The 57030-nt window shown below is 70.7% G+C and carries 49 protein-coding genes and 2 pseudogenes (2 of these 51 running past the window's edge); 22 read left to right on the top strand and 29 right to left on the bottom strand.

The window, feature by feature from the left end; genetic code table 11:
- Positions 1–765: the 3' portion of an alpha-glucosidase gene (locus tag C3489_RS01055; protein ID WP_103778774.1), read on the top strand. Its footprint begins 960 nt before the window's first position; only the last 765 of its 1725 coding nucleotides appear in the window; its start codon lies beyond the left edge, outside the window; it ends in the stop codon at positions 763–765.
- Here C3489_RS01055 and C3489_RS01050 read toward each other — a convergent pair.
- The 3 genes and pseudogenes from C3489_RS01050 to C3489_RS01040 all read right to left on the bottom strand — a co-directional run.
- A complete protein-coding gene (locus C3489_RS01050) occupies positions 743–1888 on the bottom strand; it encodes an RNA polymerase sigma factor (protein ID WP_103778772.1) in 1146 nt (381 codons plus the stop codon). The two genes, C3489_RS01055 and C3489_RS01050, sit on opposite strands and share 23 nt — an antisense overlap.
- Positions 1889–1896: 8 nt before the next feature.
- The gene (locus C3489_RS01045) at positions 1897–2304 is read right to left on the bottom strand and encodes a YciI family protein (RefSeq protein ID WP_103778770.1); all 408 of its coding nucleotides are present in this window, start codon (positions 2302–2304) and stop codon (positions 1897–1899) included.
- A gap of 183 nt (positions 2305–2487) precedes the next feature.
- Positions 2488–3033 (bottom strand): annotated as a pseudogene (locus C3489_RS01040) (hypothetical protein); the annotation flags it as partial.
- Positions 3034–3205: 172 nt separating this feature from the next.
- Between C3489_RS01040 and C3489_RS01035 the strand changes: the two are divergent.
- The 4 genes from C3489_RS01035 to C3489_RS01020 all read left to right on the top strand — a co-directional run bounded on the left by C3489_RS01035 (position 3206) and on the right by C3489_RS01020 (position 5860).
- Positions 3206–3640: a VOC family protein gene (locus tag C3489_RS01035; protein WP_103778768.1), complete on the top strand. Its 435-nt coding sequence runs from the start codon at positions 3206–3208 to the stop codon at positions 3638–3640.
- A 79-nt stretch (positions 3641–3719) separates the two neighbouring features.
- On the top strand, positions 3720–4343 hold the full coding sequence (locus C3489_RS01030) for a hypothetical protein (RefSeq protein WP_103778766.1): 624 nt from the start codon (positions 3720–3722) through the stop codon (positions 4341–4343).
- A gap of 93 nt (positions 4344–4436) precedes the next feature.
- Positions 4437–5144: a YqjF family protein gene (locus tag C3489_RS01025; protein ID WP_103778764.1), complete on the top strand. Its 708-nt coding sequence runs from the start codon at positions 4437–4439 to the stop codon at positions 5142–5144.
- 80 nt (positions 5145–5224) lie between these two features.
- Positions 5225–5860, top strand: a complete 636-nt coding sequence (locus C3489_RS01020; RefSeq protein WP_103778762.1) for a hypothetical protein — start codon at positions 5225–5227, stop codon at positions 5858–5860.
- A 49-nt stretch (positions 5861–5909) separates the two neighbouring features.
- On the opposite strand, the gene cynS is transcribed toward C3489_RS01020, so the two are convergent.
- Both cynS and C3489_RS01010 read right to left on the bottom strand, forming a co-directional pair.
- Positions 5910–6380, bottom strand: a complete 471-nt coding sequence (gene cynS / locus C3489_RS01015) for a cyanase (RefSeq protein ID WP_103778760.1) — start codon at positions 6378–6380, stop codon at positions 5910–5912.
- A gap of 114 nt (positions 6381–6494) precedes the next feature.
- Positions 6495–7088: a carbonic anhydrase gene (locus C3489_RS01010; RefSeq protein WP_103778758.1), complete on the bottom strand. Its 594-nt coding sequence runs from the start codon at positions 7086–7088 to the stop codon at positions 6495–6497.
- 128 nt (positions 7089–7216) lie between these two features.
- Between C3489_RS01010 and cynR the strand changes: the two genes are divergently transcribed.
- Complete coding sequence (gene cynR / locus C3489_RS01005) at positions 7217–8152, top strand: transcriptional regulator CynR (RefSeq protein ID WP_103778756.1); 936 nt, start codon at positions 7217–7219, stop codon at positions 8150–8152.
- Positions 8153–8184: 32 nt separating this feature from the next.
- Here cynR and C3489_RS01000 read toward each other — a convergent pair whose 3' ends face one another.
- Entirely contained in the window at positions 8185–8658 is a 474-nt protein-coding gene (locus C3489_RS01000; protein WP_103778754.1) for a hypothetical protein, read from the bottom strand.
- Between the two features lie 44 nt (positions 8659–8702).
- Positions 8703–9377, bottom strand: coding sequence for a hypothetical protein (locus C3489_RS00995; protein WP_146075256.1), 675 nt, complete (start codon positions 9375–9377; stop codon positions 8703–8705).
- Between the two features lie 38 nt (positions 9378–9415).
- Here C3489_RS00995 and C3489_RS00990 point away from each other — a divergent pair, with 38 nt between their 5' ends.
- Positions 9416–10351, top strand: a complete 936-nt coding sequence (locus C3489_RS00990) for a LysR family transcriptional regulator (RefSeq protein WP_103778750.1) — start codon at positions 9416–9418, stop codon at positions 10349–10351.
- Positions 10352–10416: 65 nt separating this feature from the next.
- Here C3489_RS00990 and C3489_RS00985 read toward each other — a convergent pair whose 3' ends face one another.
- The 3 genes from C3489_RS00985 to C3489_RS00975 all read right to left on the bottom strand — a co-directional run bounded on the left by C3489_RS00985 (position 10417) and on the right by C3489_RS00975 (position 11846).
- A complete protein-coding gene (locus C3489_RS00985) occupies positions 10417–10710 on the bottom strand; it encodes a hypothetical protein (protein ID WP_103778902.1) in 294 nt (97 codons plus the stop codon).
- Positions 10711–10942: 232 nt separating this feature from the next.
- Positions 10943–11167: a hypothetical protein gene (locus C3489_RS00980; protein WP_103778748.1), complete on the bottom strand. Its 225-nt coding sequence runs from the start codon at positions 11165–11167 to the stop codon at positions 10943–10945.
- Between the two features lie 64 nt (positions 11168–11231).
- Positions 11232–11846, bottom strand: a complete 615-nt coding sequence (locus C3489_RS00975; RefSeq protein WP_103778746.1) for a TetR/AcrR family transcriptional regulator — start codon at positions 11844–11846, stop codon at positions 11232–11234.
- A 76-nt stretch (positions 11847–11922) separates the two neighbouring features.
- Between C3489_RS00975 and C3489_RS00970 the strand changes: the two genes are divergently transcribed.
- Positions 11923–12720, top strand: a complete 798-nt coding sequence (locus C3489_RS00970) for an MBL fold metallo-hydrolase (RefSeq protein ID WP_103778744.1) — start codon at positions 11923–11925, stop codon at positions 12718–12720.
- A gap of 77 nt (positions 12721–12797) precedes the next feature.
- Here the strand turns inward: C3489_RS00970 and C3489_RS00965 are convergent, their stop codons facing one another.
- The gene (locus C3489_RS00965) at positions 12798–13664 is read right to left on the bottom strand and encodes an AraC family transcriptional regulator (protein WP_103778742.1); all 867 of its coding nucleotides are present in this window, start codon (positions 13662–13664) and stop codon (positions 12798–12800) included.
- 106 nt (positions 13665–13770) lie between these two features.
- On the opposite strand from C3489_RS00965, the gene C3489_RS00960 reads away from it, so the two are divergent.
- Positions 13771–14421, top strand: coding sequence for an ATP-binding protein (locus C3489_RS00960; RefSeq protein ID WP_103778740.1), 651 nt, complete (start codon positions 13771–13773; stop codon positions 14419–14421).
- 29 nt (positions 14422–14450) lie between these two features.
- On the opposite strand, the gene C3489_RS00955 is transcribed toward C3489_RS00960, so the two are convergent.
- Positions 14451–15143 carry a maleylpyruvate isomerase family mycothiol-dependent enzyme gene (locus C3489_RS00955; RefSeq protein ID WP_103778738.1) on the bottom strand — a complete coding sequence of 231 codons (693 nt, stop codon included), beginning with the start codon at positions 15141–15143 and terminating at the stop codon, positions 14451–14453.
- Between the two features lie 276 nt (positions 15144–15419).
- Here C3489_RS00955 and C3489_RS00950 point away from each other — a divergent pair, with 276 nt between their 5' ends.
- From C3489_RS00950 to C3489_RS00940, 3 genes are all read left to right on the top strand, one after another.
- Positions 15420–16487 (top strand): alpha/beta fold hydrolase, encoded by a 1068-nt coding sequence (locus C3489_RS00950; protein WP_103778736.1) that lies wholly within the window; start codon positions 15420–15422, stop codon positions 16485–16487.
- A gap of 31 nt (positions 16488–16518) precedes the next feature.
- Positions 16519–17961 (top strand): aldehyde dehydrogenase, encoded by a 1443-nt coding sequence (locus C3489_RS00945; RefSeq protein WP_103778734.1) that lies wholly within the window; start codon positions 16519–16521, stop codon positions 17959–17961.
- A 148-nt stretch (positions 17962–18109) separates the two neighbouring features.
- Positions 18110–18304, top strand: coding sequence for a hypothetical protein (locus tag C3489_RS00940; protein WP_103778732.1), 195 nt, complete (start codon positions 18110–18112; stop codon positions 18302–18304).
- 29 nt (positions 18305–18333) lie between these two features.
- Here C3489_RS00940 and C3489_RS00935 read toward each other — a convergent pair whose 3' ends face one another.
- The 3 genes from C3489_RS00935 to C3489_RS00925 all read right to left on the bottom strand — a co-directional run bounded on the left by C3489_RS00935 (position 18334) and on the right by C3489_RS00925 (position 21216).
- Entirely contained in the window at positions 18334–18897 is a 564-nt protein-coding gene (locus C3489_RS00935; RefSeq protein ID WP_103778730.1) for an ABATE domain-containing protein, read from the bottom strand.
- 58 nt (positions 18898–18955) lie between these two features.
- A complete protein-coding gene (gene abc-f, locus C3489_RS00930) occupies positions 18956–20590 on the bottom strand; it encodes a ribosomal protection-like ABC-F family protein (RefSeq protein ID WP_103778728.1) in 1635 nt (544 codons plus the stop codon).
- Between the two features lie 263 nt (positions 20591–20853).
- Positions 20854–21216, bottom strand: coding sequence for a helix-turn-helix domain-containing protein (locus C3489_RS00925; RefSeq protein ID WP_103778726.1), 363 nt, complete (start codon positions 21214–21216; stop codon positions 20854–20856).
- Positions 21217–21310: 94 nt separating this feature from the next.
- Here C3489_RS00925 and C3489_RS00920 point away from each other — a divergent pair, with 94 nt between their 5' ends.
- From C3489_RS00920 to C3489_RS00895, 6 genes are all read left to right on the top strand, one after another.
- Positions 21311–21952, top strand: coding sequence for an NAD(P)-dependent oxidoreductase (locus C3489_RS00920; protein ID WP_181139443.1), 642 nt, complete (start codon positions 21311–21313; stop codon positions 21950–21952).
- A 184-nt stretch (positions 21953–22136) separates the two neighbouring features.
- A complete protein-coding gene (locus tag C3489_RS00915) occupies positions 22137–23180 on the top strand; it encodes a LacI family DNA-binding transcriptional regulator (protein WP_103778724.1) in 1044 nt (347 codons plus the stop codon).
- A gap of 344 nt (positions 23181–23524) precedes the next feature.
- The gene (locus C3489_RS00910; RefSeq protein ID WP_103778722.1) at positions 23525–24838 is read left to right on the top strand and encodes an ABC transporter substrate-binding protein; all 1314 of its coding nucleotides are present in this window, start codon (positions 23525–23527) and stop codon (positions 24836–24838) included.
- A gap of 14 nt (positions 24839–24852) precedes the next feature.
- Positions 24853–25848, top strand: coding sequence for a carbohydrate ABC transporter permease (locus C3489_RS00905; protein ID WP_103778720.1), 996 nt, complete (start codon positions 24853–24855; stop codon positions 25846–25848).
- Positions 25841–26713, top strand: coding sequence for a carbohydrate ABC transporter permease (locus C3489_RS00900; RefSeq protein ID WP_103778718.1), 873 nt, complete (start codon positions 25841–25843; stop codon positions 26711–26713). The genes C3489_RS00905 and C3489_RS00900 overlap by 8 nt, the downstream gene beginning before the upstream one ends.
- A 34-nt stretch (positions 26714–26747) precedes the next feature.
- Entirely contained in the window at positions 26748–28109 is a 1362-nt protein-coding gene (locus tag C3489_RS00895; protein WP_103778716.1) for a GH1 family beta-glucosidase, read from the top strand.
- Between the two features lie 89 nt (positions 28110–28198).
- Here the strand turns inward: C3489_RS00895 and C3489_RS00890 are convergent, their stop codons facing one another.
- Positions 28199–29287 carry a DUF1996 domain-containing protein gene (locus C3489_RS00890; protein WP_103778714.1) on the bottom strand — a complete coding sequence of 363 codons (1089 nt, stop codon included), beginning with the start codon at positions 29285–29287 and terminating at the stop codon, positions 28199–28201.
- 31 nt (positions 29288–29318) lie between these two features.
- Positions 29319–31502, bottom strand: coding sequence for a discoidin domain-containing protein (locus tag C3489_RS00885; RefSeq protein WP_181139442.1), 2184 nt, complete (start codon positions 31500–31502; stop codon positions 29319–29321).
- A gap of 298 nt (positions 31503–31800) precedes the next feature.
- Between C3489_RS00885 and C3489_RS00880 the strand changes: the two genes are divergently transcribed.
- Positions 31801–34341 (top strand): discoidin domain-containing protein, encoded by a 2541-nt coding sequence (locus C3489_RS00880; protein ID WP_103778712.1) that lies wholly within the window; start codon positions 31801–31803, stop codon positions 34339–34341.
- 76 nt (positions 34342–34417) lie between these two features.
- On the opposite strand, the pseudogene C3489_RS00875 reads toward C3489_RS00880, so the two are convergent.
- The 6 genes and pseudogenes from C3489_RS00875 to C3489_RS00850 all read right to left on the bottom strand — a co-directional run.
- Positions 34418–35635 (bottom strand): annotated as a pseudogene (locus C3489_RS00875) (immunoglobulin-like domain-containing protein); the annotation flags it as partial.
- Between the two features lie 230 nt (positions 35636–35865).
- Positions 35866–37911 (bottom strand): glycoside hydrolase, encoded by a 2046-nt coding sequence (locus C3489_RS00870; protein WP_103778708.1) that lies wholly within the window; start codon positions 37909–37911, stop codon positions 35866–35868.
- Between the two features lie 115 nt (positions 37912–38026).
- On the bottom strand, positions 38027–40069 hold the full coding sequence (locus C3489_RS00865) for a beta-galactosidase (protein WP_103778706.1): 2043 nt from the start codon (positions 40067–40069) through the stop codon (positions 38027–38029).
- A gap of 60 nt (positions 40070–40129) precedes the next feature.
- Positions 40130–41476, bottom strand: a complete 1347-nt coding sequence (locus C3489_RS00860; RefSeq protein ID WP_103778704.1) for an ABC transporter substrate-binding protein — start codon at positions 41474–41476, stop codon at positions 40130–40132.
- Positions 41477–41600: 124 nt separating this feature from the next.
- Positions 41601–42551, bottom strand: a complete 951-nt coding sequence (locus tag C3489_RS00855) for a carbohydrate ABC transporter permease (RefSeq protein WP_103778702.1) — start codon at positions 42549–42551, stop codon at positions 41601–41603.
- 7 nt (positions 42552–42558) lie between these two features.
- A complete protein-coding gene (locus tag C3489_RS00850) occupies positions 42559–43485 on the bottom strand; it encodes a carbohydrate ABC transporter permease (protein ID WP_103778700.1) in 927 nt (308 codons plus the stop codon).
- Between the two features lie 231 nt (positions 43486–43716).
- On the opposite strand from C3489_RS00850, the gene C3489_RS00845 reads away from it, so the two are divergent.
- On the top strand, positions 43717–44796 hold the full coding sequence (locus C3489_RS00845) for a LacI family DNA-binding transcriptional regulator (RefSeq protein ID WP_103778896.1): 1080 nt from the start codon (positions 43717–43719) through the stop codon (positions 44794–44796).
- Between the two features lie 59 nt (positions 44797–44855).
- Here C3489_RS00845 and C3489_RS00840 read toward each other — a convergent pair whose 3' ends face one another.
- Positions 44856–46736, bottom strand: coding sequence for a propionyl-CoA synthetase (locus C3489_RS00840; protein ID WP_103778698.1), 1881 nt, complete (start codon positions 46734–46736; stop codon positions 44856–44858).
- Between the two features lie 270 nt (positions 46737–47006).
- Between C3489_RS00840 and C3489_RS00835 the strand changes: the two genes are divergently transcribed.
- Complete coding sequence (locus C3489_RS00835; RefSeq protein WP_374936709.1) at positions 47007–47822, top strand: restriction endonuclease; 816 nt, start codon at positions 47007–47009, stop codon at positions 47820–47822.
- A gap of 96 nt (positions 47823–47918) precedes the next feature.
- Here C3489_RS00835 and xdhC read toward each other — a convergent pair whose 3' ends face one another.
- From xdhC to C3489_RS00810, 4 genes are all read right to left on the bottom strand, one after another.
- Positions 47919–48728 (bottom strand): xanthine dehydrogenase accessory protein XdhC, encoded by an 810-nt coding sequence (gene xdhC, locus C3489_RS00830; protein ID WP_181139441.1) that lies wholly within the window; start codon positions 48726–48728, stop codon positions 47919–47921.
- A 1-nt stretch (position 48729) separates the two neighbouring features.
- The gene (gene xdhB, locus C3489_RS00825) at positions 48730–51159 is read right to left on the bottom strand and encodes a xanthine dehydrogenase molybdopterin binding subunit (protein WP_103778692.1); all 2430 of its coding nucleotides are present in this window, start codon (positions 51157–51159) and stop codon (positions 48730–48732) included.
- On the bottom strand, positions 51156–52631 hold the full coding sequence (locus C3489_RS00820; protein WP_103778690.1) for a xanthine dehydrogenase small subunit: 1476 nt from the start codon (positions 52629–52631) through the stop codon (positions 51156–51158). The genes xdhB and C3489_RS00820 overlap by 4 nt, the downstream gene beginning before the upstream one ends.
- A 426-nt stretch (positions 52632–53057) precedes the next feature.
- Entirely contained in the window at positions 53058–54479 is a 1422-nt protein-coding gene (locus C3489_RS00810; RefSeq protein ID WP_103778686.1) for a PLP-dependent aminotransferase family protein, read from the bottom strand.
- Between C3489_RS00810 and C3489_RS00805 the strand changes: the two genes are divergently transcribed.
- A complete protein-coding gene (locus C3489_RS00805) occupies positions 54478–55713 on the top strand; it encodes an aminotransferase class V-fold PLP-dependent enzyme (RefSeq protein WP_103778684.1) in 1236 nt (411 codons plus the stop codon). The genes C3489_RS00810 and C3489_RS00805 overlap by 2 nt on opposite strands.
- Positions 55714–55774: 61 nt before the next feature.
- Here C3489_RS00805 and C3489_RS00800 read toward each other — a convergent pair whose 3' ends face one another.
- Positions 55775–57030 carry the 3' portion of a PHB depolymerase family esterase gene (locus tag C3489_RS00800; protein ID WP_103778682.1) on the bottom strand. 268 nt of this gene lie beyond the right edge of the window, so only the last 1256 of its 1524 coding nucleotides appear in the window; its start codon lies off the right edge, out of view; the stop codon is at positions 55775–55777.

Below are 57030 nucleotides of genomic sequence, written 5' to 3'. Positions count from 1 at the left end.
CGCTGGCAGGCCGGGCTCAACGACACCGGCTGGAACAGCCTCTACTGGAACAACCACGACCAGCCCCGCATCGTCTCCCGCTTCGGCGACGACAGCCCGCGCCACCGGGTGCGGTCGGCCACCATGCTCGCCACCGTCCTGCACCTGCACCGCGGCACGCCCTACATCTATCAGGGCGAGGAACTCGGCATGACCAACGCCGCGTTCACCTCGATCGACGACTTCCGGGACATCGAGTCGCTCAACCACTACGCCCACGCCGTCGCCGCCGGCGAGGACCCGGAGCACGTGCTCGCCGGGCTGCGGGCCATGAGCCGGGACAACGCGCGCACTCCCATGCAGTGGGACGACTCCCCCCACGCCGGCTTCACCACGGGCGAGCCCTGGATCCCCGTCCAGCCCAATCACCAGGAGATCAACGCCGCGACGGCCATCGCGGACAGCGGCTCCGTCTACCACTACTACCGGCGTCTGATCGCGCTGCGGCACACCGAACCGGCCGTGGCCCACGGCGACTTCACTCCGCTGCTCCAGGACGACGAGCGCGTCTACGCCTTCACCCGGCGGCACGGGGACACCGAACTCCTCGTCCTCGGCAACTTCACCGGCGACCCCGCGCACATCCTCCTCCCCGGCGGCTGGGAGGACGCCGAGCTGCTCCTCGGCAACGTCGAGCATGCCGAGCCGCTGAAGACGTCACTGACGCTGGCTCCCTGGGAGGCCCGCGTGCACCGCAGGCGTGTCAGCCGCGCCGGAGGGCGTTGAGCCGGGCGGCCTGGCGCGTCAGGTGGTCGCGTTCGGCGAGGTTGGCTGCCTTGTGGGCCGCCTCCGCGTACAGCTGCGCCGCCGTCGTCGGGTCGCCGTCCCGCTCGTGCAGGTACGCCGCCACCGCGGTGTGGCGGGGCAGCGCCGGGTCCAGCTCCGCGAGCGCCGCCAGGCCGGCGCGCGGACCGTCGGCCTCACCGACGGCGACCGCCCGGTTGAGCCGGACGACGGGGCTGTCGGTCAGACGGGTGAGCTCGTCGTACCACTCGACGATCTGCACCCAGTCGGTCTCCTCGGCCCTGGGCGCGTCCGCGTGCAGTGCCGCGATGGCGGCCTGCGCCTGGAACTCGCCCAGCCGGTCACGGGCGAGGGCCGCCTGCAGGATCTCGACGCCCTCCGCGATCAGCCCGGTGTCCCACCGGCTTCGGTCCTGCTCGGCGAGGGGCACGAGACTGCCGTCCGGCGCGGTCCGGGCGGCACGGCGGGCGTGGTGCAGCAGCATGAGGGCGAGCAGCCCCGACACCTCGGGGTGGTCGATGGCACCGGCGAGCTGCCGGGTGAGCCGGATGGCCTCGGCGGAGAGGTCGACGTCGCCGCCGTAGCCCTCGTTGAAGACCAGGTAGAGGACGCGCAGCACGGTCGCGACGTCGCCGGGCTGGTCGAACCTCACGCCCGAGACCGTGCGCTTGGCCCGGCTGATGCGCTGCGCCATGGTCGCCTCGGGCACCAGGTAGGCCTGGGCGATCTGGCGGGTGGTCAGCCCGCCGACCGCCCTGAGCGTGAGCGCGACCGCGGACGACGGTGTCAGCGACGGGTGGGCGCACAGGAAGTAGAGCTGGAGCGTGTCGTCCCCCGAGGGCGCGGGTCCGGGGGCCGGTTCCTGATCCACGAGGTCCTCGCGCCGCCGGCGGGCGGTGTCCGCGCGGGTGGCGTCGAGGAACTTGCGCCAGGCCACGGTGACCAGCCAGCCCTTCGCATCGCGCGGCGGCTCGGCGGGCCAGACGCGGACCGCCTCGACCAGCGCCTCCTGCACGGCGTCCTCGGCCGCCGCGAAGTCTGCTCCGCGGCGGACGAGAACGGCGAGCACACTCGGGGTGAGGCTGCGGAGCAGGGCCTCGTCCATCGGTGTCGTCACTCGGTGATGGTAGGCGGCGCGGCCAGGAACGGACGCACCTCAAGCCACTCGTGGATCGGCTTCCCGCCCGCCCCGGGGGCGGCCGACAGTTCCCCGGCCAGCTCGACGGCGCGCTCGTGGCTGTCGACGTCGATCACCATCCAGCCGGCGATGAGGTCCTTGGTCTCGGCGAACGGCCCGTCGGTGACCGGCGGACGCCCCTCGCCGTCGTAGCGGACCCAGGTCCCCTCGGGGGCGAGCGCCTGCCCGTCGACGAACTCGCCGGTCTTCTCCAGCCGGGCCGCGAAGTCGTGCATGTACTGCATGTGGGCCGAGACCTCCTCGGGGGTCCACTGGTCCATCGGCACGTCGTTGACGGCGGCCGGAGCGCCACGGTAGTGCTTGAGCAGCAGGTACTTGGCCATGGTGGGCATCTCCTCGGTTCTCGTGCGACCCATTCTGGTCGCGTTCACACCGGGGACGGAGCCGAGGAGCCGTTCTCGACATCACCGCCGGAACTTTTTCCGGCGGACTTCGCCTCCGGCGATCAACCGCTCCGCCGGAGGGTGGACAGTGGGGTCGCTGGTAGGACTCCCCGTACGGTGACCAAGGCCGTTCGCCCATGCCGCCAGCGCGGCGAAGTCACTGACGGTGAGGCCGCGCCGTGGGTCGACCCGGTGCAGCAGGGCGGCACCGTCGTGGTGTGTCTCCACCCAGCTGCGATCCGCCTCCGTGATCTCGTCGTCGACCCAGGCGAACGCACGGCCTCCGGCCCAGGCGACGATCGCAGGCGTCTTCCAGAACACACCGTCCCCGGGCGCGGGCCGCGGGGACGGCCAGCGAATGAAGGGCAGCTGGGGCAATCCCAGGACCGGTGCGACGAAGGCGTTGGCTTCCTCCTCCCACGTGGTCGCCCACACCAGGTCGAAGGGAAGCGCGACCAGCGCCGGACCGTGAGCCGGGTTGAGCCACACCCGCAACGGCTTCACGGGTTTGTTCGGAAGCCCGCACGCCGTGAGCCGGCGTCGTTCGGCGGCCTGCCAGCGAGGGGTCAGCAAGCGGTGCGTCTGATAGCCCTCGGGGCGACGCTGCGGCTTCGCGGCAAACGGGTTCAACGGTCCGTCCACGTCCACCAACAGCACTGGGCGCACCAGCTTCTCCCCCCTGGGTTCCGTTGCGGACGGTAGCCGCCCATGACGACACCGCCCATCGGATTTTCCGGCGGCGGCGGTCTGGTAGGGAAGGGCGGGCAACACCCCTTGTGTCGCCAACGTGCCTGTTCTGAGCGGGAAATGGGGGACAGAAAGCCCCTGCTATCGTGGCGCGATGGCAACGATCAGGCAGTTTCAGGTCACCTTCGACTGCGCGGAACCTGAGCGCGTCGCGCGCTTTTGGTGCGAGGTGTTGGGGTACGTCGTACCGCCGCCTCCGGAGGGCTTCGACACCTGGGACGATTTCAAGCGCTCGCTGCCGCCCGAGGAGCAGGGTGCCTGGTTCGTATGCATGGATCCCACGGGTGTGGGCCCGCGGCTGTACTTCCAGCGCGTTCCCGAAGGCAAGGTCGTCAAGAATCGCGTGCATCTTTGTGTGCGGGCCGGCACCGGGCTCGTGGGTGAGGAGCGGCTGGCCACGCTTGAGGCCGAATGCGCACGACTGGTGGCGCTCGGCGCCGCGCGTGTGCGCCTCCTGCCTGCCGATGGAGTCAACGAGTCCTGCATCGTGATGCAGGACGTCGAGGGCAACGAGTTCTGTCTGGACTGAGCATCCTCGACGGTTTCCGCGTGCTGCGCACCCCAGACCGCGCGCCTCGGCCCGACCCGGTGAGTGTGACACTGGGAAGATGAAGCCGCCGCTCGTCCACGCGCGGGAGGAGTTCGAAATGAGCCAGGTCGGAACCCGTCCGTCGGGTCTTCTCCAGCCGCTGGGGGCCGTCACCTCCGGGCTCCGCCGCCTGCCGGGAGCCGAGCAGGTGAGCAGGTTCACCGATGACGCGCTGGACCGGATCGGAGCGATCTCACCCCGCGGCCGTCGGCTGGCCGTCTACACCGGCGCCGGCGTGCTCGGCGTCGCGGGAGTCGTGGAGTGGCCGGTGGCTCTCGCCGGTGCGGCCGTCGCCTGGCTGACCCAGCCGCGTCCCGAACGGAGCGCGCGGGAAGATGCGGGCCTGGGAACCGGGGGTTCCCAGGACGCCGACAGCGAGGGTCAGGCGGCAGGGGCGGGGACAGAGCCCACTGCGGCCGGGGCCGAGGGGCCCGGGCCGGTGCCTGTGACCTCCCCCGATGCCGCCGCGGAGCCCCCCGGCGCGGGCGACAGGCTGGCGCCGTCCCATTTCCACCGCGACGGCCACGAAGAGCACGTCCAGGAGCAGCCCGCCAAGGTCGGTGACCAGGCGACCGCCTCGGCGCTCAAGCAGGTCGCGGAAGCCTCGGCACACCATCACGCGCCGGACGGCGAAACCCACTGACCCCGCCTGCCTGGCCGGGCAGCCGTCCTCGTCAGGACGCTGCCGGGGTCGGCCGCGGCGTTTTGCCGGTCGAGGGCGGGGAACGCAGGGCTGGTGGTCGCCTATGGAGCGGAGCAGCGGGTGCGGATCCCCGCACTGCGGGCCGCCTGGCTGCGGCAGACGTTCGTCCACTGGCCGTTCCCACCGCAGGCGGTGCAGGCCCTGCTGCCCCCAAAACTGCTGGTCGACGAGTACGACGGCGCCGCCTGGGTGAGCCTGACCCCGTTCGTCATGGCCGACGTCCGACCGCCCGGCGTGCCCTCCGCGCTGCCGGGGCTCCCGACGTTCGCGGAGACCAACCTGCGGACCTACGTCCGGCACCGGGACGGCCGGGACGGGCTGTGGTTCCTGTCCATCGAGGTGGCCTTCCCGCTGATGCTCGCGGCATGGGTGGTCGGCGTGCCGTACCACCAGGGATCGCTGAACATCTCCGCGGACGCGGACGTCATCTCGTACAAGGGCTCCAGATGGGGCGGTGAGGTCTCCTACCGGCTCGTCGTCCGTCCTGGTGATCCGATCACGCCCACGGAACGGGACGTGTGGCTGACCTCGCGGTGGCGGTGCTACTCACGCCAGTACGGCATGCTGTGGCAGACGCCGGTCGAGCACGAGCCCTGGCCGCTGCGGACCGCTTCCATCGAGGCGCTCGAAGAGACCTTGACCAGCACGGCCGGTCTCCCGGCGCCGGTCGGCGAGCCCGTGGTGCACTTCTCGGAAGGGGTCAGACATGTACGGCTCGGGCCCTCCCGGCCGTGTCGCTGACGAGGGGGCCCACTCCCCTGCCGACCGGTCGCGCGACGGCGGCGTCGGAGCGTGCGGGTGAGCCGCGACGGAGCATGCGGATGAGTCGCAGGCAGGGCCGCACCGGCCGGCGGGCGGGGTTGCGCTTCGACGGCTGGATCGCGGGTGCGGGCACCTCCTCGGGGACCCGGATCGTGCTGGGCCACTGGCCGCGCTCGCCGTTCGGCCCCTTCAGCGACGTGATGATCGAGCGGGCCGACGGCGAGCGGCTCCTGCTGGCGCCCACGCGGCGCGTCGCCGACTTCGTCCGCGGCACCTACCTCTTCGACACGGTGCGCGTCGTATCCGTCGACGTGGTCATGACGAGTGCGGTCTGGGCGGTGACCGCGCCGCCGCTTGAGCTGCGCTTCACAGTCGGTCGGCCAGGACCACTGGGGCTGGTCCTCGCCGCCGTGCCGGGCCCGATCGCCCGCAGTGAGGCGTGGGCGGTGCTGACGGACCCGTGCGCCCGGCTGCTGCTGCGCGGCGTGCGGACCCGCGGCAGTGCGGTGCCCGGGCGGCGCGAGTGGTACGGCGCCGGCGGGCTGTGGCCGATCACCGGGCTGTCGGCGGCCTTCGATGCCCGCGATCTCGGCACCATGACGCCCGTCGACCCGCCCGTGCGGTTCGGGTTCGGCTCGGTGCCCCGCCGGCCGGCCCTGACCCGCGTCACCACGACCGTCGTGCCGTACCGGTGATCCGGCGGTCACCTCTTGAAGGGACTCGCTCCTCCTCCGAGCGGTCCGTTCAGAAGGGCTTGGTCGGCAGGTACTTGCCGTCCAGGGTGATGACCGCGCGCTCGCCGCCCTCGGGGTCGGCGACCTTCTTCACATCGAGCTTGAAGTTGATGGCGGAGATGATGCCGTCACCGAACTGCTCGTGGACGAGGGCCTTGAGGGTGGTGCCGTAGACCTGGAGCATCTCGTGGAAGCGGTAGATCGTCGGGTCGGTGGGGATGCCGCCGGGGATCGAGCCGCGGGTGGGGATGGTCTGCAGCAGCGTCACCGCGTCCGCGTCCAGGTCCAGCAGCTCCGCGACGGCCTTGGCCGACTGCTCGGGCAGGGCGTGCTGACCGAGGACGGCGGCGGTGGTGAAGGCCACCGACAGACCGGATGCGTCGGCGATCCGCTCCCAGGTCAGGTTCTTGCGGGTCTTGGCATCGACCGCCTTGACGGCGAGGGCCTGGCGGGCGGTGGGGTCGAACTGTGCGTGCACCATGAGAAGTGGTTCCTTTCGTCGGCTGGTGATGCCGCATACACGTGCGCGCACGACGGCGGTGGGGTGAACCCGAAACCCGCGACACCTCGGGGCGATGCGGGGAAGACCGGGAGGTCAGGCCGCCATGGCGGCAGGGTGGCCGGCGGAGTCGAGTGCCGTGACGCGGCCGGTGGGGATGTCGTAGATCCAGCCGTGCAGGGTGAGGTCCCGCTCCGCCAGGGCCCGGGCCACCGAGGGGTGCGTGGCCAGGTTTGCCAGCTGGGCGAGCACGTTGTGCCGTACGAGGGCGTCGATGTCGCCGGCGGAGGCGACGCGGGCCCGGGCGGCATCGGCATGCCGCAGCCAGTCCGCTGTCGCCGAGGCGCCGGACAGGTCGTGCCGCTGGGCGAGGGCGGTCATGGCGCCGCAGGCCGAGTGCCCGCACACCACGATGTCCCGCACACCCAGGACGGCGACGGCGTACTCGATGCTCGCCGTGACCCCGTCCGGGCCCGGGCTGTAGGCAGGCACGAGGTTGCCTGCTGTGCGGATGACGAACAGCTCGCCCGGCTCGCTGTCGGTGATGAGCTCCGGGACGACGCGGGCGTCCGAGCAGCCGATGAACAGCGTGTGCGGGGTGTGCTGACCGGCGAGGCGGGCGAACAGGCCGTCCTTGGCCGGGAAGACGTCCCGCTGGAACCGCGCGACGCCCTCGGCGAGATCATGCATGGGGTCACTCCCTTTCGTGGGATTGCCCGCCCTCACCGGGCCGGCGAAATCCACCATGCATGACCTGTCGCTATAGCGTCCAAGACTTGCTAAGCCTAGGGCTTATAGCCCACACCTATAGTTGCTCCATGGGCTTGGAACTGCGTCATCTGCGCTATCTGCTCGCCGTGGCCGAGAACGGCACCTTCACCCGCGCCGCCGAAGAGCTGCACATCTCCCAGCCCACGCTCTCCCAGCAGATCAAGCAGCTGGAGCGGATCGTGGGCGTGCAGCTACTGGACCGAACCGAACGCACGGTGCGCCTCACCGACGCCGGCGAGGCATACGTCCATCACGCCCGCCGCGCGCTGCGTGACCTCGCCGCCGCCGAACGCGCCGTACACGATGTGCACGACCTCAGCCGCGGCCGGCTGCGCCTGGCCGTCACCCCCACCTTCACCGCCTACCTCACCGGCCCGCTCGCGGCCGAGTTCCACACCCGCCACCCCGGCATCACCCTGACGCTGCGGGAGACGACCCAGGACCGCATCGAAGCCGGCCTGCTGGCCGACGAGTTCGACCTCGGCATCGCCTTCACCGGCTCACACCTGCCCGGCATCACCGCCACCGAACTGTTCAGCGAAACCCTCACGCTCGTCACCAGCACCCGCCATGCGGCCGGCGATCACCGCGCATTGCCCGTCGGAGACCTGGTGCGGATGCAACTGGCCCTGCTCAGCGGCGACTTCGCCACCCGCAGCCATATCGACGACTACTTCGCCCAGCACGGCATCAGCCCCCGCACCCTCGTGGAGGCCAACTCCATCCAGACCCTCACCGAAATCGTTCAGCGCACCAGTCTGGCCACCGTCCTCCCCGACGCCATCGCCCACGACCATCCCCACCTCACCCCCGTCCCCCTCGATCCGTCTCTGCCCGACCGCACCGTCGCACTGCTCACCCGCACCGACGCCTACCGAAGCGCCGCCGCCCGTGCCTTCACCGGCCTCACCCACGAGCTTGTCCGCACCCGCCCCTATGCGCCCGTTCCGGCCCGTTCGAAGCCGGGCCGCGCAAGACCTTGATCGTTCTGGGCTGATCTGCTCTGCCGGGCTCTCTACGGCCACACGACCTGACCGTCTCGCACCATCAGCGGCTCGAACGTGTCCGATTCATAGAACCTGGTCCAGCCAATGCGGACCTCGCCGGTGGCAGCTCGGTGCCGGTCATCCGCTTTCGTGGCCAGCCAACTGAGCAGTTCACCGGTGCTGTCGAAGTCATCGGGGTGGATTTCCTGCCGTATGGTCAGGGCCCATGTGCCGTGACGGCCGTCTTCCGGGGGTACCAGCGCAGAGACGAGGGCTCCGTCCACTTTCCACGCCGCGCCGTGTCCGCTCAGCAGAGGAACGGGGTCGTCGATGATGACGGGCTCGCCGCGGTCATCCTCCACGACTGCCGGGAACGCGGGCACGATGCGAAGAGTCTCCGGCTCGGGACCCTGCCCGAGGTGCCACCGAAGCTCTGCGAGCTCTTCCTCGGAGAGCTCCCCGCGCAGGTTCAGAGCGAGGGAGAGTTCATAGACGTCTGCCATGGCAGCAAGTTATCCGGCCAGGTGACCGTGACCGCAGGCGGCGGTCAGCAGCGCAGGCCGACGATGCCCCAGCCGCGACGCTCCGCTTCCGTGACCACCTCTCCCCAGTCGGTGAGGAAGTCGGCGAAGGACTCGAACGTCGTGATCCATCCGCCTGGCTCGGCGGCGTGCCGGGTGAACGGCTCGCGCAGGGCTTCCAGTTGCGGTGACGCCTGCCGCCACCAGCCGGCGATCAGCGGCACGTCCTGGGGCGGACACCACAGCAGAAGGTCCGCCTTCCAGGGACACGGCCGCTCCGGAAGCTCCGAGGCGACCCCCGTGGTGTCCTCCAGACCGTGCCAGAACAACGCGTCGGCGAACCGGTCCACGACGTCGCGCACCGTCGGCTCGACGTGGTCGCGCATGTGGTCCCAGCGATGACCGGCCCAGAAGTGCGGCTTGTACGAGCCCAACGTGTTCCGCAGGGCGTATCTGCCGTACCAGTCCTCATCCGGCCGGGTGGACCAGGACCAGCCGTGCTCGAAGAGGTCGTCGCTGTACGCCTCTCCGAACGCGGCGTCGATCAGCAGCTCTTCCCGGTCCCCCGGCGCTGCCGCCTCGACCCGCGGCCAGTCCACGATCAGCACCTCTATCCCCACACCCACCACACCAGCGTAGGACAGGGAGCGGGCGTCGATCATCGCGCTGCCCGCGGCGAACCCGGCTCCGGGCTCTGCCACACCACGGACGCCGAGCGGTCGTCCCCTAGGCTGACGACGTGGACTTCGACACCGTCCGGACCTTCGTCGTCGCCGCCGACGCGGGCCAGTTCCAGGAGGCCGCCGCCGAGCTGGCGGTCACCCAGCAGGCCGTCTCCAAGCGCATCGCCGCGCTGGAACGCCACCTCGGCGTGCGGCTGTTCACCCGCACCGCGCGCGGCGCCGAGCTCACCATCGACGGGCAGGCGTTCCTGCCCCACGCGCGTGAACTGCTGCGCATCGCCGAGCGCGCGGTCGCCTCCGTGCGCCCCGGTCACCGTCCGCTGCGCGTGGACGTGATCGCTTCCCGCGGCGCCGCGTCGGGCCTGATGCGCGGCTTCCACCGCGCGCACCCCGAGATCGAGCTCGACGTGGTGTGGCTGTTCGACATCGAGACGGCCGTCAGCGCCCTCCGCTCCGGGGAGATCGACGCGTCCTTCCGCGCCGTCGCCGCGCCCGGCCGGCCCCTTCCCGAGGACATCGAGTCCGTCCGGGTGCTCGACGAGCCGCTCCAGCTCCTCACCGGCCCCGGCCACGCGCTGGCGGGCGCCCGGTCGGTGCCGCTCGCCCGGCTCGCCGACCACCGGATCTGGATGCCCGGCGTCGTCCCCGGCACCGAGTGGGCCGCCTACTACGACGACCTCGTCGCCGAGTTCGGCCTCACCATCGAGGCGACCGGGCCCAACTTCGGCTCCGACGCGCTGCTCGACACCATCGCCGACACCCCGGCCCTCGCCACCTTCATGGGCGCGCAGACCCGTCTCGTCTGGCCCGCCGGCCACGGCCTGCGCCGCATCCCTGTGACCGACCCGACCCCCGTCTATCCGCACTCGCTCCTGTGGCGCCGCGACAACCCCCACCCGGCGCTGGCGACCCTGCGCGCCCACCTCGCGGCCACAGCGGCCGGCCACGGCGCCGCCGGCACATGGACGCCGGACTGGGTTCTCCCGTGCTGATCACCACCCGTGCCTGACCGACACCGAGGCAGCATGTGTCGTCACCCTGGGTGGCGGGGGTGTCGTCAGGTGCCCTTCTCGAACAGTGCCAGCTGGTCCTTGACCCAGGGGTCGAAGACCGCGAGCCGGCTGGTGGACGACGGGTAGAAGGTCGTCAGCTGGTCCTTGATCCACGGGTCCGTGGGCTGCCGGGCGGCATGGTGTCGGTCGTGGGAGTGATCCCTGCCACCCGGCACCTCGGCGGCCGGGTGGTGCTCGGGTGTCGAGGTAGTGGCGGCTGTCGCGGGACCGCTGCCCACCGCCAGGGCACCTGCGGCCATCACCGTGGCAGCGCCGGCCATCGCCATGCGTCGCGTCATCTGCACGATCTCCTCCTTCACGCCAGGCCCGCGTCGCCCTGTTCTTCTCGACAGTGGCGGTGCGGGCACGGTCAGACGGCGCGCGTACCCGCTCCCCATGCCTCACACACCCCGTTAGGACAATTCCGGCATGTGCATACCTTTGACTCGGCGGGGTGGCGTCCTCCAGACACGGTGCGCGTTCGAGGATCAGGGCCGACGCGAGCGGCGCCAGGAAACCAGGCCGCCGCGACTACACCTCTCCGGTGGCGAAGAGTTCCAGGTGTCCACACTTGGGGCAGCGGTAGGCCTCTATCTGCCGGCGGGGCCGCCCCAACCGCTTGGCACCCCCGAAGATCCCCCGCTCCAGCGCGCCCTCGATCCAGCGCGCGTACCCGCGCGAGTGCTCACCGGCGTCTTCGATGAAGCCCTCCATCAGACCGACCGTTCCGCAGTGGGTGCACGTGTAGTTGTTCACCCGGTGAGTGTAGGAAACGGTCCTCTGAACGTGTCCACGCTGCGGAAGTTGACGGGAGGTGAACTCAAACGGCCGGCCCCGGGCGGTGGTTGGCCAGAGCGGAGCGCATGAGGCGGTGGGCGCGGGCTGCCGCGCGGTCGTCGCCGAGGAGCTGGATCTCCTGGTTGGCGGCCATGGCGAGGCCCGACAGCATGGACACCAGATCCTCGGGATCCAGCTCCGGGTCGAGGTCGCCGGCGGCCTGCGCGGCGGCGATCTGCTCGGCGAGGAAGCGCCGCCAGCGGGTCACCGCGTCGTGCAGGCGGGCGCGCAGCTCACCGGGCTGCCCGTCGAGCTCGCACGAGGCCGCCGTGACGAAGCAGCCGTTGGGGAACGGGCTGTCGGCCAGATAGGCGCACCAGGCGTCGATCACGGCGCGCAGGCACGGCAGGCCCGGCTGCGCGGCGCGGCCGGGCGCCACCACCGCCTCCGTGAACATCCCCACCGCCCGCTCCAGAGCGGCGAGTTGCAGGTCGGTCCGGGAACCGAAGGGGCCGACGATGCCGGCCTTGCTCATGTCGAGCGCCCCCGCCAGCCCGCCGATGGTCAGGCCGGACAGACCCAGGCTGGACGCCTGGGTCACTGCGACTTCGACGATGCGGTCCCGGGTGCGCCGGGCCTCCTCGGCCGATTTCCTCATGCCCTCATCTTAGCGATCGTACGTCTGCTATTTTGGCGAACGATCGTACGGTAAACATCCATGAGAGGGCGTACGCATGCGTATCCGTTGGCTGGGCTGGGCCGGAGTGGAACTTGAGGCGCAGGGCGAGAGTCTGGTCATCGACCTGCTCGGACGGCCGCAAGGCGTCCTGGAGGGAACGTCACTGTCGGAGGTGCCGCTGCCGAAGGTCGTGCCGCCCCGCACGGAAGGACACGTGCTCGCCGGCCTGTGCACCCACTTGCACCGCGACCACACCGACGCCGGTGCCCTGGCCCGCGCCCTGCGCCCTGGCGGGACGGTCCTGCATCCCGAGTCCTTCGGCGGCGACGACCACGAGAACCTCTGGACGCTCAAAGCGGAGGCCGAGCTCACCGCTCACGGTCTCCCGCGCCGGGCCATGGGCCTGTGGGAGACCACCACCATCGGCCCGTTCACCATCGCGGCCGTGCCCGCCGTGGACACCATCGGCGACCCCCAGGTCTCCTGGGCCGTCGAGGCCGACGGCACCCGTGTGATCCACCTGGGCGACACGATGTACCACGGCTACTGGTGGCGTGCCGCCCACCGCTACGGCCCCTTCGACGCCGTCCTCACACCCATCAACGGCCCGACCGTCTGCTTCCCGCACTGCCTGCCGCCGAGCCCCTACCCGTCCACGCTCGACGCCCGGCAAGCCGCCGTCGCCGCCCGCCTCCTCCAGGCGAGGACCGCGATCCCGATCCACTACGACGGCTTCCACGCCGAGGGCTTCTACACCACCCAGCCCGACGAACTCGCCCGCTTCCTCGACGCCGCATCCGGCGAGCCCTATAAGGTCCTCACCCCGGCCCTGGGCGAAGAGGTGGTTCTCTGAACCGAAGTGACGCCCTCGCAGGCAGTCGTGCGGTGGCCCGGACCGAGACCCGGGCCACCGCACGCACCGTGCCCCGCTCAGACGGCGGATCGCTCCACGGGAATCCACAGCGTGGCGTCCGCCTCGGCCTTGTCCTGCGACAGGCTCACCCGCAGGATCTCAGGCCCCGGCCTGCTCTGATACGGGTTCGACGGGAACCACTGTGTGAACACGTCCCGCCACAGGTGCTGGAGCGCCAACGGGAACGGGCCGGAGTTCTCGAACACGGCCCACGTCCCGGCCGGAACGTCGAGGACGTCCAGGTCCGCCGGTGCTTCAGCGCCGGTCACCACGCCGTGGTAGTAGTCGAGTTCGGTCCCTTCCGCCCGGCTGGGATCGAGCTGATCGCTCACCCCGACGACTCCCGCCGGCTCCTGGTCGGACAGCGCCGTGATGCGCTCCAGCGTCTCCGGGCCGATGCCCCGGATGAACTCGGCGATCGCCGGGTTGACCCCCTCATGGACGAGCGGGACACGGGCCTTCCTGCCGACCACACGGAACTCCTGCTTGTCCACGATCCTGTATCGCATACTGCTGCTCCCTTCGATGATGAGCCGGAAGGACATCCGGGGCTGGGAGTGCAGAGCCGCACCGGTCCGCCGGGCCTCGCCCGGACCCACACCGTGGAGCGCTCTGAACGCCCGGGCGAAGGCTTCTCCCGAGCTGTAGCCGTAGCGCACGGCGACGTCCAGCAGCGTCCGTTCACCGGCGAGCACTTCGGCGCCCGCCACGGTGAGCCGCCTGCGGCGGATGTACTCCGACAGCGGGACGCCGGCCAGCGCGGAGAACAGCCGACGGAAGTGATACTCCGACATCACGGCGATGCGCGCGAGATCAGCCACGTCGATCGGCTGGTCGAGGTGCGACTCGATGTGCTCCATGGCCTGGTTGAGCCGCTCCAGCATCCCGGTCCCCTTCCCTTTCGATCACTCACGTTAGGAAGGACCCACCGTGCCGGACCCGACATCCTGTGCCCGACAAGGTCGGGTCCGAGGACGGGATGATTGCCTGATGGACGTCTCAAGCGGTTCCTGGGTCAACACGACGCACGACTGGTCCGGCGCGGTCGATCTGGATCATCTGGCATCCATACGACAGGCCCCGGAGGAGTTCGCGCCGGGCGGCCCGTGGCATCTCCTCCTGGAGGTGCTCGCGTACGCCGCTGACGAGGCATCCTGCAGGGGCGGTGGACGCTGCCTCGTCACGTTCTGGCCGGATGGATCCTTGTCCGTGGCAGATGACGGGCGCGGCACTGACACCCGTGAGGACGAGCACGGTCGGATCGTCAAGAAGCCCATCATGGCGTCGAAGGATCTCCGGTTCTTCGACCATCCAGAGGCGGAACGGCTTCCGGACGGCCGTCCGCGTCGGGGCATGTCCGTGGTGGCGGCGCTCAGTGAATGGCTCGTCCACACCAACCGCCGCGTCGACGGTGCCTGGACCCAACGCTACGAGTACGGCGTCCCGGTCACCGACCTGGAGCCTGTCGAGGCCGACGGCACCACCGGGACCCTCGTCCACTTCCGACCGGACGGCCCCTTGCGCACGACAGGGGTGTCGATGCGGGGCCGGTGCGAGCGTCTGGCGCAGGTGTGGCCGGATCTGGCCATCGAGGTGGATGACAGGCGCGGCACCGGAACTCCGCGTGCGCAAGTGAAGTGACGGACTGGCGACACCCCGAAAGACCTGCGTCAGGGCGTCAGCGTGCCGGCCAGGATGTTCAGGCCCGCCTGCTGGTCTCCGCGCCAGGTGTATGTCTCGTGGGTGACGGGCATCCGACCCCACAGCAGGAGCAAGAGCTGCTCCGCCGGCCCGGCGAGCGTGGCGACAGGGCTTCCAGGGCCGTACGTCCAGGATGCTCCGAGGTCCGTGGCCTCCAGCCGCAATGCGCTCAGCGGTGGGCGCGCTCTGCCGCGTGCTATCTGCCTCGGCGCCATCGTGTCGAAGACCTCCGCCACGCCTTCCCCCGCGAGTACGGGATCCAGCGGTCGCGCGCCGCCCTGTGCGTGCTCGGCGTCCCACCGGTGCACGAGCGCCTCCAACGCGCGGCGTCGCTGCCAGAACCCCACCGTGTGCGGCGGATGGAACGTCCAGGCGCGCGAAGCGGGGTCCCTGCCCAGAGCCTTGAGCAGGGTCTGTGACGTTCCCTCGAACCACTGCCTCAGTTCAGCCGGATCGCGCGGGGCCGAGGTCGCCGGGTGGTCGCCGTGCTGCTCCGTGACTGCCGCTGCCGCCCAGAGGTTCGAGCTGCCCAGATGTTCGGCCAGGTCGTGCAACGTCCAGCCACCGCAGTGCTCGATCGGCAGGGAGAGATCACCGTCGAGGCAGGCGCGGAACGCGTCGAGCTCATCGTGCAGGTGGTGCAGCAGAGAAGCCGAGTCCATGACCGGTCAACCTAGCGCAGCGACAGCCTGGGTGACCGCCCTGGGGCGAAGGTTCCGGTGCCTGCCTCAACTCGCGGACACCCAGACCGTCATCACCCGTTGAAACGGTAACGCCAGCTCAGCGAGGTGAACGCCCTTGACCCCACAAGCTGACGGACCCCGCGCGGTGACGAACTCCGCCCATTTTCCGATCCATTCACCGCGTCACCGGTTTGACTGGTGACGCATTCCTGTGTGAAGGTCTTCCCATCACCGGCCGCGACGGAGGGATTTCTCGTGATCAACAGGCGCACGCTGGCGAAGGCTCTCGGTCTGGGTACGGGCGCGGCCGCGGCCTCACTGACCGGCCTGCAGTCCCTCGCGTCCGCCGCGAGCGGCCCGACGGACTCACCTGCTCCGGGCGGCGCACCGGCACCCACCCCGCCCGCCGTCACCCACACCGATTTCGGCCCGCTCAAGCACATCAAGGCCGGTGTCCTCGACATCGGTTACGCGGAAGTCGGGCCGGCGCACGGCCCGGTCGTCCTGTGCCTGCACGGCTGGCCCTACGACATCCACAGCTACGTCGACGTCGCCCCGCTCCTCGCCGACCAGGGGTACCGCGTCATCGTTCCTTATCTGCGCGGCCACGGCACCACACGCTTCCTGTCCCGCCGTACGCCCCGCACCGCCGAGCAGTCCGCCGTCGCGCTCGACATCATCGCCCTGATGGACGCCCTCAAGATCGACAAGGTGGTGCTCGCCGGGTTCGACTGGGGTTCGCGTACCGCCGACATCGTCGCGGCGCTGTGGCCCGAGCGCGTCAAATGCCTCGTCTCGACCGGTGGTTACCTCATCACCGACGTCAAGGCACAGCAGGAGCCCGCCGCGGCGGCCGTCGAGCACAAGTGGTGGTACCAGTGGTACTTCGCCACCGAGCGCGGCAAGAAGGCGATGGAGAACGTCGACGAGCGCATCGCCCTGTGCCGCTACGTGTGGACTCTCGTCTCGCCCACCTGGGACTTCGACGACGCGACCTTCGCACGCACGGCCGAGGCGTTCAGGAACCCCGACTACGCGGCCATCGTCCTGTACAACTACCGCTGGCGCATCGGTCTGATCGAGACGGAGCCGCGCTACCGTCGCCACGAGGCCCTGCTCGCCGCCCGGCCGCCCATCCAGGTGCCCACGATCACTCTCGACCCCGCCCTGGACCCCTTCACCCCGCCCGGCGACGGCTCCGCCTACCGCGACCACTTCACGGGCCCGTATGAGCACCGCACGCTCCCCGGCATCGGCCACAACCTGCCGCAGGAGGCACCGTCCGCCTTCACGCAGGCCGTCGTCGACGCCGACCACCTCTGACGGCGCCCCGACGACCCCAGGAGAAGAACGCGTGATCGTCTACGACCGGCTTTTCATCGGGGGCTCCTGGACGGAGCCGAGCGACCCGGCGCTCCACAACCTCGTCTCGCCGCACGATCAGTCCCTCATCGGCCGCACCGCCCAGGCGCAGCCGCCGGACATCGACCGGGCCGTGGCCGCCGCGAGAGCCTCCTTCGACGCGGGCGTGTGGCGCACCACCCCGCCGGACCAACGCATCTCGCTCCTACGGCGGTTCAACACCCTGCGCGAGGAGAATGCCGAGCACGTCGCGCGTCTGGTCTCGCTGGAGAACGGCTCGGCGCTCTGGTTCACCCGCGCCGGACAGCCAGGCCTCACCCGGCAGGCGAACGCCTACCTGAAGGCGGCCGAGGAGTTCGCCTGGGAGGAGAGGCTCGCTCCCTCCGACCCGGCGTCACCGGTACGCAGTGTGGTGCGCCGTGAGCCGGTCGGTGTCGTCGCGGCCGTGATCCCGTGGAACTCGCCGTTCTCCTCGGCCACTTCGAAGATCATCCCGGCTCTCGCCGCCGGCAACTCCGTGGTCCTGAAGGTGTCCCCGGAGAACTCGCTGAGCATGGGATTCCTGGCCGGGCTGCTGGAGCGGACGGGCCTGCCCGAAGGCGTGATCAGTGTCCTGCCCGCCGACCGGGAGACCAGCGAGTACCTGGTCTCGCACCGGGACGTCGACAAGATCGCTTTCACCGGCTCGACGCGGGCCGGCCGCCGGATCGCCGCGATCGCCGGGGAGCAGCTCAAGCGGGTCAGTCTGGAGCTGGGCGGGAAGTCCGCCGCCGTCATCCTGCCGGACGCCGACATCGGCCGGGCCGTCGCGGGCCTGAAGTTCGCCTCCCTGCTCAACAACGGCGAGTCGTGCATCGCGCAGACCCGGATCCTCGCGCCGCGCAGCCGGTACGAGGAGGTCGTCACGGCGCTGAAGGAGCTGGTCGAGTCGCTGAAGGTGGGCGACCCGAGCGACCCCGACACGTTCATCGGCCCGATGATCCGCCCGGACCAGCAGCAGCGGGTACGTACCTACATCCAGCTCGGCATCGAGGAGGGCGCCCGCCTGGTCACGGGCGGCCCGCGGATCCCCGAGGGCCTGGAGAAGGGCAACTACGTCACCCCCACCGTGTTCGCCGACGTGGACCACTCGATGCGCATCGCGCAGGAGGAGATCTTCGGCCCGGTTCTGGTCGTCATCGCCTACGCAGACGAGGACGACGCCGTACGCATCGCCAACGACTCCCCGTACGGTCTGTCCGGCGGCGTGTGGTCCGGCGACGAGGAGCACGCCCTGGCGGTCGCCCGCCGCATCCGCGCCGGTACCGTCACGGTCAACGGCGCTCCCGTCGCCTTCGACGGCCCGTTCGGTGGCTTCAAGGCCAGTGGGATCGGTCGCGAGTACGGCGCGGTGGGTCTCGGCACTTACACCGAGTACAAGACCATCACCGTCTGACGGCCGCAGGTGTCCCGGCACACCCTCACCCTAAAGTCACCATCTTGACTGGTGATGGCAGGGTGGACGCTGGTAGACGTCCAGTGCGGCGGCAGACGCCGAGCCGCCCGGCGAGACACGGATCACCCGACGAAGTGGAGGACGGACCATGCAGAACGAACTCGGACCCGACACCGCCGCGGCAGCGGCGCGGCGCGCGCGGTTCGGCAGGCTTCCGGAGCGCATTCGCTTCGAGGACATGACCGAAGAGGTGGCGGGCGGTCCTCGCAGGGCCGGCGCCTCGTACGATCCCCAGGGCTCCTGGAAGTACTACTCGTGCCTGGCCCTCGACCTGGGGCTGTAGACGCCGTTCGACTCGACCCGCCCGGCCGGTCAGCCCCCGGCCGCGGCGGGTGCCGTCTTCTTGCGGGCGCGGTAGGCCGCCGACTTTATCTTGTTGCCGCACGACTCCATGCCGCACCACTGCCGCCGCATGCCCCGCGAGCGGTCGATGTAGACCCGCGTGCACTCGGGGTTGCCGCACTCCTTCAGCAGCGGGACGTCCGGACCGCTGAGCAGTTCGACGGCCTGCCGGGCGACGGTGGCCAGGGCCTGCCCGGGCGTCGCGTCGGTGTGCCGGCCCCTCAGAGTGAGCTGCGGCGTCACCGGCTCCCGCCGCGCGGCGGCATTCAGCACCGCGAGCGCCTCCCGGTCGAACTCCTCTCCGAGGCGGCGATCGGTGACGAGGCGGTAGATCGCCTCGCGCACACCGATCGCCTCCCGGACGTCGTCCTCCGCGCCGGGCGTGATGGCGTCGACGAGCCCGGACTCCACATACCAGGCGGTGAGACGCTGCGGCGTCGCGAACATCTCGAACCGGGTCGAGCGCCGGGCGCGCAGCGTGGCCGCGAAGTCGAGCGCCGGGTGTCCGCACACGAAGACATGGTCAAGATTCACATCACCATCTTGACAGGTGACGTGGGTGACGTGCAAGGTTCGTCACCGGTCCGACCGGTCACACCTCGGGCGCCCCGGTCTCCACGAGCGCTCCCTCGGCAAGGCGCAGCCAGCGGCTCACGCCGATCTCGGCGAGGAACCGGTCGTCATGGCTGACGACCATGAAGGCGCCCCGGTAGGAGTTGAGCGCGCTCTCCAGCTGGCCCACGCTGACCAGGTCGAGGTTGTTGGTCGGCTCGTCGAGCAGGAGCAGATGGGGGGCCGGTTCCGCACACAGGACGCAGGCGAGGGTGGCCCGCAGTCGTTCGCCGCCGGAGAGCACACCGACGGGCAGGTGCGCCCGGGAGCCGCGGAACAGGAAACGCGCGAGCAGGTTCATCCGTTCCGCGTCGGGCCGCTCGGGCGCGAACGCGGCGAAGTTCTCCGCCACGGTGCGGTCCAGGTCCAGCAGGTCCAGGCGCTGCGAGAGATAGGCGATGCGGCCCTCGCCACGTGCGATCTCCCCACTGACCGGGGAGAGTTGGCCGGTGATCAGCCTTAGCAGGGTCGTCTTGCCGGAGCCGTTGGGGCCGGTCAGCGCGATGCGCTCGGGTCCGCGTACGGAGAGGTCGACGCCTCCGCCGGTGAACACGTCCTTGCCGTCGTGCCGGACCTGCATCCCCGAGCCGAGGAAGAGGTTGCGCCCCGCCGGCACCTGGGTGTCGGGCAGCTCCAGGGTGATGCGCTGCTCGTCACGCAGCGCGCGCCCGGCCTCGTCGAGGCGGGCCTTGGCCTCGCCGACGCGGGAGGCGTGCATCTGGCCGGCCCGGCCCGCGGACTCCTGTGCGCCGCGCTTCATGTTGCCGGCGAAGATGCGTGGCAGTCCGGCGCTCTTGAGGTTGCGGGCGGCGTTGCCGGCGCGGCGCTCGGCGCGTTCGCGGGCCTGCTGCAGCTCCCGCTTCTCCCGCTTCAGCTCCTGTTCGGCGTTGCGGACATTCTTCTCGGCGACCTCCTGCTCGGCACGCACGGCCTCCTCGTACGCGGTGAAGTTGCCGCCGTGGAAACGCAGTTGGCTGCTGCCGAGCTCGGCGATGCCGTCCATGCGGTCGAGCAGGGCTCGGTCGTGCGCGACCAGCAGCAACAGCCCGCTGTAGTCCGCCAGTACGTCGTACAGCTTGTGCCGGGCGTCGCGGTCCAGGTTGTTGGTCGGCTCGTCGAGCAGCAGGACGTCCGGTCGCTTGAGCAGTTGCGCGGCGAGGCCGAGCTGGACCACCTGGCCGCCGCTGAGTGTGCTCAGGTTGCGGTCGAGGGCGAGGCCGGCGAGGCCCAGGCGGTCGAGTTGGGCCCGGGTGCGCTCCTCGATGTCCCAGTCGTCGCCGATGGTGGTGAAGTGCTCCTCGCTCACGTCCCCCGACTCGACGGCGTCCAGCGCACGGATCACCGCGGCGACGCCGAGGACTTCGGCCACGGTGAGGTCGCCGGTCAGGGGGAGGCTCTGCGGCAGATAGCCGAGCGTGCCGCTGACGGACACCGAGCCGGTGGCGGGCTTGAGTTCGCCGGTGATCAGCTTCAGCAGGGTGCTCTTGCCGGCACCGTTGGGGGCGACCAGGCCCGTGCGGCCGGTGGTCAGGGCGAACGACAGGTCGTGGAAGACAGGGGTGTCGTCGGGCCAGGAGAACGACAGGTTCGAGCAGACGACGGTGGCGTCGGACATGGTGTGACCTCGTGAGAGCTGGGGGCGAAGACAGCTCCGCCCCGGGCAGATGTGGAGTGCAGGGGTACGACGAACGGGCCACCTCGGCGGCGCTTCTTCAGCGCGTCCGGTGGCCGTCAGATCCGGATCTCACCCGGAGATGTCGTCGTCACCCACCACGTCTGCGACTCCTTGTTACACGGTCCAGGTCACTCACAGCTTAACAGCCGGCTCCATGGGCCCCTGAGAAGAGCCTGCGGGCACCACGCACGGCGTTCACCGGTTCAGACCGAGCGCCTACGGCCCTCGACGCGCCGCAGTTGGTCGAGGTGTTCGCGCGCCCACGCGCAGGCGGCGTCCATCGGGCCGAGCAGTGAACGCCCCAGCTCGGTGAGCGCGTACTCCACTCGCGGCGGGTTCTCGTCGTACGCGGTGCGAGTGATCCAGCCGTCGCGCTCCATCGCACGCAGCGTCTCGGTCAGCACCTTCGGGGCGACGCCTTTGAGGGGCACCTTCAACTCGGTGAACCTGCGCGGGCTTTCCTCAAGACAGCGCAGAATCATGCCGCTCCACTTGTCGCCGACCCGGATGGGCATGTGGTGACTGCAGTACGGGTCGAACATGTCGGCGTTCAGAGGCGCACTCATAGCCCGACGATAGAGCAGGTTCCGTTGAAGTAACCGGACACCGTCCGCCTACTGTCCTGCACCAGGCCCGAACGGGCGGCCCAAGGGAGGAACCATGAGCAAGGTAGTCATCTTCGGGGCGGGCGGACGCGTGGGGCGTGCGGCGGTGGCCGAAGCGGTGCGGCGCGGGCACACGGTGACGGCGGTGGTGCGGGACCCCGGCAAGTACGCGGAACTCGGCGCGTCCGACGCGGTGACCGTGGTGCGGGGCGACGTGACGGATGCCGAGTCGGTGGCGACGGCCGCGGCGGGGCACGACGCGGCCGTGAATGCCTCGGTGCGGTTGGACCTTCCCGCCGAGGAGTACTTCACGGCTGCCGCGCGCGCCCTGGTCGACGGGCTCGGACGGGCGGGGGTGAGGCGGCTGCTGGTGCTGGGCATCGCGTCGACGCTGGAGACCTCGCCGGGTGTGCGGGTGATGGACGGCCCGGAGTTCCCCGACGAGTACCGGGTGTTCTCACAGGGGCATGTCGCGGAGTTCGAACTGCTGCGGACGGCCGCGACCGAGCTCGACTGGCTGATGGTGGTTCCCCCGATGGACCTGAACGAGCAGGCGGAGGTCACCGGACGCTACACGAGCGCGATCGGTTCGCTGGTGGGGCAGGGGCGGATTTCGCATCAGGACCTCGCGGTGGCGCTGCTCGACGAGATCGAGACGCCGCGGCACCACGGGGTGCAATGGGCGGTCTCGCACTGACGCCGTGCGCGTAGCCGCCCTGTACGGCGGCGCCTTCCCTGCCGTCCCGGCATGTCGCTCGGCACGCGCGACCGGCGTGTTCGCCGTCGCAGCAGCCTGCGCGCGCCGCCGGCGGCCTGAGCGCCCTGCTCCGTGCGACGTCCGCCTCTGTACGGTGTTTTCGGCCCGCCGTTAAGGTGCGGGCATGGGCAGACAGACACCGACTCTGGAGGACGTCGCTCGTGAGGCGGGGGTGTCCCGGGCGACGGTTTCCCGGGTCGTGAACGGTGTGCGCAACGTCGATCCGGCGCTCCGCGAGATCGTGCACCGGGCGATCGAAGTGACCGGCTACGCCCCCAACCGGGCCGCCCGGTCGCTGGTGATCCGGCGTACCGAGACCGTCGCCCTCGTGGTGTCGGGGGTGGGAGACGTCGCGGACGACGACACCCGCGACGCCTTTGCCGCCCGGGTCTTCACGGACCCCTTCTTCGGACGCGTGGTCGGCGGAGTCGTCGGCTTCCTGCGGCCGCGCTCGATGCATCCGGTGCTGATGTTCGCCGAATCGGCCGACGACCGGCGCGAGGTGCTCACCTTTCTGCGGCAGGGCCGGGCCGACGGGGCGCTCGTCGTCTCCACGCATGCGGACGACCCGCTGCCCGCCCTGCTCGCCGAGGCGGGGCTGCCCGCTGTGCTGTTCGCCCGGCCGGCCCGGCCGGTGCCGCTGAGCCACGTCGACGTGGACAACCGGGCCGGCGGCCGGCTCGCGGCGCGGCACCTGCTGGCGCGTGGATGCTGCAGGCCGGCCACGGTGACCGGACCGCTGGACGTGTCTGCCGGCCGGGAGCGGCTGGCAGGTTTCCGTGCGGCGCTGACCGAGGCCGGGCTGACGGACGTGCCCTTCGTCGAGGGGGGTTTCACCCTGGCCGGCGGCGCGGAGGCCATGGACGCGCTGCTCGCCCGGCACCCCGATGTGGACGGCGTCTTCGCGGCCAACGATCTCATGGCCGAGGGCGTCTGCCGGCTGCTCCAGGAGCGCGGTGGACGGGTGCCCGACGACGTCGCCGTGGTCGGTTTCGACGACAGCGGCGTGGCCGCGGCCTGCCGGCCTGCGCTGACCTCGGTCCGTCAGCCGGTGGAGCGGATGGCCCAGGAGATGGCACGCCTCCTGGACGAACACATCCGAGGTGAGCGCACGGAGCCGACCGCGGTCGTCTTCGACCCGGAGCTGGTCACACGGGACTCGGCATGAACCCCCGGTCCCGCGTCTGACGCCTTGCCAGGGAGCACCGGTCGCGCCGGGCGCCGGCCCCTGGCCCGGCGGCTGATCTGCCCGCCGAAATACAACTGTTGCAATACGGCCGCCCGATCCCCTCTTCGCAGGTCACGTGCCGTGCGGCCGTCGGGCGCCGCCACCCGGGCCTCCCCCTGTGCCCTCGCCGTCGGGTCAAGTGCTGCGCCGACTCTTGACGGCACCCTCACCACCTGGCTTAACTCACGTTTTAAATTAAGCCATGGGGGGCTTCGGTGCCGAACGGGGTCGGCTCCGGTGACACCTTCACGGCTCTCCATTCCCGGGAAGGGACACCAGGAGCCATGCGCACCCTCAGAGCCGCGGCCGTCAGTGCCGTCACCCTGTCGCTCGCTCTCACGGCCACCGCCTGCGGCGGCGGTTCGGCCGGCGGCGGGTCCAACGACTCGCCCAAGACACTGACGTACTGGGCCTCCAACCAGGGCGCCAGCATCGAGGTCGACAAGAAGGTCCTCCAGCCCGAGCTCGACAAGTTCGAGAAGCAGACCGGCATCAAGGTCAAGCTGGAGGTCGTCCCCTGGTCCGACCTGCTCAACCGCATCCTCACCGCCACCACCTCCGGCCAGGGCCCCGACGTGCTGAACATCGGCAACACCTGGTCCGCCTCGCTCCAGGCGACCGGCGCCCTGCTGCCCTGGGACGCGCAGAACTTCGCGAAGATCGGCGGCAGGGACCGCTTCGTCGACTCGGCCCTCGGCTCCACCGGCACGCCGGGCAAGGACCCGGCGGCGGTGCCGCTGTATTCGATGGCGTACGCCCTCTACTACAACAAGCAGCTGTTCGCCGAGGCCGGCATCACCAAGCCGCCGGCCACCTGGGACGAACTGGTCGCCGACGGCAAGAAGATCGAGGCCAAGGGGAAGAACGGCCTGGGCGCCGAGGGCTCGAACCTGTCCAACAACATCCACCAGGTCTTCGTCCTCGCCAAGCAGCACGGCGCGGACTTCTTCACCCAGGACGGCAAGCCCGACTTCACCAGTGACGGCGCGGTGGCCGCGGTCAAGCAGTACGTCGATCTCATGGCCAAGGACAAGGTCGTCAACCCGAGCAACGCCGAGTACGCGCAGAACCAGTCGCTGAGCGACTTCGCCAAGGGCAAGACGGCGATGGTGCTGTGGCAGACCGCCTCCGCCACGTTCAAGTCGCTCGGGATGAAGGACTCCGACTGGGGCGTGGCCCCCGCGCCCGTGCAGTCGGGCAGCCCCGGCACCGGAGCACAGGTCAACTCCATGGTCGCCGGCATCAACATGGCCGTCTTCAAGAACACCCACAACCTCGACGGCGCCACGCGGTTCGTGAAGTTCATGACCAGTGACGAGGAGCAGAAGATCCTCAACACCGCCTACGGGTCGATACCGCCGGTCAAGGCCGCGCAGTCGGACCCGGCGTTCAACTCCCAGGCCACCGCGGTGCTGCGGCAGACGCTCGCCACCAGCGCCCAGGCACTGCCCCAGGTGGCCGACGAGTCCCAGTTCGAGACGGCGGTCGGCACCGCCGTCAAGGAGCTGTTCGCCGACGCGGCGGCCGGCCGTGAGGTGACCACCGAGTCGGTCAAGGCCAAGCTGGCCAAGGCGCAGCAGCAGATGCCGGCGCAGTGAGCCAGGACACCCTGATGACGACCACTGTCCCCGAGTCCGGTACCCGGGCGGTGCACAAGAGCTCCCCCGGTGCGGCGCGCGGCCCCCGCCGCCGCACCGGGCGGATCCGCCGTATCTCGCTGCCCTACCTGCTCCTGCTGCCCGCCCTGCTGCTCGAACTGCTCGTGCACCTGGTGCCGATGGTCATCGGCATCACCATGAGCTTCAAGCAACTCACCCAGTTCTTCATCCGCGACTGGGGCAGCGCCCCCTGGTCCGGCTTCGACAACTACCGCCTGTCCGTGGACTTCGACGGACCCGTCGGCGAGGCGCTGCTGCACTCCTTCCTCGTCACCTGCGCCTTCACCCTGCTGTCGGTGGGCCTGTGCTGGCTGCTCGGCACGGCCGCCGCGATCTACATGCAGGACACCTTCCGCGGCCGCGGCCTGCTGCGCGCCCTGTTCCTGGTGCCGTACGCGCTGCCCGTCTACGCGGCGGTCATCACCTGGGCGTTCATGTTCCAGCACGACAACGGCGCGGTGAACCACATCCTGCACGACCAGCTGCATCTCACCGACCGGCCCTCCTTCTGGCTCATCGGCGACAACAGCTTCTACGCCCTGCTGACCGTCTCGGTGTGGAAGGGCTGGCCGTTCGCCTTCCTCACCGTGATGGCCGGGCTGCAGAACATCCCGGGCGAGCTGTACGAGGCGGCCGCCCTGGACGGCGCCGGGATGTGGCAGCAGATCCGCCGCATCACGCTGCCCTCCCTGCGCCCGGTCAACCAGGTGCTGGTGCTGGTGCTGTTCCTGTGGACGTTCAACGACTTCAACACGCCGTACGTCCTGTTCGGCAAGGCCGCGCCACAGGCGGCCGACCTCATCTCCATCCACATCTACCAGTCGTCGTTCGTCACCTGGAACTTCGGCACCGGCTCGGCCATGTCCGTCCTGCTGCTGCTCTTCCTGCTCGTGGTGACGGGCGTGTACCTGCTGCTCACTTCCCGGGGGAGGAAGACGGCCGATGTCTAGCACCGCGCCCGCGCCGCGCTCGCCCATGGCGCCGCCGCGCTCGTTCCTGTGGTCCCGGCGGATCGTCCTGACGCTGCTCAGCGGTTTCGTGCTGCTGCCCGTGTACGTCATGGTCTCCAGCTCGCTCAAGCCCCTGCAGGACGTCTCGGGGAAGTTCCGCTGGCTGCCCAGCGGGCTGACGATCCGGCCGTACATCGACATCTGGTCCACCGTCCCGCTGGCCCACTACTTCACCAACTCGCTGATCGTGGCGGGCACGGCCACGGTCTGCTCGGTGGTCATCGCTGTGTTCGCCGCGTACGCGGTCAGCCGTCACGACTTCCGCGGCAAGCGGGTGTTCACGGTGACCGTGCTGTCCACGCAGATGTTCCCGGGCATCCTGTTCCTGCTGCCGCTGTTCCTGATCTACGTCAACATCGGCAACGCCACCGGCATCGCCCTGTTCGGCTCGCGCGGGGGTCTGATCCTCACCTACCTGACGTTCTCGCTGCCGTTCTCCATCTGGATGCTCATCGGGTACTTCGACTCGGTGCCGCGGGACCTGGACGAGGCCGCGCTGGTGGACGGCTGCGGACCGCTGCGCGCCCTGCTGCGGGTGGTCGTGCCCGCCGCGATCCCCGGCATCGTCGCGGTGGCCGTCTACGCCTTCATGACCGCCTGGGGCGAGGTCCTCTTCGCCTCCGTCATGACCAACGACGCCACCCGCACCCTGGCCGTGGGCCTGCAGGGCTACTCCACGCTCAACGACGTCTACTGGAACCAGATCATGGCCGCCTCGCTCGTGGTCAGTGTCCCGGTGGTCGCCGGCTTCCTCCTGCTCCAGCGCTACCTCGTCGCGGGTCTCACCGCGGGCGCGGTCAAGTAGCGCCCCTCCCCCGTCGCCTTCCGAAAGGTTCTCCGTGTCCGACTCGACCGACCTCGCCGCCTTCCCGCGCGACTTCGTCTGGGGCACCGCCACATCCGCCTACCAGGTCGAGGGAGCCGTCGCCGAGGACGGCCGCTCGCCGTCCATCTGGGACACCTTCTCCCACACTCCCGGAAAGATCGACAACGACGACCACGGCGACATCGCCTGCGACCACTACCACCGCTGGCCCGAGGACATCGCGCTCATGCGAGAGCTGGGCACGAACGCCTACCGCCTGTCCATCGCCTGGCCCCGGGTGGTGCCGGACGGCGACGGCCCGGTCAACACCAAGGGGCTGGACTTCTACGACCGGCTCGTCGACGGCCTGCTCGCGGCCGGCATCACCCCCAATGTGACCGTCTACCACTGGGACCTGCCCCAGGCGCTGCAGGACCGGGGCGGCTGGACCGAGCGCGCCACCGCCGAGCACCTGGCCCGCTACGCCTCCGTCGTCGCCGAGCGCCTGGGCGACCGGGTCACCCAGTGGTCCACCCTCAACGAGCCCCTGTGCTCGGCGTGGATCGGCCACCTGGAGGGCCGGATGGCGCCCGGCCTGACCGACCTGACCGCCGCCGTCCGCGCCTCCTACCATCTGCTGCTCGGCCACGGCCTGGCCACGCAGGCGCTCCGGGCGGCCTTCCCCGGCGCCCGGATCGGCCTCGTCACCAACCACTCCCCCGTCGTGGCGGCCTCCACCCGGCCCGAGGACGTCGCGGCGGCCACCCGGATGGACGGCCACATCAACCGCTGGTGGCTGGACCCCGTCCACGGCCGCGGCTTCCCCGCCGACATGCGCGAGCTGTACGGCGTCGACCTGCCGGAGCGGGCGGGCGATGCGGAGACCATCGCCGCGCCCCTGGACTGGCACGGGCTGAACTACTACTTCCCGGCCACGGTCGCCGACGACCCGGACGGGCCGGTCCCGTACGCCCGCGAGGTGCGGCTGCCCGACGTCCCCCGCACGGGCATGGACTGGCAGATCGACGCCGACGGTCTGGAGAGCCTGCTGATGCGGCTCACCGACGACTACGGCATCCGCCGGCTGTACGTCACCGAGAACGGCTCGGCGTTCGCCGACACCGTCGGTCCCGACGGCACGGTCGACGACCCCGGCCGGGTGCGCTACCTGGAGCAGCACGTGGCGGCCTGCGCGCGGGCCCTGCGCAAGGGCGCCCCGCTCGCCGGGTACTACGCCTGGTCCCTGCTCGACAACTTCGAGTGGGCCTACGGCTACGACAAGCGTTTCGGCCTGGTCCACGTCGACTACGCCACGCAGAAGCGCACCGTGAAGGCGAGCGGGCGCCGGTACGCGGAGCTGATCCGGGCGCACCGTGAGGGGGCCGCGACCGGCTGACCGGTCCCGCCGTCCGCGCCCGGATCGCAAAAGGCCCGGTCGTCCCCGCCTCTGACGGGAACGACCGGGCCGCTTGCTGCGAGCGGCGCTCAGGGCAGCCGGTAGTCGGTGTTCAGTGCCGCACCCGCCTCCGGGTGCGTCTGGTCGTAGCCGCGGGCGTCGCACTGCAGGCCGCCGACGATGCAGTGGTCGACCAGGGCCTTGAGGGTGCGGTCCTCCCAGGCGTTGAAGAAGTCGTAGTGGAAGGAGTAGCCACGGCCGCTGGCCAGCCGCACCCGGGACATGTCGCCGTTGACCGGGAACGCCATCTTGAACTCGATCATCGGCAGCGCGACCGGGTGGTCGGCGGGGCACATGTTGTCGTTGGTGCCGGGCTTGACGACCGGGTAGGCCATGTGGCTCTTGTGGTCCGGCGTGTCCAGGTACCTGCCGTCCCAGCAACTGGGCGCCTGGAAGCGGATGTTCAGCTGGACGTCGGGCCGGCTCGGGCAGGTGGCGGGGAAGTCGACGTTGAAGTAGCTGTCGCCGCACTCCCAGCCCTCGACGAAGCCGCGGTGGTGACGGAACTCGTCGGCGGTCTGCATCGGGTTGCCGACCACGAACCGCAGCCCCTTGGGGAAGGGCCGCACGCTGGTGTAGTCGGTGACGCCGGACTTGTAGTAGATGGTCTGGGGGCCGACGGGCAGGATCTTCTGGTCGCCGTTGTACAGCGAGGGCATCCAGTATCCCGAGGCGTCGGCGGGTGCCTTGCACGTGGTGGCGCCGCCGTCGAGGGAGGCCGTGGTGCTGGAGGCGTTGGTCGAGGTGTTGCCCATGAAGGTGTGGTCGTGGGACTTCCCGGGCTGCCCGGGGTAGACGATCGGGTCGTCCGGTGCGGTGTGGGTGACCGAGCAGTTGGCCTGGAACTCGTGGAAGTAGCGGGACGGCGGGGTGGCCGTGGACGGGGTGACGCCGGTGACCTGCGGAACCGCCGGGATGTAGCCGTCACCGTCCGGGTCGTCACCGGACGCCTGGGTGGACACCGCCATCGTGTGCCCGGTGTGCGCGGCGGATGCCACCGCCGGGTCGCCGGCACCCGTGTCGGTCGTGGCCGAGGCGATGGTGCCGACGCCGAGCGCGCCGGCGACCAGGGCGGTGCCGAGGAGGACTGCGGGAAGTCGTTTCGGACTCGCTCTCATGGGATCTCCTGCCTGTGTGGTGGGACGGCCGTCAGCCGTAGATGCCGATCTCGTGCAGGGAGTAGCCCCAGCCGGTGCCACGCGCCGTCAGCTGGAGGCGGACGTATCGGGCCGTGGCCGATACGCCGAGGGTGTCGACGTCGCCGTCACCGGTGGTCGTGGAGTACACCGGACGCCAGGTGGTGGCGTCGTCCGAGACCTGCACCGTGTACGCCTTGGCGTAGGCCGGGTCCCAGACGAGCTGGATCGTGCGCAGGGCCTTGGCGGCGCCGAGGTCGACCTGGATCCACTGCGGGTCGCTCCAGTCGCTGGCCCAGCGGGTGTCGGCGCGGCCGTCGACGGCCAGTTCCGGTGTGCAGGGGCAGTCGCCGTAGGACGGCTGGAAGGAGGAGGCGGTGACGGGACGGTTCAGCGCCAGGTCGGTGCCGCCGACCGGCGGCGCCACGACCTTCACGGACCTGGTCTCGATGCCGGCGTTGCCGTGCCCGTCCTCGGCCTGGACGTAGACCTTCCACACGCCGAGCTTCTGCGGGGCGGTGACGGCGAAGTTCCCGTTGCCGGTGGAGCGCCACTGCGCCGGGACGAGGCTCTTGTCGCCACTGGCGTAGTTGCCGCTGAGGAAGATCTTGTAGGTGACCGGGTCGCCGTCGGGGTCGCGGACGTCGGCGTGCACGGTGAACTCGTCGCCGGCCGGGGCGGAGGAGGCCGGGCTGACGGTCATGCCGCTGATGAGCGGGGGTGTGTTGCCGACGGCGCTCGTACCGGTGTAGGCCCGTTTGACGGCGTAGTACGACAGCCGCTTCAGACCGTCGGGCAGGAGGTTGAACCAGACGCCGCCGAAGTCGTGCTCGATGCCGTAGTGGAAGAGGGTGGCGCCGAGGGCGACGCCCTGGTGGCCGGTGACGCAGTTCCACGCTCTGGTGTACCCGTCGGCCTTCTGCGCGTCGGTGGGCTCGTCGGGGACGCCGTTGACGTCGTCCGGGACCTCCCACTCCCCCGCCGGGCCGGTCTCGGTGATGATGTACGGCTTGGTGTAGCCGCCGTCGATCCAGTCCTGACGGACCTTGCACACATTGCTGTACGAGTTCATCGCGTACAGGTCGAGGTCGGGCGCGTTGCGCTGGTAGTAGGGCCAGGCTCCGGTCCACGCGTCGGTGGAGGTCACCGGGTGGTCGGGGTCGATGCTGTGGATCTTCTTCGCGACGTCGTTGACGAAGCCGGTGTAGGCGTTGCGCTGTGCCTCCAGCCGGCTGCCGCTGTAGCAATTCTGGAGCCCGAGGACCGACTCGTTGCCGACGTTCCACATCAGGGTGGCGGGGTGGCTCTTGTAGGCGTCCACCCACTTGGCGAACTCGGTGAGCGCGTTGGTCTTGTACGTGGTGTCCGTGACGTAGTCGACGCAGCCGCCGGAGCCCGGTCCGCCGCCCGGCTGGAGCCAGAAGCCGTTGATGACGCGGATGCCGTTGGCGGCCGCACTGTCCAGGAGCGGCTTGGTGGAGGCGTCGGTGCCCCAGGTGCGGATCGTGTTGGCGCCCATCGCCTTCACGTCCGGCATGTACGCCGGGGCGGCCGAGATCGCCGGGCCCCATGTCACTCCCTTGACGGTGTAGGGCTGCCCGCCGACCGTGAGCCGCCAGTTTCCCTTGCTGCCCTCGACCTTGACGGCCCCGCCGGACGAGGGCGGCGGGGTGGTGCCGCCGGCGGTGCCGTAGACCTGGAACTCCCACAGGGAGTACCCGTATCCGCCGGCGCGGGTGATGCCCTGCATACGGACGTAGCGGCCGGCCCCGGACACGGCGAGGTCGTCGGTGCCGCCGTCGCCGCCGGTCACGGTCTTCAGGGTGCGCCAGTCGGTGCCGTTGTCGGACGCCTGGATCGCGTAGTCCTTGCCGTAGGCGGCCTCCCAGGTCAGGACGACGCGGCTCAGACTGGCCTGCTGTCCCAGGTCGACCTGGAGCCACTGCTGGTCGCTCCACTGGCTGGCCCAGCGGGTGGTGGTGAGGTTGCCGTCCACCGCGGCGGCAGGCGCGTAGCCGTCACCTTCCTGGGAGGAGGCGGTGGCGGGGCGGCCCTGGGACAGCAGGGTGTCGGCCGCGTGGGCGCCCGGGGCGAGCGCGAGGGTGGTGAGCGAGGAGGCGAGGAGGGCGCCGAGTGCGAGCAGGGCTCCGCCCGCTCGGTGCCGGGGTGGGGGAAGGGTGACGGGTGGTCTGGGCACGGGGGCTCCTGACGGGTTGGTTGCCGAAGGGGGCGCCTGCGCTGAGGTGAGGGCCGTGTGCTTCGCCGACCCCCGGGGATCCCGTTCGACGGCGGGAGAGCGCTCTCCGAACCATGCCCGGTGGTCATGCAACGGTCAAGGCGCCGGGGACGATTTTCTTTCGGCTTACTTCAAGTAGTGAACTCACCGTGTTCTCAAGCCCCTTTACGCACCGGGGGCTTGTCACGCGAACGACATCACTAGTTAACTCAAGCCTTGAACTAAGCACACTCGTCCACCCCCACCCGCAGGGACCCGCATGAGACTCAGATCCCTGGGCCTCGCGCTCGCCACCACGGCCGCGCTGAGCGCCCTCCCCCTCTCCCACCCGTCGGCATCCGCAGCCGAGACCCCCTTGTCCCAAGGCAGGACGGTCACCGCGTCCTCCCAGGAGAACGCCGGCACCCCCGCCGCCTACGCGGTGGACGGCAACACGGGGACGCGCTGGTCCTCGGCCGCCACCGACGACCAGTGGCTCCAGGTCGACCTCGGGGCCACGGCCTCGGTCACCCAGGTGGTGCTAAACTGGGAGACGGCCTACGGCAAGGACTACAAGGTCCAGATCTCGAAGGACGGCACCACCTGGACGGACCTGAAGTCCGTGACCGGCGGGGACGGCGGCCTCGACACGCTGGCCGTATCCGGACAGGGCCGCTATGTGCGCATGCTCGGCGTGCACCGCGCGACCTCCTACGGCTACTCCCTCTGGGAGTTCCAGGTCTTCGGCTCCACGGGCGGCACCCAGCCGACCTGCGGCACCGCCAACTCCGCGCAGGGCAGGCCCGCTTCGTCCTCCTCCACGGAGAACGCCGGCACCCCCGCCTCGGCCGCCTTCGACGGCAGCACCTCCACCCGCTGGTCCAGCCAGGCGGCCGACCCGCAGTGGATCCAGGTCGACCTCGGTTCCGTGCAGGACCTGTGCAAGGTGGACCTGAACTGGGAGGCCGCGTACGGCAAGGACTTCCAGATCCAGGCCTCGTCCGACGGGCAGAGCTGGAGCACGCTCAAGAGCGTCACCGGCGCGAGCGGCGGCACGGCGTCGTACGACGTCAGCGGCTCCGGCCGGTACGTACGGATCTACGGCACCGCGCGCGGCACCGGCTACGGGTACTCCCTGTGGGAGGTCGCGGTGCACACCGGCACCACCGGCGTCCCGCCCGTCCAGGGCGGCGGCGACCTCGGCCCGAACGTCATCGTCGTCGACCCCTCCACCCCGGGCCTCCAGCAGAAGTTCGACCAGGTCTTCGCCCAGCAGGAGTCGAACCAGTTCGGCACCGGCCGCTACCAGTTCCTGCTCAAGCCGGGCACTTACAACGGCATCAACGCCCAGGTCGGCTTCTACACCTCGATCTCCGGCCTCGGTCTGAACCCCGACGACACCCAGATCAACGGTGACATCACCGTCGACGCGGGCTGGTTCAACGGCAACGCCACCCAGAACTTCTGGCGCTCGGCGGAGAACCTCGCCATCACGCCCTCCAACGGCACCGACCGCTGGGCCGTGGCACAGGCCGCCCCGTTCCGCCGCATCCACGTCAAGGGCGGACTCAACCTGGCGCCCAACGGCTACGGCTGGGCCTCCGGCGGCTACATCGCCGACTCCAGGATCGACGGTACCGTCGGCCCCTACTCCCAGCAGCAGTGGTACACCCGTGACAGCTCGGTCGGCGGCTGGACCAACGGCGTGTGGAACATGACCTTCACCGGCGTCCAGGGCGCCCCCGCCACCAACTTCGACAGCGGCCCCTACACCACCCTGGACACCACTCCCGTCTCCCGCGAGAAGCCCTTCCTCTACCTGGACGGCTCCACGTACAAGGTGTTCGTCCCGGCCAAGCGGACCAACGCCCGAGGCGTCTCCTGGCCGGCGAACGCGGGCACGTCCCTGCCGCTGGGCCAGTTCTACGTCGTCAAGCCGGGCGCGACCGCGGCCACCATCAACCAGGCCCTCGCCCAGGGCCTCAACCTGCTGTTCACCCCCGGTGTCTACCACCTCGACCAGACCATCGACGTCACCCGGCCGGGCACCGTCGTCCTCGGTCTGGGCCTGGCCACCCTCGTCCCGGACAACGGCATCGACGCGATGCACGTGGCCGACGTCGACGGAGTGCGGCTCGCCGGCTTCCTCATCGACGCGGGCCCGGTCAACTCCGACACACTGCTGCGCATCGGCACGCCCGGCTCCACCGCCGACCACTCCGCCGATCCCATCACCATGCAGGACGTGTTCATCCGCATCGGCGGCGCCGGCCCCGGCCTCGCCACCAACTCCGTGGTGGTCAACAGCAACAACACGGTGATCGACCACACCTGGATCTGGCGCGCGGACCACGGCAGCGGCGTCGGCTGGAACACCAACCGGGCCGACTACGGCCTGCGCGTCAACGGCAACGACGTGCTCGCCACGGGTCTCTTCGTCGAGCACTTCAACAAGTACGACGTCTACTGGAACGGAGAGCGCGGGCGCACGATCTTCTTCCAGAACGAGAAGGCGTACGACGCCCCGAACGCCGCCGCCATCACCCACGACGGCATCGTCGGCTACGCGGCCTACAAGGTCGCCGACACCGTCACCACCCATGAGGCGTGGGGTCTGGGCAGCTACTGCAACTACACGGCCGACCCGTCGATCGTGCAGGCCCACGGCTTCCAGGTCCCGGTCAAGCCGGGGATCAGGATGCACGACCTGCTGGTGATCTCGCTGGGCGGCATGGGCCAGTACGCCCACGTCGTCAACGACACCGGCGCCCCGACCTCGGGCACGAGCACCGTCCCGTCGAAGGTGGTCCAGTTCCCCTGACGGCTGACGCCGTGACCGGCTGGACGCCGGTCACGGCGCGGGGGCAGCTTCCCGGTCAGGCTCCCAGGGATGCGCGCAGCCGGTCCATCTCCGCCTGGGTGACGGGCAGGACGGTGCCGTGCCGGGGGCTGGCGGGAAGCTGGTATCCGCTGGACATGGTCCACCTGCCGGAGGCGAGGTCGGTGGTCTCGAAGGGGACGTAGCCGCGGCCGCCGAACTCGTCGATGAACAGGTACCACTTGTTCTCGGTGTTCGACTTGAAGACGGTGGGTCCCTCGCCCCGGCTGATGCCGGGGCGGACCTCGTCACCCTTGCCGATGCACTCCGAGACGAAGTCCCAGTCGGTGTTCAGCAGCCGGGTGGACTTCTCCTCGATGATGAACTTGCTGCACGGAGTGGAGGAGGTGTTGTTCCGCTCGTCCTTGGTGAACCGGTAGTAGGTGTCACCGTCCTTGACGACGGTGGAGTCGATCACCGAGTAACCGGGGTCCTTCCACACGCGCGGCGCGGAGAAGGTGCGGAAGTCGCGGGTGGTGGCGTACATCATGCGGTTGTAGCTGCCGCCCGTGTGGGCGGTGTCGGCCGGGTCGTACAGCTTGGACGCCCAGAACACGACGTAGGCGCCGAGGGAGTCGTCCCAGTACGCCTCGGGCGCCCAGGTGTTGCCGGCGGTGTCGTCGGACACCTTGACATGGCGCTGCTCCGACCAGTGGACCAGGTCGGTGGACTCCCAGACCTCCAGGTACTTGCTGCCGGTGCGCTGGGCCGCGTCCCAGTCGCCGTTGCCGTAGATCTTCAGATCGGTGGCGATGAGGTAGAACTTGTCGCCCTCGGGGGAACGGATGACGAAGGGGTCGCGCACACCCTTGTCGCCGAGGGTGGAGGTGAGGACCGGCTTGCCGCCGTTCAGCTCGTCCCAGTGCAGGGGATCGTCGCCGCGGCTGACCGCGGAGTGGATCTGCTCGCCGTCGGAGCGGCCCTCGCCGGTGAAGTACTCGAAGAGGTAGCCCTGGTACGGCTCCTGCTTCGGCAGGGGCCGCACCGTCAGCTCGAAGCCGCGCTTGGCCTGGACGTGGCCGAGGCGGACGGTGGCCGTCAGCCGCACAGTGCGGGCCCGGTCGCCGTAGGGGGGACGGTGGACCTCTCCCGTCGGGGTGACGGTCCTGCTGTCGCTCGACTTCCACTCGATCAGCGTGCCGTGGCGGCCGGTGGCCGGCAGGGTGATGTTGCCGCGGATGTCGTCGGCGTCCCAGACCGTCAGGGCGGCGGCGGCCTCGGTCACCTTCTCGCGGTCGGCGGTGAGCGCGTCGTGCCGTGCCGGCACCGGCGGCCCGTCAGCGGTCCGGGCCTGCGCCGGCGCGGCGCCGACCATAAGGGCGAGCAGGCACATCGACAGCCAGGGGACCGCCCGGGCGGTCGGCGTGCGGCGGGAAGCTGGGTGGGGCATGGGCGATTCCTTCCGGTGAGATGGGGCGGCCCGACCGCGCGGGACACGGGCGGCCGGGCCTGTGCTGTCACCCGGGGCTAACCGTGTGCCGGTGTCACGTCCGTGAGCGTCCAGCGCTGGTTGGAGCCGGAGTTGGGCGGCCAGGTGGTGACCGCGGCGCCCTCTCCGGTGGCCTGCCCGCCGACTTCCAGAAGGCGTCCGCCGGCGGCGTTGACGAGGGTCCAGGTGCCGTCGCCGGTGGTGGAGGCGATCCATTCGGCCGCCGGGTCGCGGCGGCCGGTGTCGGGCTCGGCGACCGGCACGTCGTCCCGGACGGCCAGGCGCTTGCCGTCGACGGCGCTGGTGAAGACGTAGCGGTCGGTGACACCGCTGCCGGGCCGGATCCGGCTCAGCCGCCACCGCTGGGCGGCTGAGCCGTCGGGCGTCCCGATGACGAGCTTGGTGCCGTCGCCCGCCACGGTGACCGCCTTGCCGCTCTGCACGCCGGTGAAGGTGTAGGTGTGGCCCTTGCGCAGCAGGGGCGCGTCCCCGGCGACGCCGGACACTCCCTTGACGACGAAGGAGGTCACGGACTGGGCGGGCACGGTGAAGGTGGCCCGGCCGTTCTCGACCTCGACCGCGTCCCGCACCGCGAGCCTGCCGTCGGCGCTGGTCACGACGGGGGTGACGGTGGCGCCGGGGCTGATGCTGCGGAACCCGGACAGGTCGAGGGTGACGCTTCGCGCCGAGGTCGTGCTGTTGACGTGCACCAGGGAGGCACCGCTGCCGTCCTTGGTCACGGCGGCGGCGCTGGAGGTGTCGTTCACCTTGATCAGCCGGTCACCGGGCTTGATGAAGTGGGTGAAGTTGCGCGCGGTGTCGAACTTGGTGTTGGTGCGGATCGGGCAGGTGCCGAGCGTGTCCGAGGAGGTGCAGCTGAAGGGGATCTGGATCTCGCCCCAGTTGCCGCCCTTGGCGGACTCGCCGCCGGGCTTCATGTTGTCGTAGTCCTCGACGGGCTGCCAGAACACCCAGGCGCGGGGCTCCAGTTCGCGCAGGTCGTCGACGATGTGCTGGGCGAGGCCGAGGCCCGGACGCATGTCGGTGAAGCTCTGCCCGTCGCCCCAGTCGCCCTCCACCTCGCTCATCCACAGCGGCTTGTCGGCCGCCTTGGCGAGGTCCCGTACGGTCGTGCGCTGGCCGGTGCCGTAGGTGTGCACGTTCATCTGCCCGACGACGGCCCGGTCCTGGGGGGCGTAGGCGCTCCAGTTCTGCGCGAAGGTGCCGGGGTTGGTCTCGTCCATCGCGGAGATCCGTGCGCCGGTCTTCGCCTCGCGCAGCGCCGGGGCCAGGGCCTGCAGCACCGTGCGCTGCAGCTCGGGGCTCATGTGGGCGCCCTCCTGACGGCCGCCGACGGGCTGACCGTCCGCGCCGAGGCGGGTGCTCCAGTAGGGGGTGTTGGGCTCGTTGAACGGGTCGACGGTCTTGACCTTGATGCCGTGCGCCTTCTCCAGCCGTTCGGTGGCACCGGCCAGGTAGGCGGCGTAGTCGTTCACCGATGCGGCTTTGAGCTGGTCGGCGGTGGCGTTGAAGCCGCCGGAGACGTAGCCGGAGACGGTCATGAACCAGGGCGGGGAGTTGCTGAAGGTCTCCCAGTGGGTGATGTCGTTCTTGATGCGGTCGACCCACCAGCGCTGGGTGGCGTCGGCGTCCTCGTTCCAGTCGGCCGGATCGTCGGCGTTCCACCAGTCGGTGTCCGCACGGGTGGTGCCGGCGGGCGCCTTCCACCAGCCCTGGACGGCGCCTCCCGCACGCAGGTAGTCCTTGACGTCGGGGGCGTTGCCGCCGCCGATGTTGTAGCGGGCGATGTTCAGGCCGAGGCCGTCGTCGTCGAAGAGGAGTGCGGCGAGCTTCTCCCGTATCTCCTGCGGGTAGCCGCCGGTGACGTTGGCGAACCAGGCGAGGCTGGTGCCCCAGCCCTCGAACGGCTGCTGCTGGTAGGAGGGGTCGAGCCGGACGGTGACGGAGGGGATGTCCGCCGCCTGTGCGGGGTGGGGTGGGGCGGAGACCAGGGCGGCCCCGGTGGCCAGGGCCGTGAGGGCGGCGGCGGTGAGCAGCTGTCTGCTGCGGGTGCGGCGTGCCATCGGTGTGCTCCCAACTGAAGAGTGGTCGCGCTGTGGTGGGCTCTCCCGCCCATGGCGGGCAGGAGGGATCGGTCCTCGGCACGGCGGGTGCCGTGCCGAGGAGCCAGGGTCCGGTTCAGGCCGAGGGCTGTCGCAGTACGGCGACGGCGCGGGGGCCGAGGGTGAGGGTGCCGTCGGTGCTCAGCGTGCCGAGGAGTGCGTCTCCGGTGAGGCCGGGCACGGTGACGGTGCCGTCGGTGCGGTTGACGAGGAAGAGGAAGCGGGCGTCGGCGGCGCGGCGCACCGTCGTCTCGACCTGTCCGCGAGCTTCGGGCGGCAGTTCGCTGTGGACGCCGGCCGGTTCCAGCAGGCGTGGCAGGAGCGAGGTGAGGCCGTGCGGGCCGAGCCGGGTGGAGACGTAGGTGGCCGAGCCGCTGCCCGTCGGGCGCCGGGTGACGGCGGGGCGTCCCGCGCACTCGCCGGAGCGGTAGTGGCAGAGCACCTCGGTCTCGGGGGCGGTGACGGTGATCCGGTCGGTCCACAGGCTGCCGGTCGCCGGACCGTCGAGTGCGACGGTGTCGCCGTCGAGGAGGGGGCCGAACTCCTCGATGCGGATGCCGAGCAGGTCGCGCAGGGCACCCGGGTAGCCGCCGAGCCATACGTGATCGTTCTCGTCGACGATGCCCGAGAAGTAGGTGGTGACGAGGTGGCCGCCCTGCTCGGTGTACCGGGTGAGGGTCTTGGCCAGGTCGGCCGGGACGACGTGCAGCACGGGGGCGATCAGCACGCGGTGGCGGTGCAGGTCGCCGCGTGTGGTGACGAGGTCGGCGCGGATGCCGAGGGCCAGGAGGGCGGAGTACCAGTCGAGTGCTTCCTGGCGGTAGTGGAGCAGGGAGGTGGGGTGGGAGTCCTGCTCGCTGGCCCACCATGAGTCCCAGTCGTAGAGGATGCCGACCGGGGCGGGCTCGCGCTCGCTGCCCGCGATGGGGGCGAGCGCCTTCAGGGTGGCGCCGAGGTCGCTCACCGCGCGGAAGAGGTCGCTGTCCGCGCCGGCGTGCGGCACCATCGCGGAGTGGTACTTCTCGGCTCCGGCCGCGGACTGGCGCCACTGGAAGAAGCACACCGCGTCGGCTCCGTGCGCGACGTGCAGCAGCGAGTCGCGGGCCAGGTCTCCGGGCCTCTTGGCGAGGTTGACGGGCTGCCAGTTGACGGCGCTGGTGGAGTGCTCCATCAGGAACCAGGGTCGGCCGCCGGAGATGCCGCTGGTCAGGTTGGCCGAGAAGGACAGCTCGTCGCGGTCCTGCGGGCCCGGGTGGACGTAGTGGTCGTTGGAGACGAAGTCGATCTCCGTGGCCCAGTCCGGGTAGTTCATGCCCTTCGTGCCGCCCATGACCATGAAGTTGGTCGTGACGGGTACGTCGGGGGTGATCTCCCGCAGGATCTCCCGCTCGGCGCGCAGGTGGTCCTTCAGCGCGTCGGACGAGAAGCGTTTGAAGTCCAGCTGCTGGGTGGGGTTGGGGTGCGAGGCGGCCAGCCGCGGCGGGAGGATCTGCTCCCACGCGGTGTAGCGCTGCGACCAGAACGCGGTTCCCCAGGCGTGGTTGAGCGACTCCAGGGTGGTGTAGCGGGCGCGCAGCCAGTCGCGGAAGGCACGGGCCGCGTCGTCGGAGTAGTCGTACACGTTGTGGCAGCCCAGCTCGTTGCTGACGTGCCAGGCGACCAGCGCCGGGTGGTCGGCGTAGCGCGTCGCCAGTTCCCGGACCAGGCGCAGCGCGTACCGGCGGAAGACCGGTGAGGTGGGGCGCCAGTGCTGGCGTGCCCCCGGCCACAGGGTCTCGCCGGTGGCCGTGACCGGGAGGATCTCGGGGTGTGCCGTGGTGAGCCAGGGCGGCGGCGAGGCGGTGGCCGTGGCCAGGTCGACCCCGATGCCGCCCTCGTGCAGGAGGTCCATCACCTCGTCGAGCCAGCCGAAGTCCCAGGTGTCCGCGGCCGGTTGGAGGCGGGCCCAGGAGAAGATCCCGACGGAGACGAGGTTGACACCGGCCTCCCGCATGAGGCGCACGTCCTCCCGCCAGATGGAGCGGGGCCACTGCTCGGGGTTGTAGTCGGCGCCGTAGAGGAGGCGGGGTGTGCGGTCACCGTCCGTCCCGCCCAGACGGGACAGGAGGGTGGAGATCATGGTGGTCCTTCCGGGAGGGGGCCGACGGGGCCCATGGGTGGTGCGTGCCGCGTCGGCGTGCTACTTCCCGACGGTGAAGCCCTGCTCGTTGCCGTACTTCACGGAGGCGTCCTGCCAGGCCTTCAGACCGTCGGCCAGCTTGGTGCGGGAGACGTAGGCCTTGCCGACGGTGTCGTTGAAGATCGAGTTGGCGTACACCTGGTAGGGCAGGTACGACCAGTCGTCGGCGACGTTCGCGGCGGACTCGGCGAAGATCTTGTTGGCCTGCTGTCCGCCGAAGTACGGGAAGGCGGTGTCCTGGAAGGCCTTGGAGTTCAGCTGCGCGGTGGTCGCCGGGAAGGCTCCGCCCTTCACCCGGGTGTCGACGCCGTTGCCGGCGTCGGCGTACTCCAGGAAGGCGTAGGCGAGGGCCTCGTTCTTGCCGAGTTCGGGCAGGGTGAGGGCGCTGCCGCCGTTCTCCGCGCTGGCGTGGGCGCCCGCCGTCCACTGGGGAAGCGGTGCGACACGCCAGTCGCCCGCGGCGTCCTTCACTCCGGAGGCGAGGTTGGCCGGCATCCAGGCGCCGATGGCCAGGGTCGCGATGGTGCCGTCGCCGAGGCCCTTGTACCACTCGTCGGACCAGCTGGTGACCGGGGCGAGGAGCTTGTCGTCGAGCAGCTTCTGCCAGGTGCCGGTGTACTTCGCGGCGCCCGCGTCGGCGAAGTCGATGCTGACCTTGGTGCCGTCGACCTTGTAGGGGCGCGAGCCGGCCTGCCAGAGCATGCTGGTGGTGAAGCCGGCGTCGCCGGTGTCGTTGGTGATGTACGCCTTCGGGTCGGCCTTGTGCAGGGTGCGAGCGGCCTCCACGTACTCGTCCCAGGTGGTGGGCACCTTGATCCGGTACTTGTCGAAGACCTTCTTGTTGTAGAAGAGGGCCATCGGGCCGGAGTCCATCGGCAGGCCGTAGATGCCGTCTCCGCCTGCCTTCACCCCGTTCCAGGGGCCGGGTGAGAACCGGTCGGCGAGCTTGTCGGCGCCGAAGCCGGTGAGGTCGGTGAGCTGCTTGGTCAGCGCGTACTGGCCCATGGCGTAGTACTCGACCTGGGCGACGTCGGGGACGCCCTTCTTCGCGGACATGGCGTTCTGCAGGGCCTTGTACTGGTCGTTGCCGGTGCCCGCGTTGACCAGGTTCACCTTGACGCCGGGGTGCTCCTTCTCGAAGTCGGCGGCCACCTGCTTGAGGGTGGGCTCCCATGCCCAGACGGTGAGGGTGCCGCCCTTCTTCAGCGCGGCCTGGACGTCGGCCGCGGAGACGGTCTTCTTCTCGCTCGATCCGCCGTCGTCGGAGCCGCCGCAGGCGGTGGCGCCGAGGGCGAGGGCGCACAGGAGGCCGATGCCGCGCACCAGGCGGCGGGAGTGCTTGTGCATGGAGGGACTTCCACTTCTTGCCGGGACACCGACGGTGAGGGTTGACAGGGTCGTGGTGAGGCGAAGTACCGGTGCGGGACGCGGCACTTGGGCGGAGACTGCGGTGCGCCGGATCGGGCGCGGCTCACTCCTTGACGCTTCCGGCGGCGAGTCCGGACTGCCAGTACTTCTGCAGCATCAGGAAGGCCGCGATCAGCGGGACGATGGTGAGCAGGGAGCCGGTGATCACCAGGTTGAACACGGGCTGTCCGCCGGCGGTCGCGGCCTGGGCGTTCCAGCTGTTGAGGCCCAGAGTCAGCGGATACCAGTCCGGGTCCTTGATCATGATCAGCGGCAGGAAGTAGTTGTTCCAGGTGGCGACCATGGTGAACAGCGAGACGGTGACGATGCCCGGCGCGAGCAGGGGCAGGGCCACCTGGAAGAAGACGCGGATCTCGCTCGCGCCGTCCATGCGGGCCGCTTCCAGCAGTTCCGTCGGGATGGCCTCACCGGCGAACACCCACATCAGGTACAGGCCGAACGGGGAGATCAGCGACGGGATGATCACGGCCCAGGGGGTGTTGGTGAGTCCCATGGTGCTGAACATCAGGAAGGTCGGCACCGCCAGCGCGGTCCCCGGCACGGCGACGGCGCCGATGACGACGGCGAACACGGCACGCCGGCCGGGGAAGTCGAACTTGGCCAGCGCGTAGCCGCCCAGCACCGCGAGGAAGGTGGCGCCGCCCGCTCCGAGCACGACGTACAACAGGGTGTTGAGCAGCCAGCGGGTGAAGACGCCGTCGTCGTAGGTGAACGTCTGTGTGATGTTGTCCCAGAGGGCGAAGTCGCTGTCGAACCACAAGCCGGTCGAACGGGCCAGGCCCGCCTGGGTCTTGGTCGCGCTGATGGCGAGCCAGAGCAGCGGCGCCAGACTGTAGAGCAGCACCAGGCCGGTGAGCACGGTCAGCAGGACGCTGCGCCGGGGCCGGCCGGCGCCACCTCGGCGACGGGCGGCGCGCAGCCGGGGCCCGGAGCCGGCTCTGCGGGCCTCGCGGGGCGCGGGGTCGGAGGCGGCGGTGGATATCGTGGCGGTCATCGCGGGCTCACGCTCCCTTGCGCATGCCGCGCAGCTGGACGACGTAGGCGATGGCCATGGTGATCAGTCCCATGACGATGGCGACCGTCGCGGAGTAGTTCTGCTGCTGGCCGGAGAAGGACAGCGAGTACGTGTAGGAGTTCGGGGTGTAGTCCGTGGTGATGGCGTTGGGTGCGAGCTTCTGCAGGACGCTCGGCTCGTTGAAGAGCTGGAAGCTGCCGATGACGGAGAAGATGGTCGCGATGACCAGGGCCCCGCGGATCGCCGGGAGCTTGATGGCGGTGATGACGCGGATCTGTCCGGCTCCGTCGATCTCGGCCGCCTCGTAGAGGGAGTGCGGGACGACACGCAACGCCGAGTAGAAGATCAGCATGTTGTAGCCGACGAACTCCCAGGTGACGATGTTGCCGATCGAGGCGAGCACGAGGTCCGGGGAGAGCGGGTCGGGCAGCGACAGCCCGAAGGCGTCGTCGATGTCGCCGACGAGGCCGAAGCGGGTGCCGTACATGAACCCCCACATGAGTGTGGCGACGACGGCCGGCACCGCGTAGGGCAGGAAGATCGAGATACGGAAGAAGTTCTTGCCGTAGAGGCGTCCGCTGTCGAGTGCGAGCGCCACGAGCAGGGCGATGCCGAGCATGATCGGCACCTGGACGCAGAGGAAGAGCGACACGCGGCCGAGTGCCGCCCAGAAGTTCCTGTCCTGCAGCGCCTCGGTGTAGTTGTCCAGGCCGACGAACGTGGTGCCGCCGATGAGCCGGTCGCGGAACAGGCTCAGGTAGAGCGAGTAGGCGATGGGGGCGAGGAACACCAGCGCGAAGACGGCCACGAAGGGAGCGAGGAAGCCCCAGCCCGCCCAGGAGGTGCGGTCCCGTCTGGTGGGGGGTGGTGCCTGCTGCGGCGCGGCAGCCGCCGGCGGGTGCAGCGTTGTCATGTCGTTCCTCGCACTCGGAGTCGCAGGGCAGGGGCGGGTGTTTACGTAAACATCGAGTCGCGCGGTGACACTGGGCTGTTATGTTTACGTAAACATCGGCTGGCGGAATGTCTACCCTGCCCCGTGGTGCCGGTCAAGGGTGGAGCGGAAGAAACGGCGCTCACGGGCAGTCGCAGCGGTTTGTTAGGTTTGCGTAAACACGTGACGGGAAGGCAGTGACAGCCAGTGGACATGGCGAAGAGACCCGGCCCCCCGGACGGCACGCCGTCGGCCGGCCGGCGCGGACAGGCCCGGCGCGGTCCCCGCACGGCCTCCATGGCCGACGTCGCACGGCTGGCCGGCGTCTCCTCGCAGACGGTCTCCCGGGTGTCCAACGGCTACGCCGGGGTCAACGAGGAGACCCGCCGCGCCGTGCTCGCCGCGATGAAGGAACTCGGATACCGGCCCAACAGCGCGGCCCGGGCGCTCAAGCGCGGTGAGTTCCGCACCATCGGCGTCATCACGTTCACGCTGGCCACCACCGGCAACGTCCGGACGCTGGAGGCGATCGCCACCTCCGCGGCGCGCGAGGGCTACGCGGTGACCCTGTTGCCGGTCGCCATACCGACCCAGGACGAAGTCCGCGGCGCCTTCTCCCGGTTGGAGGAACTCGCCGTCGACGCGGTGATCGTCATCATGGAGGTCCACCTGCTCGACGCGGCGACCATCAACCTGCCCCCGCATGTGCAGGTCGTGGTGGTCGACTCCGACGCCGGTGACCGCTACACCGTGGTCGACACCGACCAGGCCGGCGGGGCCCGGGCGGCGGTGCGGCACCTCCTCGAACTGGGGCACCGGACCGTGTGGCACCTGGGCGGACCGGAAGGTTCCTTCGCCGCCCAGCGCCGCACGGACGCCTGGCGCGCGGTCCTCGCCGAAGCCGGACGCGCGGCTCCGCCGCTGATCCAGGGCGACTGGTCGACGGAGTCCGGCTACCGCGCGGGGCTCGAACTGGCCCGACGTGACGACTGCACGGCCGTCTTCGTCGCCAACGACCAGATGGCCCTGGGGCTCCAGCGCGCCCTGCACGAACACGGCCGGCGTGTCCCCGAGGACGTCAGCGTCGTCGGCTTCGACGACATCCCCGAGGCCGCGCACTTCCTCCCTCCGCTGACCACGGTCCATCAGGACTTCGCGGAGGTGGGACGGCTCTGTGTCGAGGCCGCGCTGAGCAAGGTACGCGGGGAGGGAACGGAACGGGGCACCACGCTGGTGCCGACCCGGCTGGTGGTGCGCGAGAGCACCACCCCGCCGCCGGGGCCGGCGCGCTGACCGCGGCCGGCCGGGCGGGGTACCGACGACGGCGGGCCGAGCGGGGGTTCCCGCTCGGCTCACGCCTCGGGGCGCAGCATGCCTCGCAGTACGTCCAGGACGGCCGGGTCCTCGACCGTGGCGGGCGTCGGGGTATCACGGCCGTCGGCGATCGAGCGCATGGCCGCGCGCAGGATCTTCCCCGACCGGGTCTTCGGCAGCGCCGGGACCACGGTGACCTGTTTCAACGACGCGACGGCACCCACCTGGCCGCGGACGTCGGCGACGATCTCGCGCTGCAGCCGGTCGGGGGTGGTGGCGGCGCCGGCCTTGAGGACGACCAGGGCGCGCGGCACCTGTCCCTTCAGTTCGTCGGGCACCGCGATCACCGCGCACTCCGCGACGTCCGGGTGGGCGGCGACGACCTCCTCCATGACGCCGGTGGACAACCGGTGGCCCGCGACGTTGATGACGTCGTCGGTGCGGCCTGTGACGTAGACGTAGCCGTCCTCGTCGACGTGCCCGCCGTCGCCGGTGAGGTAGTGGCCCGGATACGCGGAGAGGTAGGAGGCCACGTACCGCTCGTCGTCCTGCCACAGCGTCGGCAGCGTGCCCGGCGGCAGCGGCAGCCGCAGGGCCACCGCGCCGTCCTGCCCCGGGGCGCACTCGTTGCCGGCCGGGTCGAGGACGCGCAGGTCGTATCCGGGCATCGGCACACCGGGCGAGCCGGGCCGCACGGCGACGCCGTCGACGCCGCGCGGAGCGGCGGCGATGGGCCAACCGGTCTCCGTCTGCCACCAGTTGTCGACGACGGGCACCCCGAGGACGCGCGTGGCCCAGGAGTAGGTGTCGGTGTCGAGGCGCTCACCGGCCAGGAAGAGGCTGCGCAGGCGGCTGGTGTCGTACCGGGCGAGCAGGGCTCCCTGCGGATCCTCCTTCTTGATCGCGCGAATCGCGGTGGGCGCGGTGAACATGGCCTTCACCCCGTGCTCGCCGATCACCCGCCAGAAGGCGCCCGCGTCCGGGGTGCCGACGGGCTTGCCCTCGTAGACGACGGTCGTGGCACCGGCGATCAGCGGGGCGTAGACGATGTAGGAGTGGCCGACGACCCAGCCGACGTCGGAGGCGGCCCACCACACGTCGCCGGGGCCGATGCCGAAGATGTGGCCCATGCTCCAGGCGAGGGCGACGGCATGGCCGCCGTTGTCGCGGACGACGCCCTTGGGCCGGCCGGTGGTGCCCGACGTGTAGAGGATGTACAGGGGGTCGGTCGCGGCGACCGTCACGCAGTCGGCGGGTTCGGCGCCGGCCATCGCCTCGTCCCAGTCGAGGTCGCGGTCGGTGAGGTCGGCCCGGCATTGCGGGCGCTGGAGGATGACGCAGCGCTCGGGCGTGTGCTCGGCCAGCCGCAGTGCCTCGTCGAGCATCGGCTGGTACGGGACGACACGGCCCGCCTCGATGCCGCAGGAGGCGGAGACGACGACCTTGGGCCGGGCGTCGTCGATGCGCACGGCGAGTTCCTTGGCGGCGAAGCCGCCGAAGACGACGGAGTGGACGGCGCCCAGCCGGGCGCAGGCCAGCATCGCGATCACCGCCTGCGGCACCATCGGCATCGAGATGACGACGCGGTCGCCCTTGGTGACGCCGAGGCCACGCAGCACGCCCGCGAAACGGGCCGTCAGGTCCAGCAGTTCGGCGTAGGTGAAGGTGGTGCATGTGCCGGTGACCGGGCTGTCGTGGATCAGGGCGGTGCGGGAGCCGTGGCCGGCCTCGACATGGCGGTCTAGGGCGTTGCGGCAGGTGTTGATCTCGGCGTCGGGGAACCAGCGGTGGAACGGGGGCCGGTCCGAGTCCAGCACTCTCACCGGGTCGCGGTCCCAGGTCACGGCTTCGGCGGCCTCCGCCCAGAAGGCCTCGGGATCGGCGATGCTGCGCCGGTGGAGCTCACGGTAGACGTCCATCTGCGGGGTCACTCCTTCGCGGTCCGGTCCGCGCGGCACGGCCCGCCCGCCCGCGCCGAGGCACGTCCGCTCCGGCGCCGACGGCCGGAATCGGCGGCCGAGGTCGGCGGCTCATCAGCCATTATGCGACCGCCGGGCACCGCGGCCCTGGTGATCGGAGCATGTCACGGGTCGTTTTGCCTGGGGCGGCTGCGGCCGGGTGAACCGGTGGATCGCGGGCAGACGGCGGTAGTGATCTTCGTTGCCGCTGGGAGAGGGGCTTTCACCATCGTGGCCATGCCCGCGCGTCGTGTCCGACGTACCGGTCGCCGGCGGTTCGACCTCCGTGCGACCGCGCTGTTCTTCGCCATCCTCGCACTCGTCCTGTGCGCTGTGGGATTCGCCGTCCGCACCGTGGTCGAGACCGTCGAGCGGCGGCCCGTATGGGAGGTCGTTCTGTGTCTCGTCGCCGCGTCCGTCGCGCTCGCGCTGCACCGCCGGCGGCGTCGGGTCTGCGCCGCGCGCACCGCTCGGCGGGCCGCCGAGGCGCTGGAGGCGGCGACGGACACGGCGCTGGAGGAGCTGGAGACACCCGATGCGAAGCCCTTGTCCCCGCACCTGCCGCGGCAGGCCGACGGTGCCTTCCCCGTCAGCGACGTCTCCGTCCCGCAGCCCAGCGCCGGCGACTACGACGCCCTGGGCCCCGACGAGTTCGAGCAGGCGGTGGCCGAGCTGTGCGCACGGGACGGTTGCTCGGACGTCGAAGTCGTCGGCGGCGCCGGCGATCTGGGCGCGGACGTGCTGGCCGTGGCCCCGGACGGACGGCGGGTGGTCGTCCAGTGCAAGCGCTACGGCGACGCGCACCGCGTCGGCTCCCAGGATCTGCAGCGCTTCGGCGGCACCTGCTACACCGTGCACGGGGCCGATGTCGCGGTCGTCGTCACGACGAGCGACTTCACCACGCCGGCCGCCGAGTACGCCGAACAGTGCGGCATCGTCTGCGTGGACGGAACCGCTCTGCGGGCGTGGAACGACGGCACCGGACCCGCGCCCTGGCTGCTGACGCCGCTTGCTGGGCGGGACGTCGACGAGGGTGAGCTGCTGTGACTGTGCGACCGCGTCGTCTCGTGACCAAGCAGAAGGGGTGCCCCGCGTGCTGTCGCACGTGCGCGGGGCACCCCTGCCGTTTTCCGGTGGAGAGGGTCAGTCCCCCTCGGTCTCGAAGGTGCGCAGCAGATCCGCGGCGACGCTCACGGCGATGGTCGCCGGTTCCTTGCCGGTGATGTCGGGCAGCCCGATCGGGGTCTTGATCCGGTCGATCGTGGCCTCGTCGTGCCCGCCCTCGGTGGCGAGGCGCTTGCGGAACCGCACCCACTTGGCCGACGACCCGATCAGCCCGATGGAGCCGAGATGGGTCGTACGCAGAGCGGCGTCGCACAGGGCGGCGTCCTCGGCGTGATCATGGGTCATGATCAGGATGTGGGTGCCGCGCGGCAGGTCCTCCAGGACCTCCTCGGGCAGCAGCGGCGTGTGATGCACGTGCACCTGCGCCACCGCGTCCGCCAGCACGTCGAGCCGCTCCTTGGCGAGGACGTCGGAGCGAGTGTCGATCAGATGCAGGTCGAGATCCTGACGTGCCAGGATGCGCGCCAGTTCCAGCCCGACGTGGCCGACACCGAAGATCGCCACCGCCCGTACCACCGGAAGCGGTTCGAGCAGCACCTGGACCGTGCCGCCGCAGCACTGCACTCCGTGCTGGTTGGTCACCTTGTCGTTCAGGGCGAAATCGATCAGCTCCGGCTCCGGCTTGGACGCGGCGATCATCTCCCGGGCCCGGTCGATCGCGACGGCCTCGACATTGCCACCGCCGATCGAGCCCCATGTCTCGCTCTGCCCCACGACGAGCTTGGCACCGGCGTCGCGCGGGGCGTGGCCGCGCACGGTCGCGACGGTCACCAGCACGCCGGGCTCCCGGCGTGCTCGCAACCGTGCGACCGCGGCGACCCACGTCATGTCAGGCACCGCTCAGCGCTTCAGCGTCGGTGCGGACCCTGCCGTCGGCGTGGCCGTTGACGGCGGTCCCGTTGCGGACCTGACCGTCGACGGGGGCCTGCGCCTCGCGAGCCGCCTGGATCGCCCAGTACACGGCCTCCGGCGTCGCCGGCGAGGGCAGCTCGACGCTGACCCCGCTCGGCCCGAACGCGGCGGCGGCCTGCCGCAGCGCCTCACGCACCGAGAACGCCAGCATCAGCGGAGGCTCGCCGACCGCCTTGGAGCCGTACACGGCGCCCTCTTCGGTGGCGTTCTCCAGCAGCGTGACGTTGAACTCCTCGGGCATCTCCGAGAAGCTCGGCAGCTTGTAGGTGCTCGCCGCCTGGGTCAGCAGCCGGCCGCGGTTCGGGCCGTCGCTGGTGTCCCAGCGCAGGTCCTCCAGCGTCAGCCAGCCCGCGCCCTGCACGAACCCGCCCTCGACCTGACCGATGTCGATCATCGGGGAGAGACTGTCGCCGACGTCGTGCACGATGTCCACACGCCGGATGCGGTACGCGCCGGTGAACCCGTCGACCTCCACCTCGGTCGCGGCGGCGCCGTTCGCGAAGTACTTGAACGGCGAGCCCCGGAACGTCTTGGCGTCCCAGTGCAGCCCCTCGGTCCGGTAGTACCCGGCCGCCGACAGCTGGACCCGCTGGAAGTACGCGGTGTGCACCAGGTCGTCCCAGGCCAGCTCCTTGTCGCTGCCGAGGGCGCGCGCGACGCCGTCGACGATGCGCACGTCCGAGGCGTTGGCGCCGAGCTGGGTGGCGGCCACCTGCAGCAGCCGCTCGCGCAGCTGCTCACAGGCGTTCTTGATCGCACCGCCGTTGAGGTCCGCCCCGGAACTGGCGGCGGTGGCTGAGGTGTTGGGCACCTTGTCGGTCCGCGTCGGGGCGAGGCGGACCTTGTGCAGCGGGATGCCCAGCGTGGTAGCGGCCACCTGCATCATCTTGGTGTGCAGGCCCTGGCCCATCTCGGTGCCGCCGTGGTTGATCAGGACGGAGCCGTCCTTGTAGATCAGCACCAGCGCGCCGCCCTGGTTGAAGGCGGTGAGGTTGAACGAGATGCCGAACTTGATGCCAGTGATCGCGAGGGCCCGCTTGGTGTGCGGGTGCGCGGCGTTGAAGGCGGCGATCTCACGCTTGCGGTCGGCGATGCCGGCCTGCTCCTGCACCTGCCGCCAGACGGTGGTGATCCGCTCGGCCTGGGTGACCGGCTGTCCGTACGGCGTGGTCTGGCCCTGGCCCGGCTGGTAGAAGTTGCGCTCGCGCAGCTCCATGGGGTCCAGGCCGAGCTGCGGCGCGCAGCGGCCGAGGATGTCCTCGATCACCAGCATGCCCTGCGGTCCGCCGAAGCCGCGGAAGGCGGTGTTGGAGACCGTGTTGGTCTTGGCGATGCGGCCGGCGACGCGCGCGTTGGGGATCCAGTACGTGTTGTCGATGTGGCACAGCGCCCGGGCCAGCACCGGCTCGGACAGGTCCAGGCTCCAGCCGCCGTCCGCGGTCAGCGTGGCGTCCAGGGCCTGGATACGGCCGTCGGCGTCGAAGCCGATCTTCCAGGTGGCGTGGAAGCCGTGCCGCTTGCCGGACATGGTCAGGTCCTGCGTCCGGTTGAGCCGGAAGCGGACGGGCCGGCCGGTCAGCTTGGCGCCGAGCGCGGCGACGGCGGCGAATCCGTGCGGCTGCATCTCCTTGCCGCCGAAGCCGCCACCCATCCGCAGGCACTGCACGGTCACCTCGTGGGCGGGCACGCCGAGCACGTGGGAGACGATCTCCTGGGTCTCCGAGGGGTGCTGGGTGCTGCTCTGGATGAACACCTGGCCGTTCTCGTCGATCTGGGCCAGCGCCGCGTGCGTCTCCAGGTAGAAGTGCTCCTGGCCGGAGAACTGGAACTCTCCGGTGAACACGTGCGCGGAGTCGGCGAAGCCCGCGTCGACGTCGCCGGCCACCATCAGCGGCTGCGCACCGTGGTAGCTCTCGGCCGCCATGGCGTCCTGCAGCGTGATCAGGGCGGGCAGTTCTTCGAGTTCCACCTCGACGGCCGCCGCACCGAGCCGGGCCGCCTCCAGCGTCTCGCCGAGCACCCAGGCGACGGCGTGGCCGTAGAACATGACCTCGTCGGGGAACAGCGGCTCGTCGTGCTTCATGCCGGCGTCGTTGACGCCGGGCACGTCGTCCTTGGTCAGGACGCGCACCACACCGGGCACGGCAAGCGCGGGCTCGGTGCGCAGCGCGGTGATCCGGCCGTGGGCCTTCATGACCTGGACCGGGTAGGCGTGCAGCACGTCCTTGGTGCGGTGGATCAGGTCGTCGGTGTAGAGCGCGGCGCCGGTGACGTGCAGGCTGGCGCTCTCGTGCGGCATCGAAACGCCGACGACGGGCTTTTCGGGACGCTCGGACAGATGGCTCATGACGACACCGCCTCGGTGGTCTGTGCGTGCAGCTTCAGCAGGCTCTGGCCGAGCATCGCGGAACGGTAGAGGGAGCTGGCGCGATGGTCGTCCATCGGCGTGCCCTCGCCCCGCAGCACCTTCGCCGCGGCCTCCACGGTGTCCGTCACCCACGGCTTGCCCTCCAGGGCCGCCTCGGTGGCCAGGGCGCGGATCGGGGTGGCGGCCACGCCGCCCAGGCCGATGCGGGCCTTGCGGACGACGCCGTCCTCGATGTCGAGGGCGAAGGCGACCGCCACACTGGAGATGTCGTCGAAACGGCGCTTGGCGATCTTGTGGAAGGCCGTGACGGGCGACAGCGGCAGCGGGATGCGCACGGCGCGGATCAGCTCGCCGGGACGGCGCACGCTCTGGCGGTAGCCGGTGAAGTACTCGGCCAGCGGGACGACCCGCTCACCGTCGGCGTCGGCGAGCACCACCGACGCCTCCAGCGCGAGCAGCACGGGCGGGCTGTCGCCGATCGGGGAGCCGGTACCCAGGTTGCCGCCGAGGGTCGCGCTGTTGCGGATGAGCCGGGAGGCGAACTGCGGGAACAGCTCCGCCAGCAGCGGGACGCTGCCGTCGAGGCGGCGCTCGATCTCGGTGAGCGTCTGGGCCGCGCCGATCTCGATGTGGTCGGACTCGAAGCGCAGGTCCCGCAGTTCGGGCAGGCGGTCGATGGCGACGACGCAATCGGCCCGGCGGGAGCGGATGTTGACCTCGACGCCCCAGTCGGTGCTGCCGGCGACCACGACGGCGTCGGGCCGGGCGCGCAGCAGCTCCAGCGTCTCGGCCAGGGTGCCCGGCCGCAGGAACACGCTGTCGTCCTGGGCGTACTCGGTGGCGACCGGCTCGGGCGGGGACTGCTCGCGGCGCTGCGCCAGCGGGTCGTCCTCGGCGGGTTCCCCGACGGCGAACGCGGCGTCGCGGATCGGGCGGTAACCGGTGCAGCGGCACAGGTTGCCGCTCAGCGAGTGCAGGTCGAAGCCGTTCGGACCGTGCTCGGAGTCGGCGCTCTCGGCCGGGTCCGCCTCGGAGTGGGCGTGGGCGCAGCGGTCGGGCCGGTAGTACTCGGCGGCCATGCTGCAGATGAATCCCGGGGTGCAGTAACCGCACTGGGAACCGCCACGGACCGCCATCTCCTCCTGCACCGGGTGCAGGGTGGGCGGCGTGCCGTCCTCGCCGGGGATGGCGAGGCCTTCGGAGGTGACGATCTCCTGACCGTCGAGTGCCGCGACCGGGACCAGACAGGCGTTGACCGCCACCCAGTCGGTGGGCTTGTTCACTCCGGGACGGGCCACCAGGACCGAACAGGCACCGCACTCACCCTCGGCGCAGCCCTCCTTGGTACCGGTGAGGCCACGCTCGCGCAGGAAATCCAGAACCGTGGTGTGGGGAGCAGCGGGAGAGATCGGCGTTTCGTTCCCGTTGACTGTGATCCGCGCCGCTACCATGCCGGGCCTTCATTTCTGTGCGTGATGGGTCGATTCATCATGTTCGCCAATTTCAGGCAGCTTTCTGTGTTCAGACGCGCCCCGTGAGAAAGCGGGCGCCAAATGGCACGCAAAAGCGACGTGCCGGGAGGTCATGAAAGGAAACCCAAAATGTGCCGAGGCGGGCACATCAGAACGGCGTTTTCAGCAGCCGTGCGCGATTCGACCCGGAACCCAGGCGGTGGCGTGGGCGAGGCGACCCAGATCAGAGCTGGTGTACATCTGCTGGTCGCCTCCTTTCGGCAGTCACGGGTCTGTTATCGCAAGGTAGTGGCCGGGACCACAGTGGTCAAGAGCGCGACCTGCGGCTACCCGAGAGTTGGTCGGTTTTGACACAGGGCGCCGCCGCCAGATGGTTGAACGCACGATGTCCTGGCCGGCGGCAGGTCAGCCGGCGGCCAGGGAGTGGGCGGCCGCGGCCAGGCGGCGGGCCGCTTCGCGCAGGTCGGCGGGGTCCGCGGTGGCGGCGAAGTTCAGGCGCAGGTGGGTGGTCGGCGGTTCGGCCGGGAAGTAGTGGCGGCCGGCGTCGGCGGTCACGCCGTGGGTGCGGGCCGCGTCGCCGAGGGTGGCGTCCGTGAGGGCCGGCGGCAGCCGCAGCCACAGGTGGAAGCCCCCGGCGGGAAGGCGGGTGAGCGTCGCGTCGGGCAGCTCGTGGGCGAGGGCGTCGGCCAGCACGGCGCAGCGTTCGCGCAGGGCGGTGCCGAGGGTCCGCAGGTGGCGGTCCCAGGCCGGGGTGGAGAGCAGTTCGACGGCGGCCTCCTGCAGCGGGCGGGCGATGAAGAAGTCGTCCACCCTGCGCATCCCGAGCAGGCGGCGCATCACCGGGCCGCGGGCGATCACGGCGCCGATCCGCAGGCTGGGCGAGGCGGGCTTGGTCAGTGAGGTGAGGTGGACCACCGTGCCGTCGCGGTCGTCCGCCACGAGGGGTCCCGGCACGGGGCGGCCGTGGCCGAGGTGACGGGCGAAGTCGTCCTCGATCAGGAACGCCCCGGCGGCGCGGGCCACGTCGACGACCTGGCGGCGGCGTTCGGCGGCGAGGACGGCGCCGGTGGGGTTGTGGAAGGTCGGCTGGCAGTAGAAGAGCCGGGACCCGGTCATGGCGAACGCCTCGGCGAGCAGGTCAGGGCGCACCCCGTCCTCGTCCATCGGGACGGGCACCGGACGCAGTCCGGCGGCCCGGGCGGCGGCGAGCGCGCCGGGGTAGGTGGGCGACTCGACGAGCAGCGGGCTGCCGGGGGCGGCGACGGCCCGGAACAGCATGGACAGGGCGCCTTGGCCACCGCCCGTGATGAGCACGTCGTCGGGGCTGACGGCGCTTCCGGCCTGGCGTGCGAACAGCGCGCGCAGTGGTGCGAGGCCGGCGGCCGGTGCGCGGTGCCAGGCGTCCGGGCGGCGGGCGGCCCGGGCGAGTGCGGCGCCGAGCGCCCTGCCGGGCTGGAGGGCTTCGTGCAGGTAGCCGCCGGAGAGGGTGACGGTGCCCGGCGGCAGCGGTCCCGGCGGGCCGTCCGGCTCACCGGGGTCGGCGACGGCACGGTCGCGTCCCGCCAGGGCGATGGCCTGCCAGGACGTGTCGCCCTGGGCGTTCGCGCCGCGAGCCTGACGGGGTGCGACGAAGGTGCCGTTGCCGGGCCGTACGACCACGGCGCCCTCGGCCGCCAGCTGGGCGATGGCACGCGAGACGGTGACCGGTCCGACGCTGTGCCGGGCGATCAGTTCCCGGCTGCTGGGCAGCCGGTCGCCGGGGGCGAGCCGGGCGAGCTCCTGACGGAGGATCGCCAGCAGGGTCTCAGTACTGCTACTGTCAGACATGAAGAATCATGGTAGCGCTTCTCTCCCGACGCAGGAACCGCTTCTCGACCTCGCCGCCCTGCGGGCCGACACCCCCGGCTGCGAGAAGGTCATCCACTTCAACAACGCCGGCTGTGGGCTCATGGCCCGTCCCGTGCTGCAGGCCGTGCTCGACCACCTGCAGCTGGAGGCCACCGTGGGCGGCTACGAGGCCGCCGCCGCACGGGCCGACGAGATCGCCGACTTCCACGCGGCGACCGCCGAACTGATCAACGCCCGGCCCCGCAACATCGCCTTCGCCGCGAGCGCCACCCACGCCTACACCAAGGCGCTCTCCGCGATCGATTTCCGCCCGGGCGACACCGTCCTGACCACCCGCAACGACTTCATCTCCAACCAGATCGCCTTCCTCGCACTGCGCAGGCGGCACGGCGTCGAGATCGTGCACGCCCCCGACCACCCGGACGGCAGCGGCGTCGACGTGGAGGCCATGGCCGCGCTGATGCGCGCCCACCGCCCGCGCCTGGTCGCCGCCACCCACGTGCCCACCAACTCCGGCCTGGTCCAGCCCGTGGCCGAGATCGGCCGGCACTGCCGGGAGCTGGACCTGCTGTACCTGGTCGACGCCTGCCAGTCGGTCGGCCAGTTCGAGATCGACGTCGACGCCATCGGCTGTGACCTGCTCACCGCGACCTGCCGCAAGTTCCTGCGCGGACCGCGTGGTTCGGGATTCCTGTACGTCTCCGACCGCGTCCTGCGGGCCGGGTACGAGCCGCTGTTCATCGACATGCACGGCGCGCGCTGGACCGAACCCGGCGCCTACCGGCCCGTCGAGACCGCGGCCCGGTTCGAGGAGTGGGAGTTCCCGTACGCGACCGTCCTCGGCTCCGCCGCGGCGATCCGCTACGCCCTGCGGGTCGGCCTCGCCCCCGTCGCACGGCGCACCCCGGCGCTGGCCGCGCGGCTGCGCGAGCGGCTGGCCGACGTGCCCGGTGTGCGCCTGCTCGACCGCGGCCCGGCCCCCGCGGCGCTGGTGACCTTCGCCGTCGAGGGCCCGCAGCCGCAGCCGTTCAAGGCGGCGCTGGACGAGCGCGGCGTCAACTCGGCGCTGAGCTTCCGCGAGTTCGCGCAGTTCGACTTCGGCGACAAGGACGTCGACTGGTGCCTGCGCCTGTCACCGCACTACTACAACACCGAGGACGAGGTGGACGCGGTCGCCGAGAGCGTCGCCGAACTCGCGGGGCGCAGCCGATGACGGCCCACGCCGGCGCGCGTGCGCCGACGGTGGCCGGCACCCGGTGGTGCGCAGGTCCGGGTCAGGGGCATGCGCCGTTCGCGACGGTGAAGTAGCCGGCCGGTGATTCCTTCAGGGTCGTCGTGACGAAGGTGTTGTACAGGCCCATGTTCTGGCCCGAGCCCTTGGCGTAGGCGTAACCGCCGCTGGTGGTGGCACGGCCGGCCTGGACATGGGCGTAGTTGCTCGCGGTCCAGCAGGAGGCGGTGGCGCCGGTGGTGCGCGCGGTGAGCGCGGCCGACAGCGCTCCCGCCGTGCCGTCGGCGTCCCGGGCGGCGACCGCGTACGTGTGCGAGGTGCCGGCGGACAGGCCGGTGTCGGTGTACGAGGTCGCCGTCGGCGTGGCGATCCGGGCGCCGTCGCGGTAGACGGCGTAGCCGGTGGCACCCTCGACGGGGTTCCAGCCCATGCTGATCGTGGTGTCGGTGGCGCCCGTCGCGGTCAGCCCGGTCGGAGCGGGCAGCGAGCCGGGCTGGGAGGCGGATCCGCTCAGGCCGAAGAACTGGGTGATCCAGTAGCTGGAGCAGATGGAGTCCAGGAAGTAGGCGGCGCCGGTGCTGCCGCACTGCTGCGGCCCGGTCCCCGGGTCGACCGGGGTGCCGTGCGCGATGCCGGGGACCCGGTTCACCTCGACGGCCACCGAGCCGTCCGCCGCCAGGTACTCCTCGTGCCGGGTGGAGTCGGGGCCGATCACCGAGGTGCGGCTCGGCGTCTGGGACAGACCGTGCACGGCGGTCCACTGGTCACGCAGTTCGTCGGCGTTGCGCGGTGTGACGGTGGTGTCCTTGTCGCCGTGCCAGACGGCCACCCGCGGCCACGGACCCGGCCAGGAGGGGTAGGCGTCGTGGACCTTCTGCGCCCACTGAGCCGGCGTCAGGTCGGTGCCGGGGTTCATGCACGTGTACGCGCTGCCGACGTCGGTGGCGCAGCCGTAGGGCAGGCCGGCGACGACCGCGCCGGCCTGGAAGACGTCCGGGTAGGCGGCGAGCATCACCGAGGTCATGGCGCCGCCGGCCGACAGTCCTGTGATGTAGGTGCGCCGGGCGTCCGCGCCGTAGGCGGAGACGGCGTGCGCGGCCATCTGCCGGATCGAGGCGGCCTCGCCCTGGCCTCTGCGGTTGTCGCCGCTCTGGAACCAGTTGAAGCAGCTGTTCGCGTTGTTGGACGAGGTGGTCTCGGCGAACACCAGCAGGAAGCCGTACTGGTCGGCGAACCGGGGCAGGCCGGAGTGGTCGGCGTAGGCCTGGGCGTTCTGGGTGCAGCCGTGCAGCGCGAACA

The sequence above is a fragment of the Streptomyces sp. Ru71 genome (genome assembly GCF_002920535.1).
Classification (GTDB): Bacteria; Actinomycetota; Actinomycetes; order Streptomycetales; family Streptomycetaceae; genus Streptomyces.
This window is presented reverse-complemented; position numbering and strand designations above follow the sequence as displayed.

Bases quoted from the DNA above. Each gene is read 5' to 3' on its own strand.
- C3489_RS01050 (WP_103778772.1), bottom strand. From the start codon at position 1,888: ATGGACGAGGCCCTGCTCCGCAGCCTCACCCCGAGTGTGCTCGCCGTT.
- C3489_RS01045 (WP_103778770.1), bottom strand. From the start codon at position 2,304: ATGGCCAAGTACCTGCTGCTCAAGCACTACCGTGGCGCTCCGGCCGCC.
- C3489_RS01035 (WP_103778768.1), top strand. From the start codon at position 3,206: ATGGCAACGATCAGGCAGTTTCAGGTCACCTTCGACTGCGCGGAACCT.
- C3489_RS01030 (WP_103778766.1), top strand. From the start codon at position 3,720: ATGAAGCCGCCGCTCGTCCACGCGCGGGAGGAGTTCGAAATGAGCCAG.
- C3489_RS01020 (WP_103778762.1), top strand. From the start codon at position 5,225: ATGAGTCGCAGGCAGGGCCGCACCGGCCGGCGGGCGGGGTTGCGCTTC.
- cynS (WP_103778760.1), bottom strand. From the start codon at position 6,380: ATGGTGCACGCACAGTTCGACCCCACCGCCCGCCAGGCCCTCGCCGTC.
- C3489_RS01010 (WP_103778758.1), bottom strand. From the start codon at position 7,088: ATGCATGATCTCGCCGAGGGCGTCGCGCGGTTCCAGCGGGACGTCTTC.
- cynR (WP_103778756.1), top strand. From the start codon at position 7,217: ATGGGCTTGGAACTGCGTCATCTGCGCTATCTGCTCGCCGTGGCCGAG.
- C3489_RS01000 (WP_103778754.1), bottom strand. From the start codon at position 8,658: ATGGCAGACGTCTATGAACTCTCCCTCGCTCTGAACCTGCGCGGGGAG.
- C3489_RS00985 (WP_103778902.1), bottom strand. From the start codon at position 10,710: ATGACGCGACGCATGGCGATGGCCGGCGCTGCCACGGTGATGGCCGCA.
- C3489_RS00975 (WP_103778746.1), bottom strand. From the start codon at position 11,846: ATGAGGAAATCGGCCGAGGAGGCCCGGCGCACCCGGGACCGCATCGTC.
- C3489_RS00970 (WP_103778744.1), top strand. From the start codon at position 11,923: ATGCGTATCCGTTGGCTGGGCTGGGCCGGAGTGGAACTTGAGGCGCAG.
- C3489_RS00965 (WP_103778742.1), bottom strand. From the start codon at position 13,664: ATGCTGGAGCGGCTCAACCAGGCCATGGAGCACATCGAGTCGCACCTC.
- C3489_RS00960 (WP_103778740.1), top strand. From the start codon at position 13,771: ATGGACGTCTCAAGCGGTTCCTGGGTCAACACGACGCACGACTGGTCC.
- C3489_RS00955 (WP_103778738.1), bottom strand. From the start codon at position 15,143: ATGGACTCGGCTTCTCTGCTGCACCACCTGCACGATGAGCTCGACGCG.
- C3489_RS00940 (WP_103778732.1), top strand. From the start codon at position 18,110: ATGCAGAACGAACTCGGACCCGACACCGCCGCGGCAGCGGCGCGGCGC.
- abc-f (WP_103778728.1), bottom strand. From the start codon at position 20,590: ATGTCCGACGCCACCGTCGTCTGCTCGAACCTGTCGTTCTCCTGGCCC.
- C3489_RS00925 (WP_103778726.1), bottom strand. From the start codon at position 21,216: ATGAGTGCGCCTCTGAACGCCGACATGTTCGACCCGTACTGCAGTCAC.
- C3489_RS00920 (WP_181139443.1), top strand. From the start codon at position 21,311: ATGAGCAAGGTAGTCATCTTCGGGGCGGGCGGACGCGTGGGGCGTGCG.
- C3489_RS00915 (WP_103778724.1), top strand. From the start codon at position 22,137: ATGGGCAGACAGACACCGACTCTGGAGGACGTCGCTCGTGAGGCGGGG.
- C3489_RS00910 (WP_103778722.1), top strand. From the start codon at position 23,525: ATGCGCACCCTCAGAGCCGCGGCCGTCAGTGCCGTCACCCTGTCGCTC.
- C3489_RS00905 (WP_103778720.1), top strand. From the start codon at position 24,853: ATGACGACCACTGTCCCCGAGTCCGGTACCCGGGCGGTGCACAAGAGC.
- C3489_RS00900 (WP_103778718.1), top strand. From the start codon at position 25,841: ATGTCTAGCACCGCGCCCGCGCCGCGCTCGCCCATGGCGCCGCCGCGC.
- C3489_RS00890 (WP_103778714.1), bottom strand. From the start codon at position 29,287: ATGAGAGCGAGTCCGAAACGACTTCCCGCAGTCCTCCTCGGCACCGCC.
- C3489_RS00880 (WP_103778712.1), top strand. From the start codon at position 31,801: ATGAGACTCAGATCCCTGGGCCTCGCGCTCGCCACCACGGCCGCGCTG.
- C3489_RS00870 (WP_103778708.1), bottom strand. From the start codon at position 37,911: ATGGCACGCCGCACCCGCAGCAGACAGCTGCTCACCGCCGCCGCCCTC.
- C3489_RS00865 (WP_103778706.1), bottom strand. From the start codon at position 40,069: ATGATCTCCACCCTCCTGTCCCGTCTGGGCGGGACGGACGGTGACCGC.
- C3489_RS00860 (WP_103778704.1), bottom strand. From the start codon at position 41,476: ATGCACAAGCACTCCCGCCGCCTGGTGCGCGGCATCGGCCTCCTGTGC.
- C3489_RS00855 (WP_103778702.1), bottom strand. From the start codon at position 42,551: ATGACCGCCACGATATCCACCGCCGCCTCCGACCCCGCGCCCCGCGAG.
- C3489_RS00850 (WP_103778700.1), bottom strand. From the start codon at position 43,485: ATGACAACGCTGCACCCGCCGGCGGCTGCCGCGCCGCAGCAGGCACCA.
- C3489_RS00845 (WP_103778896.1), top strand. From the start codon at position 43,717: ATGGCGAAGAGACCCGGCCCCCCGGACGGCACGCCGTCGGCCGGCCGG.
- C3489_RS00840 (WP_103778698.1), bottom strand. From the start codon at position 46,736: ATGGACGTCTACCGTGAGCTCCACCGGCGCAGCATCGCCGATCCCGAG.
- xdhC (WP_181139441.1), bottom strand. From the start codon at position 48,728: ATGACGTGGGTCGCCGCGGTCGCACGGTTGCGAGCACGCCGGGAGCCC.
- xdhB (WP_103778692.1), bottom strand. From the start codon at position 51,159: ATGAGCCATCTGTCCGAGCGTCCCGAAAAGCCCGTCGTCGGCGTTTCG.
- C3489_RS00820 (WP_103778690.1), bottom strand. From the start codon at position 52,631: ATGGTAGCGGCGCGGATCACAGTCAACGGGAACGAAACGCCGATCTCT.
- C3489_RS00805 (WP_103778684.1), top strand. From the start codon at position 54,478: ATGAAGAATCATGGTAGCGCTTCTCTCCCGACGCAGGAACCGCTTCTC.
- C3489_RS00810 (WP_103778686.1), bottom strand. From the start codon at position 54,479: ATGTCTGACAGTAGCAGTACTGAGACCCTGCTGGCGATCCTCCGTCAG.